The sequence below is a fragment of the Paenibacillus sp. 1-8 genome (assembly GCF_056316205.1).
Genome location: NZ_CM149995.1, coordinates 743186 through 800856, shown reverse-complemented (window position 1 = coordinate 800856; position 57671 = coordinate 743186). Strand labels below are relative to the sequence as shown.

The following is a 57671-nucleotide window of genomic DNA, read 5'->3' as shown; positions in this document are numbered from 1 at the left end:
TCTGTGCATCAAATCGGCGGCTACTTCATTCAAGGTAAAAACTCACATGGCGCTGAGCGCCTTCTAAATGATGCCCGGGCACTGGAGCAAGCGGGGGCTTTTGCCATCGTGCTGGAACTAGTGACAGAGGAAGTAGCGGAGACCATTACCAAGGAGATATCTATTCCGGTTATTGGTATCGGTGCCGGGAGATACTGTGATGGCCAGGTTTTAGTCTACCATGACATGCTGCAATACTCCTCTCCTTATCGTGAGAAAAAGTTCGTAAAAACGTATTCGGATATAGGTACTCTGATCCGCAACAGCATCGGGCAATATGTCGAAGAAGTGAAGGATCGTTCTTTTCCGGGCGAAGAGCATGTTTTCAAGGCAGATGAGAACGTCGTAGAGCAGTTGTACGGGAATACAAAGGTAAAGGCAGGGACCATATGATGCGATTTTTGATTGTAGGTGCAGGGGCCATTGGAGGCTACTTCGGGGGACGTCTTGTTCAAAAAGGAGAAGACGTGACCTTCTTCGTACGTCCTTCCAAAAAATCTCAGTTGAAAGAGAACGGTCTGATTGTTAAAAGTGTTCATGGGGATTTCCAGACGCCAATCCACGCTATTACATATGGCGAAGCTGCCGGTCCGTTCGACTGTATTATCATTTCGGTCAAAGCGTATCATCTGCCCCAATTGCAATTCGATCTTGAGCCCTATATCGGTGATCATACCATGATTCTTCCGTTACTTAACGGTTACGAACATTTTGACTCTTTACGCAAGCAATTCGGTCCGGAAAAAGTGCTGGGCGGATTTTGTTATATCGAAACTACGCTAGGTCATGATGGTTCTGTCGTTCAGACAAGTCCATTCCACCGTATCGTCTTCGGTGAATGGAACGGAGTGCAATCAGAGCGTACACAAATACTGCTTAATCATCTCGATCATGCAGGCTTTACAGTGACACGAAGTCAGGATATCCAGCGTGAAGTTTGGCAGAAATATATATTTATTGCCAGCTTGAGTGGAATTACAACACTGATGGATGCCCCGGTTGGGACTATACTTGCCACGGCAGAGTCACGTGCTATATACGAAAAGTTGCTGCATGAGATTGTCACACTTGCTCGCAACGCAGGGATGCCGATTGATTCAGAGATGGAAGCTCATACACTGAAAACGATGGAGTCCTTACAACCAGAGATGATGTCATCCATGCAACGTGATATGTATAAAAAGCTTCCGATTGAAGCCAGTCACCTGCATGGTTCACTTCTTGCATTGGCTTCTGCCAGTAATGCCGTCTATCCCGTACTTGAAACGGTATATGCCCGATTAAAGGTATATGAGAGCTTATTGGACACCTTCTAAAATTCAAACTTTAAAATCAGTTAAAAGGGCAGCAGCAGCTTCGGAGATGAAATAAAATCTCGGACTGCCGCTGCTTTTCTTTTAACAGCTTTTACACCTGTCTCGAACAGGCTTGCTCAAGCCCCTGAAGCGATGCTAACAGTTCCTGCCTCGTTTCAAGGTTTGTAATTTCACCTTCCTGATTTAACTTCAATGTGATATGCGGAATAATGACCTTTCCTTTTTCCACAATCTCTGCATTGATCATTTGCAATGTGAGCAACAAAGAGGCATGTGCCAGATTCCCACCCATAGGAGAGGGCGACGCGCTAATAACTGCTGTAGGTTTATTTACAAATTCGCCCGAAGAAACGATCCAATCCAATGCATTTTTCAAAGTACCTGGAACACCATTCCCATATTCCGGCGTACAGATCAATACCCCATCCGCTTCTTTCAGTTGTTCCCGTAGCTCCTTTACGGAAGCTGGCCCGTCATCTACATCCAGGTCAGAATTAAAATGAGGAAGCTCACCCAATCCGTTATAGATCGTGAACATCATATTCTCCGGCGCTAACCCGATGGTAGCCTTCAATAATGCTGTATTGGAGGACTTTTGACGAAGGCTCCCCGATATAGCCAATACCTTGATTTTCTGATCCACCAATATCATCCCATTTCTTTTCAACTTGATCATATCTTTTATACTCAGTGTACTACAGATAACCAAGAAATTAAAAAATGTGTGAGGGCCAGCACTGAGGCAGGGGCACGTAACCAATTTGTGTACGGAAGATCGCCCTGGGGAACCATCATCGAGCTGATTAGCTACCCTGACGGTATTCGCTATCCGCAGGATAGCAAAGCGTCCCGTTGGACATCTCCTGATTGATGATGAGCGCAACCCTTCCTGTAAATAAAGGGACCATAAAAAAATGCCTGCGGCTTCGCAGGCATTCGTTATTTATGGATCGTAACTATACAAGGTTAGAATCTGTGGCGCTGAGTTAGGTATCCTTCTCTGCCTTGCGTTTTACCCCAATCAGATCGAGGAAGAAAACAAACAGCGGAATACCTACAATCAAGCCCCAAATTCCAATCAGATGTTCAGAGAAAATCAATACGACAAAGGTAAAGAATATCGGTAAATTGGTTTTGGAAGACATCAGCTTCGGATTTAGGAAATAGGCTTCAATCGCATGTATAACTACAATCAGAATAACCAGGTAAATGACATATTGAATGCCGCCGACACTGAAAGCAATCAGACCGAGCGGCGCCAGCGAGATAAACACACCTGCTACCGGGACCAATCCCAACACGAATATGATGAGCGCAAGACCCAGCAGATTAGGAAAGCCCATAATCCAGAGCGCAATCGTAGTCAATATACAGTTAATCAGTGAAATCAGCAGTTGAGCCTCCAGCACCTTCCCGAACGTGTCCAGGAACATACGACCAAAATGGCCCACTTCCTTGAAAAACCAGCCCAGCTTGCTATCTACAAACGTTGCTGTAAAGCGTGTAATATAGGATTTTTCCATCAGGAAGAATAAGCTCAAAATAATCGAAACCAGCAGTTGTGTTCCCAATTGGCTGACCTTCATTACTGCATTCAAGCCCGGCTCAAACAGCCGCTGGACATTCAGCGTATCCATAAATTCGATGATCGTTTCGTTCCATTGATTCAGATCAGGGTACATATACGCTTGCTGAATCATGAGATACACCTGCTTGACCTGTACGCTGATGAGCGGCACCATTCGGTAAACGCCCCACACCATAATCAGAATTAGCAGCCCATACACCAGTAGCAGCACGATCATTGACGGCACATTGACGAACCGCTTGACCAGCTTATTCACTCCGTTATATATACTGCCGATCAGGATCGTAAGCAGCAGTGTTAGCAACATAATATTCATCATGCTTCTTAACAAAAACAACACCAAAATAATTATCGCAAGGACGGCTACCCGCCTGACGCCCGCATGATTCATCCAGTTTCTTACCATTCGTCTTTATTCCCTCTCTCCCACTTGTCTGTCAACCTTGCAATCTTCCCCAGCATCAACTTTCTCTTTTTAACAATTTACTGTTAGCGATCAATAGAGAACCTACCATGACTAGGATAGCAATAGACCACCAGAATGTATTTTTAGCATCATCATGATCTACAATAATGAGCCTGATGACGGCCGTGATCCCAATATAGATGAAATAACGTAATGGAAAATGAAAATTGGTTTTAAAGTACTTAACTATTAATGCAATGAATTCAAAATACAAGAAGAACACAAGCAACTCTTCCGTGAATTCATAGTAATTTTTGTCGGCCTCTGTATACAAAAAAACATAGGAAAAGATGGACCATGTTTCTTTCAGCAGCAAGAAGCTTAAAATCAGCCCGACCAGAAACAGCGAAACATTTAAGATCATTTGCAGAAAACCAGGTAATTTTTCAATATGCTTCATAAAAGCGTTCACTACAGATCCCCTCACTGGTTGTACAGTTTCTTTATTATATTATCGGCGGAATTCATGAAAAATGCTACATTACTTTTGGTGTAACCTTATTGAAAGTGTATATTTGCTCCGGTAACATAACCAATCGAAGTAAAAATAAGGGTCCATACGAGAGAGCCTGCGCTTGCCACCAGCATATATTTTCGAACAGGCATTGCGCTAATCCCGGACAAATAGCTTGTCGCATGCCTGACTCCCGGAATCATGCTCATGGCCCATTCCATAGGGTGCCACCTCCTGATCGGTTATTTTTTGAAAGACGGGAACGGGATACGGCTAACCATCAGGAAAGACAGCACTACCATGAGCCCAAGCAATAATTCGGGTCGCAAATGCTCACTCCATAAAAACATAAAGGACAAAATCACACCCGCAGCCGTAATGGGCATGCCTACGAAGCCTTTACTAAAAGCCAACAGATTGAATCTTGCCAGCCTTACCGCACCGCATATCACAAACAAAACAGCCACAAGCGGCCCCATCCAATGTGTACCTCCCAGTTGGTAGAACAAGGTCAAGAAAGCAGGGGCAACGCCAAATGAGACTACATCCGCCAGCGAATCGAGCTGCTTGCCAAATTCACTGGAGCAATGCAGCAGCCTTGCCAGCAAACCGTCCAGCACATCCCACAAGGCAGCCACCATAATCAGAATAAAAGCGGTCGCATATTGTTCATGAATCGTGTAAAACAGGGATAGTACCCCTGCCCCCAGATTTGCAATCGTGCATAGTGAGGGCAACCAATTCCATTTCATACTGCTTGCCTCCTTTGCCATAGCTTAACCTCCGAATATGACGACAAAACGAACGCCATCCTTGGTATTCTCCGCCATATAGCGGAAATCGTGCAAATCTAAAATCCGTTTGACGATCGACAGTCCCAGTCCGGTTCCCCCTGTCTGACGGCTGCGTGAAAGCTCGGCCCGGTAAAAGCGTTCCCAAATTTGCTCCAGCTGATCGTCGGGAATCGTTTCCCCTTTATTTTCAATGGAAAAGGTATTGATTTCCCCGGAGCCTTCGATACGGATCGTAATCGAACTTCCTTCCTCGGCATGCCGGATGGCATTCATGACGAAGTTGAAAATCACTTGCTCCAGCCATCCGACATCGGCGTGAATCGGCAGCTCATTAGCAGGGATAATGACCACTTCCAGATGCTTTTCCTTTAACAGATGGAACAGCTTGTCCACGACTTCCTCCACCAGCTCGCTCAGTATAAAGGTCGTTTTGCGAAGCTTGAGGGTACCGGATTCCAGCTTGGCGAGGTCCAGCATATCCTTGACCAGTCGCTCCATTTTGTCCGCTTCCTCCACAATCACCTTGATATAGTGGTCCTGCTTCCCGGCACTAACGCCATCCTGTAGCCCTTCTGCGAAGCCTTTAACAATACTAAGCGGGGTCTTCAGCTCATGAGAGGCGTTGGCAAAAAAGTCCTGCTGCACAGCCTCCATCCTCTGTTTCTGCTCCATGTCCTCAACCAGTTGCTGGTTAGCCTCCTGAAGCTCGCGCAAAGCGGTGTCCAGGTTCTGGGACAGGGTATACATGCTGTAGGACAGGCTGCCCAGCTCATCATTTTGCCGAATCGGTGTATGGGCTGTAAAATCGAGCTTAGCCATCCGTTTGGCAGTATTGTTCAAGGCAATGAGCGGACGGGTCACCATTCGGGAATAGAACAAGGACAAAATAAGAATCAGGGCAAAACCCCCGATGCCCAGGTACAGATAGAACCAGCGCAGAGCTTCATTCGTCTCGCTGATTTCCTGCAACGATGTCACTGTGAACAGCAGGTCGATCTCTCCGGAGTTTTGTCGTACAGGATGGACAATGACCGCATTACGCACGCCCGTCCAAGGCTCCGTCCATTCTTCCTCCAGCACTTCAAAATTCTTGAGCTTCTCCAAATGGGTCTGCGACAAAGGAAACCATTCCTCCAGCGCACTAAACAGCAGTCCTTGCCGCTGGCTCCAGGTTTTCAGATCCGGCAGCACAATTTCTGTCACCGTACCGGACAACCTTACACTGCCCTCTTTGCTCGTCTCTTCCGATGTCGTTCCTATATGTTTGGAGCCAGGCTTTTGAATGCCCGACGGATAAATGAAATTGGCGGAAGAGATGCCATCGGATTCCAACACTTCACCTTCAACGGTTAACGTGTCACCCGGCTGAATCCGGGCCGCCCTCAGCTCATCTCCGAACTGGTTCATAAACAGAGACAACGATATTTTAAGGATCTGTCCGTCTGCTTTTCTGAGATTGATATGGAACGGGTCATCCAGCTTGACTTTGCCGTCCGGCGTTACAATCGCCAGCTGGTTCTTATTCTGAAGCATAAAGCGAGCTGCCTCTCGCGAAACCCTGCCCGATCCCCAAGCCTCATTGACATAACTTTGACCGAAGCTTTGCAAACGGCTTTCTACACGACCAATCTTCTGTTGCTGATAAAAATTTTCAAAAAACAGAAATTGACTTAAAATCACCATGCCGTAAAAACAAAGAAAAAATACAACGGTCATAATGAACAACTTAAAGGTAACTCCCCGTTTGTTCATTCTTCCTCCTCAAACCTGTAGCCTGTACCAAAAACGGTCCGGATATGGCGTGATTCACGGCCCAGCTTGCTTCTCAGCTTTTTGATATGCGTATCCACGACCCGCGTGTCTCCTTCAAAGTCGATCCCCCACACCCGGCTAAGTATCGCATCCCGTGAAATGACCATACCTTTGTTATGTATAAGCAGCCGTAGCAGCTCATACTCCTTGGGCGTCAGCTCGACTTCCGCCTGATCCACCTCAAGCCGATGAGCCATCGTATTGAGAATGGCCGTGCCGAACCGCAGGACATGCGACTCAGGCAACACATGGCCCTCAACCCGTTTCATCAGCGCGTTCGCGCGGGCGATCAGCACCTTGGGGCTAAAAGGCTTGGTAACGTAGTCATCTGCTCCCAGCTCAAAGCCCAATATTTTATCATCTTCACCGGATTTGGCGGTCAGCAAAATGATCGGCACCCCGGAACGGCTGCGAACCTGACGGCATACCTCCCAACCATCCAGCTCCGGCATCATAATATCGAGTATGATCAGGTCGGGCTGCACCGAATCAAACCAGATTAGCGCATCTTTTCCATTGCCCGCTTCATAGACTTCCCAATTATTCTGCTTAAAATAATCCGCAATGACTTCACGGATACGTATTTCATCCTCCACAAGAAGAACCCTTTTATTCAATCGACTTCCCTCTTTCGGTCATTCTAGGACAACAGCATACCAAAGACATGTGTTCTTTATGTGTTCTTGGCACCTCTTATCAGCAGAATCTACCTTGGATTAGGGCAAATTTGTCTTGGCTCAGACCATCTCATCTCCTATGATCCTACCCTATAATAAGAAGAGATACAAAAAGCGTTAACAGGAGGGTAATATATGAGCAATCAGACCATTCAGTGGTTTTCCACTTCCAAAGCTAAAGCTTGGCAATCCCGATCTCATCATCCTAGCAAAACCCAAGAGCCTGCCAACCTGACCATTACGGGGGAAACGTATCAGCTTGTCGAAGGCTTTGGCGGCTGTTTTAATGAACTGGGCTATGTAGCCTTGAACCATTTGGAGAGCGACGAACGGGAGCAGGTGCTTCATTCTCTCTTCCACCCGGAGGGCGAGCACAAATTCGCGATTTGCCGACTCCCTATTGGAGCCAGTGACTACGCGCTGGAATGGTACAGTCATAATGAAATGGATGGCGACGTGGAGATGAAGCATTTTTCCATCGAGCGTGATCAGCAGTATCTCATTCCTTTCATTCGGGAAGCGTTACAACTTAACCCGGACTTGAAGCTGTTCGCTTCACCCTGGAGCCCGCCGACATGGATGAAATCGCCCAAGGCTTACAATTACGGCACATTGCGCTGGGAAAAGGATATTTTGAAAGCGTATGCATTATACTTCGTCAAATTTGTGCAGGCTTACCGTGAGGCAGGCATTACGATTCATCAGGTCCATGTTCAAAATGAAGTCATTGCCGATCAAAAATTTCCTTCCTGTGTATGGACTGGTGAACAGCTTCGCGAATTTATTCGCGACTATTTAGGCCCTGCCTTCGAGGAACACGGACTAGATACGGAAATTTGGCTGGGTACCATTAACGCCCCCGATCCGTGGGAAGAATTAATGAAGAAGACTTCGACCGGATTCGATGAATATGCCCATACCGTGCTGAGTGACCCGGAGGCCTACAAATATATTAAAGGCGTGGGCTATCAGTGGGCAGGCAAAAACGCTATCCAGCGCACCGTGGCCAGCTATCCCGAGCTTCGTTACATGCAGACAGAAAATGAGTGCGGGAACGGAGAAAATTCCTGGGACTACGCCAAATATGTATATAACCTGTACCAGCACTACTTCACCAATGGTGTGAACGCTTATATTTACTGGAACATGGTTTTGGAGCCGAAAGGCAAGAGCACATGGGGATGGGAGCAAAATTCGATGATCACCGTTGACCCGGCAGATCGTAAGCGTACCCTGAACCCGGAATATTACGTGATGAAGCACTTTTCTCATTTTGTATTGCCGGGTGCGAGACGCACTGGACTCCGTGGATCATGGACGGGAAATGCCGTCGCTTTCCACAATGCTGACGGACAAACGATAGTGGTCATTGCCAATCCATTCCACAAATCGCGTGTGCTGAATCTGTCCGCTGGAGAGGCTACGCATCATTTCGAGCTGGAGCCGGAATCATTTAACACCATCGTCATTCCTTCTTAACCGTCGTAGCTTTCCCAACACATAACTTTACGCGCCGCTGACCAGCCCATCCGTATCCAAAAGTATGGTTAGTTTCCAAAATGGATGTATCCCCTTTTGCGTATAGTAGTCATAAACAGTATACTTGGAGTAACTACGGGCAGGAGGTTGATGAACATCACTACTGTAAAAGACCGGATTGATTTGAAGCTGATTAATTGTGATAAGGAATTGACCCTCGCCGTCATCGGCGGAAAATGGAAGCTGATTATTTTATGGCATCTCGGCTTGGAAGGCACCAAGCGGTTCGGTGAACTGAAGAAGCTGATCCCCCACATTACGCAAAAAATGCTGACTAACCAGCTGCGCGAGCTGGAGGAGGATAAACTCATTCTTCGTAAAGTCTATCCTGTCGTCCCTCCGCATGTGGAATACTCACTGACTGAGCATGGCGAAAGCCTGATTCCGGTACTGAGAGCGATGTACGATTGGGGATCAAACTATCGCGAGAACGTAATTCGGAAAGAAGAAGGAGCGATTCAGGACGTAACGCCCGTTTAATCAGCTTAACTATATATTTTTATGATGAAGACAATCCCGGGGGTATCGATATCCGGGGTTGTCTTTTTTCATCCTTAATCTTTTTCTAAATGAGCAGCTCCACTTGCTTCTTCCAGAGAATGAATGAGAAGTCTATGATCGATTGGTGACGACATGACAAGCAGGCTCGTGTAGGTTCCATACTTATCACACTGGTTGCTAAACTCTTCGAGGGTGCGCGTCGAGCTGGTCACTACTTTTAATAAATAACTGTGTTCTCCGCTTATACGGTGGCACTCGGCAACATGTGGAGATGTATGGACAAAATCAAGAAATGCATGGCAATCTCTAGTCCGAAACAATATATAGGCTGCCGTATCCTTTCCTATTTTTTCAGGAGAGATGATAGTACGATACTCCTTGATAACCCCTTTTTCTTCCATTCGTTTAACTCGTTCTGTTACAGCAGGTTGGGACAAACCCACGCATTTCCCTAGCTCCGTCATTGAAATTCTTGCCTGACTTTGAAGATAAAAGAGGATTTGTTTGTCTATATGATCCACTTTGAATGCTCTCCTTTAAATTTAACGTTTTTATGAGAAATTCATTTAATTACTTTGTATAATCATCATAATGGATTGATTGCGTTATGTAAAATGAATGATTTAGATTATATAATAAAACTCACATCGATAAGGTGAACCAAACATGAAAAGATAGAGAGGATGGCTGCCATTGAGCAAATACGTTTTGAATAAGGTAGGAACAGTAGCAGATTTAGAAGTACATATTGAAGAGGCCATTGATCGTACAATGGACGAAAAAAGGCTGGTTGGTGCTGGTGTACGAGTTGCGCTTAATGAGGCGCAATATTATAGTTACGCTGCCGGATGTCCAGACCGTGAACAAAAGTCTGGAGGGACCTCTCAGTGAGCCTCTCCTTCTCCCGCAAAAATATAATTGCATTGGCTGCTATATGTTTGTCCGCATTGATGTTCGGCCTCGAAATTTCCAGTGTGCCAGTGATACTGCCAACTTTGGAAAAAGTATTGCATGGCGATCTTAAGGATATGCAATGGATTATGAACGCTTACACCATTGCATGTGCCACAGTTCTGATGGCTGTTGGAACGCTGGCTGACCGGTATGGAAGGAGGCGTATTTTTATTATCAGCCTCGTCTTGTTCGGTATTACATCCTTGATTTGTGGCTTGGCGCAAAGCACATCGGTTCTGATCATCAGTCGGTTTCTTCAAGGGGTGGGTGCTGGTGCGATGCAGATTTGCCAGGTAGCAATTCTTTCACATCGGTTTCAGGAAGGACAAGAACGCAGCAAAGCCTTTGGCATATGGGGGATCGTGTTCGGTATCGGCCTCGGTTTTGGACCTATCATCGGCGGCATGATCGTGGCCGTATTGAACTGGCATTGGGTTTTCCTGGTCCACGTTCCGTTGACCATCCTCACTTTGATTCTTGTTTTCGGTGGCATAGAGGAGTCCAGAGATCCGCAGGTGAAAAAGCTGGACATTATCGGCATTATCACGCTTTCGTTGACAGTTTTTGGCCTTGCATACTTTATCACGCAAGGGCCGGAACTCGGCTTTACCAGCAGAGCATCCATCAGCATCCTTGTTGCAGTAGCAATAAGTTTCATTGTTTTTCTATTTGCGGAAAAGCTCAGCGCCCATCCGATGTTTGACTTTTCCGTATTCAAGATACGTAATTTCTCCGGCGCTCTCCTTGGCTCCATCGGCATGAACTTCAGTTTCTGGCCGTTCATGATCTATCTGCCGATCTATTTCCAGAGTGGCCTGGGTTACGGCATCGTAGCCGCCGGGCTGTCTCTCTTGGCTTATGCGCTGCCCACCTTGTTAATTCCGCCTCTGGCAGAGCGTTTTTCGCTCCGCTATCAGCCGCGTATAGTCATTCCATCAGGTCTGTTCATCCTCGGTATGGGCTTCATTTTGATGAAATATGGCAGCGGCAGCGATCACGCCAGTTGGTTAACCATGCTCCCTGGCTCCTTGTTGGCTGGTATTGGGCTTGGCTTAACCAACACGCCTGTGACCAACACGACCACCGGCTCTGTTCCGAGTGCCCGTGCAGGTATGGCTTCCGGTATAGAAACGAGTGCCAGATTTATCAGTCTAGCCATCAACATCGCTGTGATGGGATTCATCTTGCAGGAAGGTATTCTGTCTTATTTGAAGGGTGCCCTTTCCGGGACTCTCAATGCAGTGCAATTGCGGTCTGTGGCCGAAAAAATAGCCGCCGGAAATACTGAGAGTTTGCCAGAACTCTCCTCTCTGGATGCGTCTGGAGCCGTCGTCCATGCAGCGCTTGTGCACGGCTTTGGCTTGATAATGCTCTACGGCGGTATTGGTGTCTGGGTTCTAGCCGCGATCAGTTTTATGATTTTTGGACCTAAGAGAGCATAAAGACAATCCCGGGGATATCCGGGGTTGTCTTTTTATCAATATAAAGGACTATCGGCAAGATAATAAAAGAAACGGATGCAAGTATCCGTTTTCATGAGTAATAAAAGTCGGTTTTCGTTACTTATCCTTATTTTGAGCCCTTGTTTGTGATTTACATTACATCCGCTGTGACGTATGATTCTCCCATCCCTATTTACGGTGAATCGAAGGAGGCCATTCTAGCATGAGCATGACGCTTGCCCAGCCCAAAACGTCCAAAGCAACCCAATTACGCATTGGTTCCATGGCAATCATTCAGTACGACTATCGTCAATTTCCAGACTCTAAACATGATCAACACCGCTGCTGTGGCTTGCTCACCATGTCGTGTAACGATGCTCAAGGCCGGGCAGAATATGAGCTGCCTGAAATCAAAGGAACCTTCGACCTCGTCCGATGGGCTTCCGTGTTCACCTTGCTCAAGGGTCTATCCTTTACCGAGGCTCACCAATATATTCAGCACCACGCTGACAACTGGGGAACTGTCAAAGCAGAGCTGGCTCTGTCCGCCTTATCCGATCTGACCACCCACGTGAACCTGCAAAGTCTCTCCCCTGCAACGCCCATCGTCAAACCTCGGATTAGCCGTTCTTATCTGATCGAGCGTGGTCTGGTCTACTATTCATTCTAAATCCCGCTCACAGATTAATCCCTACCCTCTCTCCAATCAGCACAAAAAAGCCTGAGACTGCTTATCACAGACCCAGGCTTTACACCCATCAGCAGATGTTTGATTATGCTTGCAGCTTACCTGCACGAATATCGTCTGTCATACCTGCGTATGGCGCTTGAGAAATCAATTTTTCGTTGTTTACACCCGCATTTTCAATGAATGTAATATCTGCAAATTCAGGGACAACATATTTAGGATAGGTTTCGTATTTTTCACGCGATTCTTCCATCAGTGGAATAAAATCGTTCTGATAGCGTACAGTGATTTCGGGATGCTCATGAACCCATTTAGGGAAGAAAATAATGCCGTGCATCCGTTTTTCCTCTGGCATAAAGTTCAGGGAAACGTCCGTACCTGTCGGTTCAGTCCACGATACTTTGTACACATTCTCCACCAGCTTCACCAGGTTGACCTTCTGGTCACGAACCCAACGTCCGCCTACCATGCCGCTATGAATGCGATAATCGATGGTATCTTCATTTTTAATATATATTTCGTATTCCCAACCATTCTCGTAGGTGTAGATCATGTGACTGCCGATAAACTTGTCCATCTTGCATCCTTCTTTCTGTATTATGAGTTTTCATGAATTGAACATCATGCTGAAAATAATAAGTATTGAATTTTAAACATGTAAACTTAAACATGTTTTTGATTACATATAAATTGTAGCACTGTGGTATACTAATGTCAAATACCGCATTGCGAGGAGAGCTACGTTGAAACGTACATTAAAATATGCCATTCTGGGCCTAATTCACAAAGAGGAAATGAGCGGCTACGATATTACGAGCCAATTCAAGAAGGAAATAGGGCAATTTTGGAGCGCCAAGCACAGTCAGATTTATCCTGAGCTCAAAAGGCTGACCGAAGAGGAGTTAATCGAATATCGCACCTCCATTACAGGAGCCAAGCTGGAAAAGAAGCTGTACTGCATCACACCCAAGGGAACCCAAGAGCTGACCAAGTGGCTGTTGAGCCCCAAAGAGCTGCCGGAAACGGAAAAGGATGAGTTTATGCTCATGCTGTATTTCTCAGCCACCCTCCCCAAGGAAGAGAACAAGCTGCTGTTCGAGGATCAGATTGCCAAACGTAAAGAGAAGCTGGAGTATTTGTACGAAAGCAAAAAATCCCTTCAACTGCTGGACAAGAACCTCCAAACTCCCGGCTCTCATCAATTCGGGCATTATTTGGTGCTGAGTCGTGCTATCAATCGGGAGGAAAGCTATATTATCTGGTTGGAAGAAACGCTGCCGTTGTTTGATTAGGCTCCAATATGAAAAAGTGATATGAAATATAAAAAACCTTTAACACCACAAAATTGATGATGTTAAAGGTTTTTTGGTAACACATCAAAATGATATCCAGTGCAATACCCGTCTCCAGATTCAGATCCTCCACCGGTCTACTGCTCCAGCAGCCCGTCAGCAGACAACCTATCAGGAGAACAGCTGTTACGATAGCTTTCCACAGGTCCTTTCCCCCTTCACCTGCATCCAATTTATATATATTTACCTAAATTAGAAAAAAATGAATTCGTATTGACCCGTAGCCCACCGTCAGATGCACATTCGAGACATAACAAGGAATACTTACTTGATGGGGTAAAATTCTCACCTAATAAAAGGAATAAAATGGTTGATTTGATAGATGCCTAGCGATGTAAAAAGCCTAAATCCATGATAATATCTATTCATTCTATGACTAATGTCGCAATTTCACTGAATTTATTGTCCATTATTCGAATTTAAAAGGAGCTGTAGGTATGAAGAATCATTTTTTGAAAAAAGCTGCTGTGTTGAGCTTGTTGGCGGTCATTTTGTTAGGAGGAACTGCAATAAACCCCAAACAGGCACAAGCCGCAGATATGCCTTACCTCGGAGAAATTACGATGTATCCTTACACGTTCGCTCCTAGTGGATGGCTAAAATGCGAAGGCCAAGTCTTATCTATTTCACAGAATCAGCCGTTATTCTCTCTGCTAGGCACTAATTTCGGTGGCAATGGAACAACCACCTTTGCTTTACCTGACCTGCGCGGAGCCTCCCCGATGCCGAATGTGGACTACTACATTTCAACTCAAGGTACATTCCCACCTCGTGACTAATGAGTGTGCAAAGCGCTATGCTATTTTTCTAAAGAAGAGGTGATCGCGTGCTCGAAGGCAATAACTTCACACGCAACAAAATAAAACCCTATCATTTGCTGATTCCACTGCTGCCTATCATCGGCGGTGCGGTTCTACTCATAGGGACGAATGAAGCTCATGCTGCTGTCTCGGAAAATGTAGTACTCAACAAACCCGTAACATCAAGCGGCTATAGCCAACCCTATGACCCCGCCAAAGCAGTGGACGGCTCTTATGAGCCCACCAGTCGCTGGTATCAAGCCAGCAATGGTGAAAAATGGATTCAGGTAAATCTGGGAGACTGGTATATCGTGGATCGTTACGGTGTAGCAGGTATGGGGATCATTAATGGATGGCAGGATCAGCGTGATCCTTACAGTTTCCGACTGCAAACAAGCAGTGATGGGACGAATTGGGTTACCTCCGATACTGTTCAAAATAACGCTGACGCTCATTTTAGCCGAAGCATTTCCCCGGTGACTGCACGATACTTGCGTCTGTATATTGATCAAGGAAATGCGAGAAACAACCAATGGGCTTCTGTTATGGAATTTGAAGCTTATGGGGAACGCTTGCCCGTTCCACAGGCTCCAGGTCATTTTACAGGAACCCAAAAAGGAAATACGGTGGAATTGAGCTGGGATGCTGTTCCTTATGCGACTTCATACAAGATCATCCGAAATGGTGTCACCTTGTATACAGGACCCTTAACCCAATTCACAGATTCTTCGCCATTCCCCCCCGGTGCAGCTCTTTACAGCCTTCAGGCTGTGAATGTTAAGGGCGAAAGTGCTCCCGTAGAGGTCACGGTGAATATTCTGACCGATGCCGAATATGTTGCACAGGCCAAAGCTGCACTGGCTCCAGGCTTTGCATCAGGAGATTCGGCTGCTGCGGTATCACAACGGCTGACACTGCCGCTGACCGGATTGAACGATACAACGGTAAGCTGGAGTTCGGATACCCCGGATGTCATCAGCAATGAGGGGGCTGTCACACGCCCGCGCTACGATTCGGGTGATCGGAAAGTAAAGCTGACCGCGACGATTACAAAGGGAACCGCTTCGGATACCCAAACTTTTGAGGTTACCGTATTGAAGGTAGCTGCACAAGATACACTGGATCAGGCAGCAGATAGCCTGTCACTGGGCGATTTGTCTGCGGTGAAAGAAAATTTGTCTCTTCCTCTGTCCGGCTATGGTGGTACCCAGATCGAATGGTCCTCTGCCAATCCACTTGTTATCGCACCAGATGGAACACTTAGCAGACCTTCCTATATTGATGGAAATACAGATGTTACCCTGACGGCTGTCCTGCATCTCGAAGGCTTAACGAAAACAAAGAATTTCACTGCACATGTGCTCAGTCTGCCGATGAACGATATTGAAGCCGTAAACGCAGCTTACGCGGCACTTGATGTACCTGTAACCACCGTAACCGGGGACGTATATTTGCCGAAAGAAGGCTTGAACGGCGTTGAGGTATCGTGGACTTCGAATCACCCCGAGTTTCTGGATCACAACGGTCATGTCACGTTCCCGAGCTATGTGCAGGGCGATCAAACTATTACGCTGGAAGCTGTTCTGACAAGAGGCGGAGTTGAACTTCGAAAAACATTCAGCCTGCTCGTGCCCGCACTGCCCGTAAGTGCTGATGAAGCAGTGAATTTGGCAGCAAATACCCTGAAACTGGATTACCCACAGGGGATTAAGGATTCCATCACTTTGCCCAATACAGGAGCATTCGACACACGTATTGATTGGTCTTCGGATCAACCGGATGTTCTCAGCAGTACGGGTCAAGTAAATCGACCGAAGTTTATAGACGGTGATGTAAATGTACAATTAATAGCAACTATATCCAAAGGCCCAACCTCTGTACAAAGAACATTCATAATCACAGTATTGAAGGCGTTACCGAATACGCCCTATGTACGTTTGAATGGCAACAACCCGATCATTCTGGAAGCTGGCAGCAGCTTCACCGATCCGGGAGCCAGCGTGCTGGACAGCGTGTACGGCGATGTTTTGGTACCTGATCTGTCAGGCATCGGCAACGTGGATACGAATGAACCGGGTGTATACGTATTGAACTATGCTTATAACGATAATTCAGGTTGGTCGGCTGAGCCAGCCGAACGCCACATAAACGTGCTACCCCGTGCTATTGAAGCCGCAGCAGGCAATGACGCTACCGCCTCGGTGATTGTTACAGGCGCTTGGTCGAGCGCACGGCTTGAGCTGTACAATGCCCAGCAGGAGCTGATTGCGCAAGGAACCGCTTCTGGAGAAGGGACATATGTATTTACATCTGTTCCTGAAGGAGTCAGCTACTACGTGCTACAGATCGTGAATGGTATGGAAAGTGCTCCCTCCAGATTAGTGTATGCACAGGGATTAACCGCCCAACGTGTAGCCGATTCCATCACAAGCCTGGCTGCACCTGCCGCCAGTGATACCCTGCTCAAGCTACCTGCTGTGCCCGAGGGCTTCCGCCTGACCATCAGCAGCACTAGCCAGCCGGATATGATTCGCACAGATGGGGCTATCTTCCCGGCAGCAACCCAAACGGCGGTTACTGTGATACTGGAGGTCACCAAGGTAAGCGATGGTTCTCATGCCCTGACACAGCAAATCGAAGTAACCGTTCCCGCAAAGGTCATTGTGGACACTGGCAATTCTAATAAAAAAGACGAGGACCATAACAACGCTGTTATCCAACAGCAGCCTGGATTTTCTGAACAAGGAAAAGCAGTCATCATCCATATTCCTTCTACTGCATTTCTGGATGGGCAAATCAATCAGGCCCGTTTGGAAGGCAAGGCTTACGCGGATATTCATCTGGAGCAGGAAAAGAATATTAGTCAGGTTATTCTTCCCCTTTCTTCGCTGAATAAATGGGATACCATCGGAGCCTCGGTCATATCCCAATATGGAACACTGATGCTATCCAGCCATACCTTAACCAACATGGCCTCGGGTCAGCAGGACGTTACGTTGTCATTCCAGCAGGCAGATGCACAACATGCACAGCAAATACGCGATTGGGCCGGACAACAATCCAATCTGAAGCTGATCGGTGCGTCTGCGGAAATCAAGGCTAACGTTACAGGTACATCGCATATCGTTCTGCCACTGGATGCCGAATCCATCCGTGAATTGCAGGGCAAGGAACCCCAGTTTTCTATTCTCGTTATTCATGACAATGGAGAGCATGAGATTCTGAAAGGTACGGCAGTGAGGGATTCCAAAGGAAATCTGTCGGCTGTGGGTTTCGATACGACCCGGTTTAGTACCTTTGCGATTGCTGTTTCTACTGATACAAAATCTCCGTCCGATAATGCAAACGTGCAGGACGGCACAGCAAATTCAGCAAGTTCGCAAGGCACAGCTCCGGTATGGCCGGATATCCAAGGCCATTGGGCGGCGAAATCCCTGCAATCGCTGGCAGCCAAAGGCTGGATGCAAGGTTACAAAGATGGCAACATGCGTCCGGAGCGTGCGGTAAGCCGGGCAGAATTTGTATCCATACTGACCAGAGCGTTAGGAACCACTGGAGATGAGAGTGTGCCTACCTCATTTACAGATATGAAAGGGCACTGGGCTGCATCAGCCGTGGATGCCGCTCATCGTCAGGGATGGATCGAAGGGCTAAATGCTCAGACATTCGGCCCCGATGAACGTCTTACCCGTGAACAGGCGATGGTGATCCTGTCACATGCGATAGAGGATAAGGCATCTGCTTCAGGCACGGCCAAATTGCAATCCTATAAGGATGAACAGCAGATTGCTACATGGGCTTCCTCAGCCTTCGAAAAGGCTGTTTCCTCCGGTTGGATCAGTGGATATCCTGATGGAACGCTCAAACCAAAGGCAGCCATTAGCAGAGGCGAGCTGGCTGAACTGCTGGTACGTATTTTCAAGTAAGACTGACTAAGTAGCCCTAGATTTAGATATATTATTGGATTATTCACAAAAACAGCGCGGTTTCCGAGTTATTCGGAGACCGCGCTTTGTTTATGAATGATATGGACTAAGCTTGCGTGTCATGCTGCTGGAATCAGAAAAACGAATATTTTATACAGTGTTACACGTTGGAAGCCCGGTTTGGAAATACAGAAAATCGATATTAAAGCTTATGTACAAGCCTCCAATAATAATTCTTGTGTGGTGATTCACCCTTTTCGCTTCAGTAAATATATTGTTAATATCTGCAAAACGGGGGCGATGATCCACTTGTCACCTCTACAGTAGGGAGAAATGTAAGGAGGAGATATTTGAACATGAAACATAGAAAACCGTTCAGGTTCAGTGGTGCTTCAAAAAAAGAAGAGGATTGCAAACCACCTAAAGTTAGCAGAGAAATGGAAGAACTTCTCAAGCTGATTCAGGAATTAATCGCGATCATCCCGCTCGTTTTCGCTAATCCCTCTGCGGCTAATGTATCTTCATTGCAACAGATTTTACGCCGGTTATTAGCTCTGGCGAATACCTTAAAACTTAGAGGTCCCGTTAAAGCAGATTTACTGGCGGCGTTGGAACTGGCTATCGTAGCGTCGGAAGCCACCCCTTTCTCTCCGATCGGCGTTGGGACCACATTGCAACAACTACTCGATATCTTGTTGTCTATCATTTTGCAGGAACCCATTGACCCTGCCCTTAAAGACAGTTTGATCAGTGCTATAAGAAATGCCGGGACGGCTATCAGTATTGCATTGGGAGGCACGTCAGGCACACCCGGGCCACATGGGCCTGCCGGACCTGTTGGGCCGGGCGGTGCGCCAGGTCCTGTCGGTGGACCAGGACCTGTGGGTGCGGCAGGCCCAGCAGGTCCAGTTGGACCTGCTGGGCCTATCGGGGCTGCTGGGCCTGTCGGGGCCGCCGGGCCTATCGGAGCCGCTGGGCCTATCGGAGCCGCTGGGCCAGTAGGCGCCGCTGGGGCCGCTGGAGCCACTGGAGCCACTGGGGCTACAGGCGCGGCAGGACCTGCCGGGGGTGCTACCGGGGCCACAGGCGTTACGGGCGCGGCGGGCGCCGCTGGAGTCACGGGTGTAACGGGTATTACAGGCGTTACTGGAGCCACCGGTTCGGGAGCGATCATTCCGTTTGCTTCTGGCGGACCTGCGATTTTGACAACCATTGCTGGCGGGTTAGTAGGAACAACGAGTTTGATCGGCTTCGGAAGCTCAGCCACAGGGGTCAGTGTTTTAGGAGGCGTCATTGATCTGACGGGTACAGTTGTCGGACCGCTGATCAACTTTGCTTTCTCCGTTCCACGGGATGGCGTAATTACATCCATTGCCGGATATTTTAGTACAACAGCTGCGCTTGCTCTAGTAGGTTCATCCTCAACGATTACTGCCCAGTTGTTTAGTTCCACAACACCTAATAACACCTTTACAGCGGTTCCCGGAGCTATAGTTACACTAGCTCCACCACTGACAGGCATCGTTCCCCTGGGTACAATTTCCAGTGGTATCACCACCGGATTGACTATACCGGTAACCGCACAGACCCGTCTGCTTCTGGTCTTCTCCGCGACAGCTACAGGAATTTCCCTTGTGAACACTGTTGTGGGTTATGCGAGCGCAGGTATTACCATTACCTGATTCAAGACGAAAAAAGCTCAGCAGGACTTGTTCCTGCCGAGCCTTTTTTATTTGCATTAAAGTGATATTTTCACTTCTTCTCCGTCTTCCCGAATGTCGAATGTTTTGACTTGTCCAGTATCAGGCTCTTGAACCATCCCCGTCTCCAAATCAATCTTCCAATCACATAGCGGGTCATAAATGTAATGACCGGATACCATCGCTTCGGTAAGCGGCCCCCCTTTAGGATGCGGGCTGGAATTTTCAACAGCATAAAGCTTGTTCTCCGAAGTGCGGAAAACTGCGATTTCCTTATCATCCACCCGGATCGTCCGCCCAATTCTAGTTGGGAAATCCTTACTGTGACCGACGATAAGCCACTCAGCATGCTTGATCATTCGCTTGATTGCTCCCTTCTCTAGGCATGATTTAAATACATTCACACAACAGACGGTGTAACTACTTCAAATAAATTTTTGCGCGAATCGGCATCGTTGATGATCTTTTTCCATGGGTCTTCAACCTGTTGCAGCGCAAATTCAATCCGTTCTATTAAAGCCTTGCGATTATCTATATCGTGAACGACAGCCTTCCGAATCTCTTCAAGTCCGATCCGTTCAACCCATTCCGAAGTACGTTCCAGATATTGACCTGTTTCCCGGTACAGCTGCATCACGCTTCCCACAATATCAATCAATTCAGCGTCCGTCTTCACTTTGCAAAACGAATCAGCCAGCCGCGCTTTTATACCGCCATTTCCACCGATAAAGATCTCCCAGCCTCCATCATTGCCTACGATTCCGATATCTTTCGTACACGATTCTGCGCAGTTGCGTGGACACCCATTAACCCCTAATTTGAATTTTGCTGGAAAATCCAGTCTTTCGAATTTCCGTTCCAGAACTTCTCCCATTCCCATCGAGTCCTGTGTACCAAAACGGCAGAATTGCGATCCAACACAGGTTTTAACTGTACGCAGTGATTTCGCATAGGCATATCCCGACGGCATATCGAGTTCTTCCCATACTTTAGGCAAATCCTCTTTACGGACACCAATCAAGTCGAGGCGCTGCCCTCCTGTTACTTTAACGACTTTAACGTTGTATTTAAGAGAAACATCAGCTATTTTCTTCAAATCTTCTGGGGTCGTTACACCGCCGTACATTCTTGGAACAACTGTAAACGTTCCATCCTTTTGAATGTTCGCGTGCAATCGCTCATTCACAAAACGGGAATCTTCCTCGTTTTCATAGCTATCCGGGTTAATCATCCCCAAATAATAATTCAGCGCCGGACGGCACTTGGAGCATCCTTCATCATTATGCCAACCAAGTACATTCATAACTTCACGCGTTGTTGTAAGCCCTTTGGTTCGGATAGCTTCAACAATCTCGTCCCGGTTTAATGTTGTGCAGCCACATATTCCTTGTTTGGCTGTCGTCTTGAAGCTGTCTCCAAGAACATACTGAAGAATTTGTTCAACAACCGGCTTACATCCTCCACAGGAACGTGTGGCTCCGGTGCATGCTTTAATTTCATCGACTGTGGTCAGTCCGTTTTCATTAATCGCATCGACAATTGCCTTTTTGGTCACACCGTTGCAGCCGCAGACAATTTCATCATCAGCCATAGTTTCAGCGGATGACGTTTTAGCACCGCCTTTACCACACCCAGTACCCATGATCTGTCCATAAATTTCATCCGTCATCAACGTTTGCTGCCGCACATATTTCTGGAGGCTAGCAGATTCGCTCACATCTCCGAACAGTACAGCTCCAACAATCTGGTTATCACGAAGCAGCACTTTTTTGTATGTGCGCTTCCACTCATCCTTTGCTACAATCACCGAATGTTCAGGCTGGGTCATGAAATCGCCAGCCGAGAAAACATCCACCCCTGAAATTTTGAGCTTGGTGGAAACCACTGATCCCATATAGCCTTCAGTGTCTGCACCTGCCAAATGCTTTGCAATTACACTTCCCTGTTCAAACAACGGAGCAACCAGGCCGTAACAAATCCCGCGGTGTTCAGCACACTCCCCTACAGCATATACATCCGGCATAGAGGTCCTCATCAAGTCATCGACTACAATTCCACGTTTCGTTTCTATACCACTTTGCACAGCCACCTGAATATTTGGCTTGATCCCAACGGCCATAACGACTAAATCCGCTTCCAGTTCGCTTCCGTCCGAAAACCGCAGTCCCTGTACCCGATCCTGACCGTACACCTCTGCAGTTTGCATTTGCATGGCAAACTTGATTCCCTGGCGTTCTAATTCTGCTTTCAGCATCGCAGAGGCTTCCCGGTCAAGCTGACGCTCCATCAAATCCTCCATCAAATGAACGACCGTTACGTCCATACCGAGATTGACCAAGCCTTTAGCCGCTTCCAGTCCCAACAGCCCTCCACCAATGACCGCTGCCTTTTTATAGGTTTTCGCCGCCTCAAGCATTGCCGAGCAATCGGCGATATCTCGAAAACCGATGACTCCCGGCAATTCCTTTCCCGGAATAGGCAAAATAAACGACTGGGAGCCAGTAGCCACCAAAGCTACATCGTAATTAATTTCAAGTCCGTCTTCGGTGTAAATCCTCTTTCTTTCCCCATCGATGCTCCGCACCATTTTCCCAGTATATAAAGTAATACCTTGGTCCTCGTACCATTGCAAATCGTTTAATATGATATCCTCAATGGTTTTACTGCCCTCCAGAACATAAGAGAGCATGATCCTGTTATAGTTCGGATGTGGCTCATTTCCAAGGACCGTAATTTCATATTTATCCGTTAACTTTAAAATTTGCTCGACCGTATTGATACCAGTCATTCCGTTCCCTATAACCACAAGCTTCTGTTTACTGTTTATCATATACCGGTTCCTCCATTCATTCGACGACATTTCCTACCGACGACCTCTCCTACGTTCCTATAAATATTGCTTATGCTTCTATTTTAATATAGCGGTTTGAGTTATATGTGATTTCGATCACGATATAGTTAAAATCATTAATATCGAGGGATTTCCCTATTCAAATTCAAGGGATTACCAGTTGGTCCCTTTTTCAATTTATGAACTCCCTATAAATCAGCAACACAGCCGCATTTCACATTTGATGTGTAAATTAATTCATTACAAGGAATACTTTATACACACCCTGTTATTCTACGGGAAATGAATGGAATCGTTTGGGGGGAGGGCATCATCATGTGGTCTAAAATAATACCTTTTATTCCTAGCTGGGTTACATTATTTCAGGCAAGCCTGGCGTTGATTGTTCCATTAGGGATTTATTATATAAACACCTCGATTTACTCACTTGTGGGTAGCAAAGGGGCGCATTCCAAGCATTCTCCTGACGGTCGGTCTGCGAATCAAGATCACAAAGCTCACGCTGAGCAGCAGCAGGAACCAGGCCCCAAAATGACAGGGGATTATGATGCCGACTTGAAATCGATCCAAGAGGCTATAGGCGAGAATAGTGATGTGCATTTTCGTGAGTTTATGGTAAAAAAATTTCATGCACGGTCCGTGTTAGTCTTCATAGAAGGTATGCAGGATGAGGAGCTTATGAACAAGCAGGTATTGCAGATCTTGATGTTTGACGGCCAGCAGGACCCACAGGAACAGCAGGAAAGTATAAGTAACTCTTTTATAAAAGATAGCTTGATGCCACTTACGCAAATTAGTGAAGTTGCTGATATGGAGGACCTGCAGGAGTCTATACTTTTAGGCCATACCGCGCTATTGATTGAAGGAATGAAGGAAGCACTGCTGGTCGGGTCTCCTAACGGCTCCACTCGCTCCGTCAATGAGCCAACCTCTGAAGCGTTACTTCGGGGTCCCAGAATCGGTTTTACGGAGGTATTAAGTGAAAATACTTCGATGCTTCGACGCCAAGGCTTAAACAAAAGTCTGGAAATGAAGAAATTCCAAGTGGGAAGTCGAATCAAAAAAGATCTGGTTGTCGCGTATATAAAGGATATTGTGAATCTGGATCTCCTCGAAGAAGTAAACCGCAGAATTTCAAAAATAGACATGGATTTTTTGGCTGAATCCGGTTATGTGGAACAACTTATTGAAGACAATTATTTAAGTCCATTCCAGCAGGCTCACAACACAGAGCGCCCCGACCGTGTCATTAACGCTTTGTTGGAAGGAAGAATAGCCATTTTGCTGGATGGAACTCCCTTTGCACTTATTGTTCCGGTGACCTTCAGTATGCTGCTTCAATCACCCGAGGACTATTATGAGCGCTGGATTCCAGGAACACTTTTACGTCTGCTGCGATTTTGCGGAGCGTTTATAGCGCTTATGGGGCCTGCTTTGTATATCTCTTTTATATCGTTTCATCCCGGTTTGATTCCAACCAAGCTGGTCATTAGCATCATCGAAACCCGCCAAGGCGTCCCTTTCCCATCTGTCATAGAGGTCATGATTTTGGAAATCTCTATCGAAATCCTACGGGAAGCCGGCATTCGCTTGCCCAAACCGATTGGTCCTGCGATGGGCATTGTGGGAGGCTTGGTCATCGGAGACGCTGCTGTAAATGCGGGTATCGTTAGCCCATTCCTGGTAATTGTGGTTTCGGTTACTGCGATTTCCTCGTTTTCGATACCGACATATAGTGCGGGCATTACCTTGCGAATTTTGCGTTTTGCCGGCATGCTATTTGCAGCCATCCTGGGCATGTTCGGAACCATATTGTTCTTTCTGTTAATTTGTATCCATCTGACGAAATTGAAGAGCTTTGGTGTGCCGTACGTAACCCCCTTTTCCCCCATGCGTCTAAGCGACTGGAAGGATGTGTACATTCGGGCTCCTATATCTATGATGAAACGAAGACCTGTTATGATGAAAACTCAGCAAAAAAAGCGTAGACCATGATGCTAAGATGAAGGAGGAGCTAATGTGTTTACACGCTCTGATGATAAGATCACAACTAAGCAGGCCGCTGTATTCCTGACCAATACCGTATTGGGGGCGGGGATTTTGATACTGCCGAGAAATGTAACTGAAAAGGTACAGACTCCTGATGCATGGCTTTCTGTCCTCATCGGTGGATGTATTGTCATATTAGTCGTCTGGCTCATGGTGAAATTAAGTCAACAGTTTCCCGGAAACACCGTATATCAATATTCCAGAAGAATTGTGGGCACGATTCCGGGAGGATTTTTAAGTGTATTATTGATTATATATTTTGTAATCATCGCTGGCCTTGAGATTCGGGTTTTAGCTGAAGTGACGATGTTTTTTCTGCTTGAAGGCACACCTATTTGGGCGATTGTGATTCCATTTATCTGGGTAGGGAGTTACCTGGTTTTTGGAGGTATTAATCCCATCGCGCGGTTATACCAGATTGTATTTCCGATCAGTCTCTTCTTTCTGCTGCTCTGTTTTGTATTTAGCCTAAGAATTTTTGAAATTGATCATCTTCGTCCCGTTTTGGGTGACGGGATTTTACCTGTTATGAAGGGACTAAAATCGACTGTTCTTGTTTTCACTGGATGCGAAGTCGTCATGACACTGGTCGCTTTTCTGCAGCACCCTGAAAAAGCATTTAAGGCCATGGTAGTGGGGATCAGTATCCCCTTAATTTTGTACTTTCTGACCGTAGTTATGGTGATCGGCGGATTATCGGTGGATTCTACTGTGACAAGCACTTGGCCCACCATTAATTTAATGCGCAGCTTTGAAATCCCCGGATTTCTTTTTGAACGTCTGGAGTTTCCGCTGCTGGTGATCTGGATGATGCAAATGTTTTGTAATTTTTGCAGTTTTTTCTTCAATGCATCCTTAGGTGTCTCACAGGTATTCGGTCTTAAATATCGTTATGCGATTTTTGGCTTAATTCCGATTATCTTTATCTCCACAATAACTCCTCTTAGTATGATGGACGTGTTTAGCCTGAGCGGTGCGGTCGAATACATGGGAATCATTTTGTTTTTTCTGGTTCCGGTACTTCTCTCCATCGTTTTCATGATCAGGAAGAAGGGAATGAAGCAAAATGTGTAGACGACCTGTCCTATCATTGCTGCTTGCCTTCATTCTTCTGGTGACTCAAGTCGGCTGTTGGAGCAGCAAAGAAGTAGAGGAACTAAGCATATATACAGGACTGGCTCTGGATAAGGGGGAGCCCACTCCATTGGAGCAGGATCTGGAGAAGAAAGGCGGCCGTTACTTCAAGAAAAATAAAATTACCGCCAACGTACAAATCGTCCCCAAAAAATCATCTGGAAGCACAGAGCAACAAGGCGGCGGTGGACAAGGGCGAAACTATATCAATATAGCTGGCACCGGGGATTCTTTGTTTGAAATCTTCCGGCAACTCTCTCTCCGTTTGGATCGCCCGGTTATTGGTCACCATCTAAAGGTCATGGTGGTTTCCACCGATTTGGCGAAAGAACAGACGATGCAGCAATTAATGGATTTTGTGCTACGTGATAATGATATTCGCCCGAGTTGTTTGGTCTTCTTAAGCAAGGAACGAGCAGCTAACACTTTAGTTACCAAATATGAGGACGAGATCCCATCCATTCATATTCTGTATATGCTTCGTAACCATTTCAGAACCAGTAAGGTAATGAAGGGAGTCAATTTGTCTGAATTAAATGGGTTGATGCATTCCAATAAAAGCTATATATTACAAAGCATTACCGAATCAGATGGAGAATTAGAATTTTCAGGGGCCGGCATTATTAAAGGAGAAACGGGTCACTGGATCGGTAGTTTGGGACAACAAGATGTGGAGAGTATTGGATGGATTAAAGGTGATGTTGAGGGTGGAGCTGTCAAAACGTATGACAAGCGGAATAAAGCCATAACTTACGAAATCAAATCGGTGAAAAGCAAAATAACAACTAAGGTGACCGAGGGCAACGATATCTCGTTTCACGTAAAAATTGAATCCAAAGGACGCTTCATCGAAAACTGGGATGAGAAAGTGGACCCGACTGAGACACGAAACATGAAAGAGGCTGAGAAAGAGTTTGAAAAAGAAGTGACTCGCAGGATTAAGTCTCTTATGCACAAATTACAGTCAGAATATAAAGTCGATGTTGCCGGTTTTGGCGAACACTTATATATTGAACAACCTCGAGTGTGGAAAAAAGTAAAGGACGATTGGGATTATAAATTCAGTAAAGTACCAGTAACCTTCGATATTAAGTTATCCATTACGGATTTAGGCTCATCTGCTGAATAAAGTTCTCCCTTGGTTAAAGCTTAGCAGATTACTAAGGGAGAACATCTGGCAAATTTTCAGAAGCGGCTACACGCTTAATTCAAATTGATTTTAAATACATCCCCTGCATCGCCACCCAAAACGATCAAGCCACCCTTGGGCAGTACAACCGAATTGTGATTGCTGGCAGTTGAAAAATGTACAACTGCTCCGTTTTCATCATAGACAGCGAACCCTCCGCTTGTTGGGAAATCAACGGTCATCGTTTTATTGGCTGAGCTTTTGTCTATTTTGAACCATGTGGCTTGGCCATTCGATGGTATGGTGTTCACTGATTTCCCTCCCAGGATGGGTTTAATAGCATCTTCACTGATATAGGACTGTCCATCTATGGTTAAATACTCCGAGCCATCCTTGGAATAAAAATTCAAATCAAATGCATCTCTTCCACTCATAACAGGAATCTCAACGGCATTAACTGCTTTATTCGCATCCACAATTTTAGTACCACTTGCGTATCCATCATGATCAACGGATATTTTTTTCGTTATAAATGATGGGGCCAGATAAAATATTGAAGATATCTTTTCATCCAAAGCATAATAATTCTTCCCGTTTCTATGTTCCCATGCCTTTTTAACTGTAGTATTTAGAGGATTGGCATCTAGCTTTTGATATTCATAAATCACCATAACCATTTGACCTAATCCCGGAAAGTTTAAATATACATTAGCCTTAATATACGTTTTCCCGTTTTTTTGTTTGTCAAAGCTTATGGCTACACTGCCATCACTGCTTTTGAATTGTCCATTGCCTGTATACACATATTTTTGCGCCGGGACGAATCCCTCCAGAAAAGCAGGTAATTCAAGCTCACCGTTTTTAATATCTACATTGATGGTTGTACCCACAGAACCGTATAATCCCGAATAAGAAAGTAAATCAGATGGCATTTCCACTTTTACAGAAGGCTCAAATGTTTTATCCGGTTTGATGTCTTTAATAATGCCCTTATCTTTTAAAAGCTCCAATAAAATGTTAGAAGCAAAAATACTATCTAAGATGGAAGAGCCTCCAGATGAAAGCACAGTCATAGAAAGCTGATGCTCTGGTATGGTAATCAAAACAGAGTGATACAAAACAGTATCCCCACCCTTGGATAGCGCAGTTATTCCGTAATCACTAAACGGTGCCAACTGAACCGCATCCCATCCAAGCCCATAATTAAAGCTGTTTGTCTCTTCAGGTACCCATATTCCTTTTCGATATTCATGACTTTGCATGGACTTTGCTGATTGTGCAGATAAAATATCGGTTCTGTTCCCCGTTAATACTTCTGAAAACATAGCCAACTCTTCTGCGGTGGAGTATAAGCCTCCTGTTCCAAGCACATTGGCATTTTCAACGGGTAAGGCCCCCTCAATCGCAGGAAAATAAGTTTTGGACAGCATTTGTCTATCAAAATGATCGAGTGGTGTTTTCGTAGAGTTCAAATCCAAAGGGGCACTAATATGCTTTGCCAGGAATTCGCTATAACTTAGACCGCTCACCCGTTCAACCAATATTTCAAGCAGTTGAAATCCATCATTACAATAAACGGAATATTCGCCAGGGTTGGATTTTAAAGTTTCTGATTGTAATCTCAGCAATAGCTCATCATGATTTTCTGTATCATTGTCATTAAATAACATACTATTTTTATAGTGGGCGCCGTAAAGACCTGACGAATGATTTAACAGCATACGCGGGGTAATTTGTTTGTATCTTTCATCTGACATTTTAAAGTCCTTAATGTACGTGGTAAGCGGCTGATCAATATCGACTTTATGGGCATCCACCAGCATCATCGTTGCAGCAGATACATACATTTTGCTTACAGAGCCTATACCGAACATGGTATCCTTGGTGACCGGCTCGTTGGTTTCCTTATTCTTTACACCTACGCTATCCGATAATACGATGTTTCCATGGTCCATAATGGCATACTGCACTCCACTAACACCGTATTTGGATACCAGTTCCGAGGCCAGATTGCGAGCCTTTTCCTTGATGGGTTCAGGACTACCTTGAGCAAAAGCATTCGTCATCGGCAGTACAACAAGCATAGCCGAAATGAACACAGCTATTATTTTCTTCATTCCATATGTCCTCCTCTTAGACTTCACCAGATTTGATTACTGGACTGATCATACAATGAACGAGGATTCTATATAGAAAAGTCACCCTTAAACGAAAAAAACAATCCCTGAACAGCAAGATGTCTAAGGATTGTCCTTATAAAATGGCAATAAAACCATATTATTAAATATTTTATTTTTCGTTTCAATCGTCATATGGCCACCGTATTTGTCACATATTCTGGATATATTGGTTAGGCCAATGCCATGAATATCCGGGTTTGATTTTTGACTATGCAAATGGGCAACTACATTCTCCACATGATTCAGGATGTGAATGAAAAGCGCAGACTCATTGGAATGTATTTTAATAAGAATATACCTGTCGTCCGCGATCTTGACCTTTTTGGATGCTTCTATGGCATTATCCAGCATATTGCCCAGAGCGACACATAAGTCATAACGTTCAATATTTACTTTTTGTGAATATAAGTTAAGCTGAGTATCCACCTTGATGCCATTGGCTTGAGCAATATTAAGACTATTCGTGACAAGAGCATCGATAACGAGATTACCGGTATTCACCCTTTGATAGGCTCCTTCGATTTTATTCAAGGTAACCTTAATATGTTCACTTGCCTCAGCCAGTTCATTTCTCTTGATACATTCGTCAATATACAAAAACTGTTGGTGTGTATCATGAAAGATTCTTTTCATATTTTTGAAGCTGTGCACCGTTTTTTCGTAGTTAGCATCTTGGTAGTCCATCTGATGTTGTAATTGAGTATTTTCATGCATTAATTGGAATTTTTCAATGATATTATCGAATATATATATGATAAAAACATTTAAGAAAATAAAGCTAATAATAGATACAAAATAATACATATTCTTTTCACTATAAACAGATAAAACATTGACCTGGTATATACTTATGATGGGAACGATTAAAAATAAAATGTAGTAACGGGCATGCAAAGGGAAGGTTTTGCGTTTGGCAAATAATCGTATAATCTGAATGACAGCAAACATGATAATACAACTGAGTAATATGACCTTAGAAAATATCAAGTGATCTTGTCCGCTCAAGTGACTGAAGTTGCTCATCTTAACGGAGTCTACAGCATACAAAATATAAAGAGATATAAAATTAACGATGGTTATCAATACAGCATAAAGTATCGAAAAAATGATCTTTATTTTTATCTCCACGGTATAGGACTGCGCTAAGCTAAATATGACAAGCAATGCTAAAATCGAAGAGATCGTAGGAGACAGAGAAACGCTTAAATATAAAATGTCCAGTACCCCAAAAATCATGAAATACATAAATCTGTTCGGCTTTCGATTGGACTTATCAAAAACCGAGTTAAAGTAAAAATTCACTTGGAAGCACATCACCAGTACAACACAGAGGTTAAGAAGCAAGTAGCTATATTCCATCATATTAATGCATCTTCATGATCATAAATTTGGTATACAGATCTTTAACTTCTTTTATTTTAGAACGCCCAATAGGCAGCTTCACATCATTTGACATCAAAACATCACCGCCAGCAAATTTTTTGACATGAATTAAATTTATAATAATCGAACGATGAATTTGCAGAAAATTATATTCCTTTAACGCTGGAGCATAGTCTGAAAGAATCCCTTTGCTATCATAGGTTTGAGTAGGGGTTACAAAATGCAGTTTGTTTTTTATGGTTAAGCTTTTGGCTACCTCGATACTAATGATATCATCATATTTTAAAAGCACCTCTTCATAAGCTGACTTGATGATAACGAATTTTTTATCGAGAGATTGAAAGTACTGACACAGTTTTATTATTTTTTCTTCAAAGATATGGGGAGCGATCGGTTTTATCAAATACTGAAATGTGACCACGTCAAAACTTTCCAGCATATACTCAGGATAGCTCGTTAAAAAAACAATCTGTTCATCAAGGTGACGTAAACTCCTTATTTTTTGGGCTGTTTGAATTCCGTTCATGCCATTCATTTCAATGTCCAGTATTAAGATATGGAATGGCGATTCATGGTTCAGGTAATGAGTTACCAGTTGTTCTCCTGAGTCAAATAGCTCAACTTTAAATTCTATATTTGTTTTTATTGATAAAGCGATCAGCATATTTTTAACAAGCTCTCTTTGCTTGTGCTCATCATCGCAGATAGCCACTCTATACATAAATAACATACACCTCATTCCCATGGTATGTAGCATGAAATTATAGTTCAAACAGTATACATTATTCTAATATTCCATACATAGCTTTTGGATAAAACGCAAATTCAGATCCCTCAAATGCTAGAATACAAGCTGCTCAACCGTTGCATCCAAGTGAAAAAAGAAACCCTTGTCTCCAGAAGACAGGGTTTCTTGACTATGGATGGAGCTATTCCTGAAAAAAATCTGCCCTCTTGTCTTCACCGTGGGAACGTCGGGCAAAGTCGACAAATTGGAATTTGTCCAGGCGGTGCCGCGACTCGGTATACTGGAACAACGTGGTGTCTTCCAGATAAACATAATTACGTACTACGACCACGTGGGTATAGCTCTGGAGGTCCATCAGCCTACGATCTTCTTCGGCTGCTTCTTCTACGGAAACGACTTTTTTGGCATAGCTGATTTGAAGCTTAAGCTCCCCCTCCAGATATTCGTAGATGGAACCACTGCTAATTTCCCGGGTTAGCACAGGTACAATGTCTGATCGAAAGTAATCTTTGTCCAGTATAACGCATTCACCCTCAATCTCACGTGCGCGAATGACCTTCCAGACAAGACACCTGTGTATGTCAATCTCAAGCTGGCTGGCAATGTCCTTCGGAACTGGGATCAGTTGATTTTCATGCACAATCGTACGTGATTTACGCCCAATTCGCTCAGACATCTCTTTAAAACTGACCAGTCCCCCTATTGGAAAATCCATTCGCCCAATATCCAGTACAAAAGATCCCTTGGCTTTTATTTTATGGATGTACCCATTTTGTGCAAGCAAGTGAAGCGCCTTGCGAACGGTCTCGCGCGAAGTATTATACTCGCGAGCCAGTTCATTTTCAGAAGGCATTTTCGTGCCCGGGGCCAACTCGCCTGTCTGAATCCGTTCAGAATACTCCTGATAAATTTGCAAGAATATATTCTTTGTCAATTTTCATCACCAAGTATATTGTAGCATTCTTTCACGAGCCTGGTTACTAAAATAGACTGGGGGGATCACTCGGAATTAATCCGTATGGTCTGACAACGAATTCAAATGAATTTTCATTAAGGTATACTGCAAATCGTCCGCCTCACCCGGCAGCTCCTCAACCGATTTGACCATACTCTGACCATCCGGCACAATTATCGGTGTGATGATTGGATATCCAGATTCCCGAATGAGATCACGGTCAAATTCCATCAACAGCTGCCCTTGCTCTACGGTTTGCCCCGTCTCCACATGCATGGTGAATCCTTCGCCCTTCATTGATACCGTGTTGACCCCTACATGCACCAGAATCTGTACACCTGTCGAATGCTCCAAAATCAAGGCATGCTTGCTTTTCATCATGATGTGAATGACTTTTCCGCTGAAAGGAGCAACAATTTGACCCGCTTCCGGCTTCACTGCAATCCCTTGCCCCATCTGCCGTCCGGCAAAAGCCGGATCAGGAACCTGCTCCAATGGCACTACATGCCCCAATACCGGAGTCTTGACTTCAAGCACATCGAGCGCAGCATTCTGGTGGCTCGCGTTATTGTGTATGGAACCGTTAGCGGGTGTAGCTGAATCCTGACGGCGTTTATTTAGTATTCTTCCGTACATCACAGTTAAGGTGAACGGTACAATCAGTACAATCGCCATTCCGATGAAGAATACGCCCCAATCGCTTGGGAAAATAGACAAGAAGCCTGGAATTCCTCCCACACCAATGGAAGAAGCCATCACATGATTTACAGTGAGCAGTATACCTGCCATACCGGAACCTATCATTCCGAAAACAAACGGATATTTATATCGGATATTCACCCCGAATATGGCAGGCTCGGTTATCCCCAGAAAAGCAGACACGGAAGAGGTAAAGGCCAACCCTTTCCCCTTTTGCTCTTTTAAAACCAGCATCATTGCCAGTGCTCCGGCACCTTGAGCGATATTGGACAGCGCCAGCATGGGCCACAGGAACGTCCCGCCTTGTGTACCGATTAATTGCACGTCCACCGCCAGAAAAGTATGGTGCATTCCTGTTATAACAAGCAAAGCGTAAAATCCTCCATAAATCAGTCCTCCCAAAGCAGGGGCCAAATTGAAAACGTATACAATACCGGATGTAATCGCATTGCCAATCATAAAAGTAAGCGGTCCAATCACCGTGAATGCAAGAAATCCTGTAATTAATAATGTGATCGGTGCAACGAGTAGCAGCTTAAACGAATCGGCTATTTTTTTATTAAGGAATTTTTCAATTTGTGCGAGAACGTAAGCGGATACTAAAACCGGTAACACCTGGCCTTGGTAACCGATCTTGTTCACTTCCCAACCAAACAGATTCCAGACCGGAACGGTTCCCTTTGTCACCGCATCCGCATAACTGTATGCACTTAGTAGATCCGGATGAACGAGAATCAGACCCAGCACAATCCCGAGTAAGGGGCTGCCACCAAACCGGATAACGGCTGACCAGCCGATTAAGGCGGGTAGGAAAGCAAAAGCGGTGCTGGCAATGGTGTTAATAATGGCAGCAAAGTCGGTCCATTGGGGATAGACCTGAACCAGGGCCATTCCTTCAAAGAAAATCCCCTTGCCTGTCAAAATATTATTTATTCCCAGCAGTAAGCCTGCTGTCACGATGGCGGGCAGGATGGGGATAAAAATATCTGCCAGCGTCTTGATAGCACGCTGAATCGGGTTTTGTTTCTTGCTTGCGGTATTTTTAACCTCGTCTTTAGAAGCTCGACTGCCCCCTGTTATTGAAATCATTTCATCATATACCTTATCCACCAGACCCGGGCCAATCACGACCTGAAACTGCCCTTGTGAAGAAAATTGCCCCTTAACCAGATCATTTTGCTCAAGGGCATCCTTATCAACCAGCTTATCATCATAGAGAGCGAACCGCAGACGGGTTACGCAATGCGTAGAGGCCTCTATATTGTCTTTTCCACCAACAGCTTTAATAATCTCTTCTACTTTTGCTCTTTCAATCGCCATCTATCCCACTCCCTTAACGTTTGCTCATTTTAATGCAGCAACCCCGGTTGTAAAAAGCAACGTACCTTGGGGTGTTACCGTATGTTTCTATACTATTCAACCAAAGCTAACGAATGATCCACATATAAGATGCATACGGGGTCAAAGTGATCACCTGATCCAGCTCTGGAGCATGCTTGGTATTGCCAATTAAAAGCTCGGACGATCCTAACGCCTGATTTTTGAATTGAGAATAAAATGAATCAGGCAGCGCGAATTGCGTATTCTGTCCGCTAAAATTAGAGATGACAACCAAAGTCTCCTGTGCATTGCTGCGTTGATAGGCATAGACCTGAGGATGAGCATCGTCCAGACGTTGATAATCCCCATCTGTAATGACTTGCACCGTCTTGCGCAAACGAATCAGCTTTTGGTAATGATGATAGATAGAGTCCGGGTCCTCCAACTGTGCCTGAACGTTAATCTGTGGATAACGTTCATCCACCTTGATCCAGGGTGTACCTGTAGTGAAGCCCGCGTTGGGAGTGTTATCCCATTGCATCGGTGTCCTCGAATTGTCACGGGAGCGCTCTCGAATGATATTTAATGCTTCCTCCGCACTTTTGCCTTGTTCCTGTAAAATACGATACATATTCAGAGATTCAACATCCCGGAATTCTTCAATATCTAACCACTTCGGATTGGCCATACCAATCTCTTCACCTTGAAATATATACGGCGTTCCTTGAAGGCCATGCAGCGTGGTCGCGAGTAGCTTGGCGCTTTCTGCATGGTATTCGCCATCATCCAAAAAGCGAGAAATCGCTCTTGGCTGATCATGATTGTTCAAAAACAATGCACTCCAGCCGCCCTCCTGCTGCATGCCAATCTGCCAGTCCGAGAATAGCTTTTTCAGCATCTCAAAATCATAGGGCATCAATTCCCATTTTTGTCCATTGGGATAATCCACCTTCAGATGATGAAAATTAAACGTCATGGACAATTCTTCGTTCTCCGGATTGGAATAGCGGATGCAGTGCTCCAGTGTCGTGGAGGACATTTCACCCACAGTGACGCTGTTATGTTTAGCAAATACTTTGTCATGTAATTCTTGAATGTATTCATGTACACGTGCACCGTCAGTATAATACTTACGACCGTCCCCAGGAACAGTGCTTCCATCATCATCTAAGAAGCGATGATCTTTGGAGATCAAATTAATGACATCCAGCCGAAAGCCACTGACCCCCTTTTCAGCCCAGAATTCCAGCAGATTGACAACCTCCTGACGAACCTTCGGATTCTCCCAGTTTAGATCTGCCTGAGTTTTGTCAAACAGCGTCAGGAAATATTGGTCTGTTGCCTCGTCATACTGCCAGGCCGATCCACCAAACTTGGAAATCCAATTATTAGGAGGTCCTCCATCGGGTGCTGGATCACGCCAGATATAATAGTCCCTGTACCCACTCTCCCTGGAAAGCCGCGCCTGCTGAAACCAGACATGCTCCGTCGAAGAATGATTAACCACAATATCTAACATCAAGTGCATTCCACGCGCCTGAATTTCCTGACTCAATTCTTCGAAATCCTGCATCGTTCCATACTCCGGATTGATCCGGCAATAATCCGCTACATCATACCCGTTATCACGCTGTGGTGAGACATATACCGGCTGTAGCCAGATAATATCAACACCCAGCCTGTGCAAATAATCCAGCTTTTGCGTCAGTCCTCGGATATCACCGGTCCCTTTACCCGTTGTGTCGTTAAAGCTTTTGGGATAGACCTGATAGACGACTGATTTGCGCCACCAATCTGTATCTTGAGGGATTAAGGCCTTATTCGTTCCTTCCATCCATGATCCTTCCTTTCTTGCGAATGCAGTAGCGTAAATATGTTTAATATAACGCTTTCATTATCTTGTATATACAAGATTAAATCATGTATATACATAATGTCAACTAGCTTTATCATTCTTATTTGCTTATTGAACTCTGCAATTCTGTTCGATTGCTTCCATGGTTAGATGAAGCAACCAGTTATAACACAAAAGAGGCTCCTGCTCATTGTAAGGAACCTCTTTTGTATAATGAATACGGCTCTCATTTAAACCCATATGGACAGTTCGCTATACAGGAGGAATAAGGCCATGATAATATTGAATGGTCATTTGTAGTTCATGGTTCATTTGTAGTCTGGTTTCTCCCTGCAAGTCTCCAGCTGCTGAAGCTTGAAGCAACAATTCGCCTGCCAGATGCCCGGACTGCACAATAACAAGACACCTTCCTCTGTGTGTTCGTCTTTGGTTTCCCTGGAAGGGTTCGTCACTGGTGAGATCGCCGTTGTCTATTCCAAGGATACGACCATCACCATGTGTCATTCGGATTTCAGTACAGATTTCATTGCACAAATTATATTGTAATGAACAACCGAATCGATTAGGGGGAGTTTTGGAATAAGGTACTCAGCTTGATTATAGCGGGTTTCTTAATTTCTACATCGTCGCTCAATAACACCACCGCATGGGAGAGTCCTCCCTCGAAAAAATCAAGGCTTCAAGGATGCTATCGCATAATTCTAATGTATCATCCGACAACACCCCCAAAGAGATCGCTTCGCTTTGAAGTGAGATATCCAAAACATTTTTAAATGAGAACGGGATGCACACTTCTCAAGTTTCTGAAACCCCAATTCACTAAGAGGGACAGAGAAGAAATAAAGAAGGTTGTAACATATGAAGAGCATGATGTACGTGATATCAGCTAACAATATATTCACGTATCATCCTATTCGTTCTTCTGTCGCCAAGGAGATTCTTAGAGGGAGATAAATCTGAAGAATAATCCATAAGAATGCTCAAGCATGTTTTTTCACATTTAACCATGTTAAAATGAAAAAAATAATTGGAGATATGGTATGGAGAGAAGGCAGGGAGAATCAATGAAACCAAAACTTAACGATGTTGCACAATTAGCTGGAGTTTCACCGACTACGGTTTCTCGCGTACTTAATAATCGTGGCTATATCAGTCAAGAAACGAAGGATCAAGTTCATAAAGCGATGCAGGAGCTGAATTATTTTCCAAATGATGTGGCTCGGTCATTATTTAGTAAACGAACAAACCTGATTGGATTAATCATTCCAACTACAAGCAACCCTTTTTTCGGAGAGCTGACTTTTCATATAGAGAATATTTGTGCGTCATTAGGCTATAAGCTGTTGCTTTGTAACAGTTTGAATCAGCTAGATAAAGAAGAATCTTATGTGGATATGCTTATGCGAAATCAAGTTGACGGTATTATCGTTGGTACACACAACCGAGGTATCGTAAATTATGAACAGAAGAACATTGCCGTCATTGCGATCGATCGCTTCCTATCCGATTCAATCCCAGTTGTAGGATCGGATAATTATTTGGGTGGAAAGCTGGCGTCAGAACTGCTTATTGAAAAGGGGTGCAAGCATATCTTACACATAAATGGCCCTGTTGAATTGGAAACACCGGCAAGCTTAAGAAGAAAAGCATATGAAGATGTGATGGAGCAGTATGGTCGAAAGGCAATTACCTATGAAGTAAATGATCCCTTCCACCAACAGAATCACGATGAACCGATTAAACGCTTGCTCGATGAACATCCTGAAGTAGATGGATTGTTTGCGAGTAATGACTTGGTGGCTGCGTCTTTTATTGCTAAAGCAAGAAGAAGAGGAAAACGTATTCCTGAAGATATTCGCGTAATTGGATATGACGGAACTGAAACAACCCGCAATCTTCTCCCTGAATTAACGACAATTCAGCAACCAATACAGGAGATCGCGAGATCTTCCATAGAGTTACTTATTAAAGAAATTGAAGGTGGATTTAGTGATGTCCCGCGAGAAACCTATCTACCAGTGAAACTTATTGAAGCTAGTACGGCTTAATACAAATTCCATAGTTTTCAGCATTGTGATATAAGGTGGAGCTATCCTTATTAGAGTAATTGAAATCAAAGAGGAGAGCTCTTTTCCTTTCGAAAATATGTCAAGCGGTTGACATATGAAAGCGGTTGACATATAATCGATCTGTAAATACGGAAGTGCTTTCATTTACATTAAATGTTCAACTTTGAGGAGCGTTCGATATGAGAAAGTCAAAGAGCATGTATTGGAAACTAAGTGCCTATTTCTTCTTTTTCTTCTTTACTTGGTCAGCAAGTTATTCATTGTTCTCCATCTGGCTAGGGCAAGAAATCAGTCTGAATGGTGCTAAAACAGGTGTTATCTTTACTGTAAACGCTATCTTTGCGCTATGTATGCAACCGCTTTATGGCTATATATCTGATAAAATTGGATTGAAGAAGCATATTTTATTTCTAATCAGTTCTTTACTCTTATTTGTTGGTCCTTTCTATATCTTTATCTATGGGCCGTTACTTCAATACAATGTATTTCTCGGCGCCATTGTAGGTGGATTATACTTGGGTATTGCTTTTTTGGCAGGGATCGGAGCCATCGAATCTTATGTCGAGAAAATCAGCCGAAAATATGACTTTGAATACGGAAAATCTCGTATGTGGGGCTCGCTAGGTTGGGCAGCAGCAACATTTTTCGCTGGTCAGCTCTTCAATATCAACCCTAACATTAACTTCTGGATTGCATCAGTATCTGCTGTCATTCTGTTTATCATTATGATGACAATTAAAGTTGAAATGACAGATTCCGAGATGGAGCGAGCAGAATCTGTTAACTTTAAGCAAATCGGCTATTTGTTTGCAAATAAGCATTTGTGGTTTTTCATTTTATATGTTCTTGGTGTTACCTGTATTTACAATGTGTATGACCAGCAGTTCCCGAATTACTTTTCATCGACGTTCTCAACGGTTGCTTTAGGCAATCAAGTTTACGGTTACTTAAATTCCCTACAAGTATTCTTGGAAGCAGGCATAATGTTCTTAGCGCCTTTCATTGTCAACAAAATTGGAGCAAAAAAGGGTCTGATATTGGCAGGGTTCTTGATGGCGTTCCGGATCATGGGTTCAGGCTTAGTTATTGGACCTTATGGTATCTCAGCTATGAAATTGATTCACGCATTGGAACTGCCAATCATGTTGATCTCCGTATTTAAGTACTTGGCTGCTAATTTCGATACGCGTCTGTCTTCGATCTTGTATCTGGTGGGATACCAGTTTACGAGTCAGGTAGGAGCTTCGATCTTCTCGCCAATCGCCGGTATGTCTTATGACATTAGAGGCTTTGCAAATACGTACGTGATTATGGGTGTTTTCGTATTTGCCTTTACAACAATCTCAATCTTTACCTTAAAGAAAGAACCGAAAAAGCTGGATCCCAAGCCTAACAAGCATATTGAAACAGCATAGGAGGAAGACAGATGAACACATATAATAACAATACGAAGCAAGCTGAGGAAGCGTTGAAACAGGCAGAAGCGAAAATGAACAAGCGGTACCGCTTAGGTTATCATATTATGGCACCAGCAAACTGGATTAACGACCCAAATGGATTAATTCAATTTAAAGGTGAATATCACGCCTTCTATCAGCATCATCCTTATGATGAGAACTGGGGTCCAATGCATTGGGGTCACGTGAAGAGTAAAGACCTTGTACATTGGGAGCATTGTCCGATTGCATTAGCGCCTGGAGATGCGTGTGACCTTGATGGCTGCTTCTCAGGAAGCGCAGTAGATAATAACGGCGAACTGACAGTGATCTATACCGGCCATCACTATATTGATCAACCAAACAATATCTTTTTCCAAAATCAAAATGTGGCAGTAAGCACAGATGGCATTCATTTTAAAAAACTAAGGCAGAATCCCGTAATCGCTGAACCTCCGACAGATAGCTCCCAACATTTCCGTGATCCGAAGGTATGGAAGAATGAGGATACATGGTACATGATCCTAGGTAACAGCACGAAAGAAGATCTGCCGCGTGTTATTCTATATACATCTCCCGATCTTAGAACTTGGACCTATCATGGTGTGCTTCTGCAGGGAGATAAGAATATGGGCTTCATGTGGGAGTGCCCTGATTTCTTTGAACTGAACGGTAAGCATATATTTATGTTCTCCCCACAAGGTATTGATGCGCAAGGAGATAAGTACAATAACTTGTTCCAGACGGGATATTATGTTGGCGAATATAATTATGAAAGTAATGAATATAAGCATGGAGAGTTCATCGAGTTGGATAATGGTCATGACTTCTATGCGGTTCAAACTTTTCTAGATGATCAAGGTCGCCGCATTGCGATTGGTTGGATGGATATGTGGGAATCGGATATGCCGACGAAAGCAGACGGCTGGTGTGGAGCAATGACGATCCCACGTTTAATTACGTTGGGTAAAAATAATAAAGTACTGATGAATCCAGTAGAAGAAATGAAGTTACTTCGTCAAAGTAAACATGTTTTGTATCAATATGGCGCTATTTCTGGAAGTTACTTCAAGGAAGTTGAAGCCGACCTGCTTGAAGTTAAAGTAGTGTTCGACCTCACGAAGTCAAGTGCAGACCTGGTAGGCTTGAAGTTTCGTGGAACAGGTCTAGAAGAAACGGTTATCACATATTCCATTCCGGAGCAGAAACTTATGCTTAATTGTTCTAAATCAGGTAAGAAGACAGATGGAGTACGTCAAACAGCCTTCAATGCTGAGGGGCAGCTGACATTGCATGTATATCTGGATCGCTCATCCATTGAAATGTTTGCGAATGAAGGACAAGCTACGATGACAAGTCGCATCTATCCGAGTGAGAAATTACTAGGCATAGAAATCATAACGGAGGGTGGAGAGGCACTAGTAAATGGGCTGACATATTGGAAATTGAAAGATATATGGCAAGCTGAATAACTCAATGAAAAGATTGTAGTTCATATTATGTATACTCTAAAAGAATATGGAATCTATATATACCTTGATAGAGTGTGTGAAGGGGGAAAATTCCAAGGGACTGGTTCGAGAAGTCTTCAGGGTTTAGGCCGTATCAATTTTCCACCGTATTCAGGAAATGTCCAGTGATCTTCCATGGCCGGGGATTTCCAGTGCATCGTCCATGACGGATTGTATTCCGGCTTCATATGTTCGTGAAATACGGCTATGTGCACAACAGGCTGATCTGACCATAAACTTTGTTGGAGATAGGACACAGGTTTGCGGAACCCGCAAGTATCGATCAGGCCCGAGGACCACCCTTTGGAGGGATAGCTTGTTTCTCCCAGATAGTCAATTCCACTCCAAACAAATTGGCCGATCACATAATCGTGATTAGCGACATCAAACCAAGGATTCATGAGCAAATAAGCTTGATTGCCACCATATAGCATATGTGGATCAAAGGACTTTAATTTCCAGTCTGTGTTGAGCGGCATAATCACTCTACTTCCCATCATCTTGCCTCCATTTCACAAAATTGATGAACGGATATAACAACAGTGGGGGATGATCATCACAATAGACATGTTCTCGATTACAATATTTGAAACACTGGTCGATCTTCAATAAAGTGTACGGGGAGCATTGGAAATTCGACGGAAAGTACATCGGCGAGATATTTCATACCAGGCGCTTCACTTTCCGCATGTCCGAGCATGATAAGTGCTTTACTTTGGCCTTGATAGACAGCGTCTTTCACATATTCTGGCGTTTCCCATTCCGGTCCTTCACCAGCAATGATCAAATCCACATTTTCATTATGAAATAATGGGATGGCTAGTTCACCACCTCCCCGATACCCTACTAAGATTCCCACTCGTTCACATGGCATGGAGAGCTCGCCAGCCACCCGTACATAACGAATATGTAGCTTGGCTTTGATATATTCAGCGACCTCCTTAACTTCCATAGCCGGAATAGTCAAAATGGCGGCCGTCGGCTGCTGTTTCACAACGTAGGTGTGCCAGTCAAGTGCCTGAAGAAGCCCAACCATCACTCCATCCGGTTGATAATGATGTATGGTGTCATGAAAACGATAAATGCCTATACCTGAATCGGCGATCAGACGGGATTTTTGCAAAAAAACGGAATCATGTAGTAAACAATCCTACATCCCCCGATGGCTTAAAAAATGCCTTCATGCGTTATGATAAAATTTGCGCCTAGAGAAATAGCTTGTTCTATCACATACTGCGAAGCGCAGAAAGCGGTTACAATTCTCTACATCTCAATATCTATATGCCCTGGGTTAAGAAGATCTACGGTCGCATTGGGTGTACTTATTCCCTTTGTCAGATGCTTCACAATCTGACCCATAGTTATGGTCATACACGTATCCCTCCTCATGGAAAATGTATATAAATTATACCATTTTATTTTAATCATGGGCGCTATCATTTCTAGCAAAACAGCCAGCTCCAAGGGGGCCAGCTGTTTTACGGATGTATCTATTATTTATTTCAGAACTCCTAAAATGGAGTCGATTCGTTCTTTTGCTCCTTGCCAGGATGTTATGACCGGGAACTCATATTGCTCCAAACAGTTCAAGCTCCTCAAACAAACCCGGTCGCCCATAAATTACTTCTTTAACCCTCAGAGACTATCGTTCTGTTTCTTCCTCTGCTCTTCGCCAGGTACAATGCCTGATCCGCCTTCTCTATCAGCTCCTCCCGCTCTGACGCATGCAAAGGATAATGGGCGATGCCCAGAGAGACCGTAACTCGTGTCGGAATGGGAGCCCTGCTTTGTTCCAAAGCCCGACGTACTCTTTCCGCTACGTTGAAGGCTTCCTCAGGTCGGTTCAGCAGAATGACGAACTCTTCGCCGCCGTAGCGATAGCAGACATCATCCGGGCGAAGCGAGGTAACTATAACTTCGGCAACATGCTTCAGCACTTCGTCACCGATGAGATGGCCGTAGGTGTCGTTTACGAATTTAAATTTGTCTACATCCAGCATAATGAGCGAAAACGGCAGACCAGAGGCCATCCATTGACTCATCGTATATTCAAGCGATCTTCGGTTCATTAATCCGGTCAGAACATCCGTCACAGCTTCCTGGGTCAATTGATCCGTCTGCTTCTGAATATTCAACATGGCAAGCATTACGGCCTTGGTGAGCAAATCGGCCTCCTGGCTCCAATGTGGCTTCGCTTCCGGCATTACAATCCTTTCCTTGCCCATCTTGCTCACCAAATTTGCCAGATAGACAAAAGGCCGGGCCAACCTGAATGCTACGAGTATGACGCCCATCAGCAATATGATGAACGGAAACAACGAATACCACAGAATTGTCCGAATGTGGTTCATCAGTTGATCATGGATTAGACCAATCGGCGAAACGACCACAATTCCCCATCCGTTGGCTGGGACACTGGAGTATCCGGCAAGCATCTCGACGCCACTGATGTTGCGAACTTGCTGTTCCCCGCTTTCCCCCTTCATCAACTTCTGCACTACCTTGTTGCTGCTGACATCCTTCCCGAGAAACTGCTTGTCCGGGTGATACAGCAGGCGTCCGTTGGAATCCACAATATAATAATAAGAACCGGAATCGTCCACATTACCGTTGCCAAAAATATCAGACAGGATATTGTTCTCCTGAAGATAAAGCGTGCCGCTCAGAATACCGCGATATTTACCGGCGCTGCTGAAAATCGGTTGACTCATAAATACGATTAGTCTCTTAGTGTTTGAAGTCATGTATGGGGAAGAAATATACGGTTTTTGGAGTGCCAAAGCTTCCAGACTGGCCTTAGACGTGATACGCCGACTCGCCATTCCCACTCTAGCCGGCGCTACATTGCGGATCAGCCCGTTGGCTTCGACCACTGCGATGGAATTGAAGAAATTGCTGCTCTTGCGCATCAGATCTAAATAATCGTCCACTTGCTTCGAAGTCATGGCATCAACATCGGAAAGTTTATTGGCACTGTATTCCAAGCTGCCGCGCATGGATCGAAATAAAGAATCCATCGTCTTGGAAATGCGATCAGCGTTGGAGTAATTCAGATGGAGCGTCGTCTCCATCAATGATTTCTTTTGGGACTCATAAGAACCAACCAGAAGAATGCTTGAGGTTAGCAGAACCACCAGCGTCACCAAGCCCGTAAGCAACGATATGAGACTTAGCTTTTTACTTTGACGATGTTCGGCTCTTCTCGGTGTAGACAAACCATGACCCTCCCTGGTTCCTGAAAACTTGTTTAATCCATAATACATCAAATTCTAAGGTAATTCGACAATTAGTCGGTGAACTCCATCTTTTCATAATATAAATAAGGAAGACTGGCAAAATGCTGCCGTCTTCCTCATTTATCCGGGCCCGCAAGCGAAGTGAATAACTCACGTCTCTGATCAATATGACTCTCCATGCTCCGTGCTTAGTCCAAAGTACTGGTGGAAACTATAATAGGCGAATTCCAGCTTGCCGATGAATACGGTGTTCACCGACTCACTGTTAGGTCTATTCGATATGTCGGCTCCCAAGCTCAGGTTGCTTTGCACTCGAAAAGCATAATTGGGAACGGGTAATGGCGAAGGTGAGATACTACAGAGGAATGAAAGTAAAGCGCTTACATATTCAAAAAGCAGATTTCCGGTCAAGGATGGCTACTTGACCGGATCACTTTAAAAATGGGCTTAAGCCAATACACCCAGAGCGTATCCAATAATTCCTATTGCGAATAAAGCAAAAATCAGAGCTATAGCATTCACTTTCTTTTTGAGCAGTCTCATGCACAAAAAAGTCAGCAAGAGAGGTAACAGACCCGGTATCAATTGATCCAGAATCATCTGTACTGTCGTAACCACCTCTACTCCATCCGAACGGGTATATCTGGATACTTCTAGTGGCACATTCAGAGTAGTCCATTTGGATACGAGTGCGCCCATTACAAAAAGTCCCAGGATGGAGGCCGATTCCGTAAGCTTTTGCAACCGATTTCCGGACATGTCGGACACAATCTCCGTCCCTTTTTGGTAGCCGTATTTCAGCCCGTACCACTTGGTTGCCAGGCGAAGAACGTTAAAGAGCAAGAAGAAAAGGACAGGCCCGATGATGCTTCCGGACAAAGCAATGGAAGCTCCCAACGCAGCCAGAACCGGGCGTAACGTTCCCCAGTAAATAGGGTCCCCTACTCCGGCTAAAGGCCCCATCAAGCCAACTTTCACTCCACTTATGGTAGCATTGTCAATAGGCTGGCCATTCGCTTTTTGCTCCTCCATAGCCGCCGTTACGCCCATAATCGGTGCTGAGATAAACGGTTGAGTATTGAAAAACTCCAGATGCCGCTTTAATGCTTCTTTTTGGTCTTCCTTCTTGCTGTATAGCCGCTTGATTGCCGGAATCAAGGTGACACAAAAACCAATCGACTGCATCCGCTCAAAGTTAAACGAGCCCAGCAGGAACCATGAACGGAAAAACATTTTGTTTAGATCGCTTTTTGTCAATTTTTTTTCTTCCATAGTACCCCACTCTTTCATTAGGTATTCTTTAGAGCTCTTCAATTTCACCTATTTGATCTTTTCGCTGACTATATTTAGGACTGAGCTGGATATACAGCAAAGCCAGAACCGCTCCTATGACCCCAAAGCCAACCAGATTGATGCTCGTAAATGCCGCAATGACAAAGCCCAAGAAAAAGAAAGGCATCAGGTATTTGGCTGCCATCATGTTGATAACCATGGCATATCCTACAACGACGATGAATCCTCCTGCTATTTGCAGCCCTTTTGTAATGACCTCCGGGATCGAATCAAGCAAAGCCGTAACCAGACCGGTTTCTGCTGCAATAGCCACCAAAACGGCAGGCAGAGCGACGCGCAATCCCTGAAGAAGGAGGGCGATAAAGTGGCATAGTTCAATTCCTCTGAAATTTGAAGATTCGGCATATTTATCTGCCAAGTGCTGAAAGAACACGGTAATCGTTCTAACAAAAATCGTCAACACTTGCCCAGCAGCTGCAATCGGAATCGCAACAGCAATTCCGGCGCCGATCGACTGATGTCCAACAATAACCAATATGGTTGAGATTACACTGGCCAAAGCCGAATCCGGAGCCATTGACGCCCCGACATTCATCCAGCCCAATGCCATCAATTCCAGCGTACCGCCTAGAATAATACCCGTTTTGAGATCGCCTAGGACCAGACCGATCAGTGTACACGCAACCAGAGGCCGATGAGTCTGTCCTTCATCCAAAACGCTGCCCATTCCGCAAATGGCTGCAACCAGCGTTACCATTACGATTTCAAAAACACTCATGTTTAAACCCCTCTCTTATGCCAACCTGCTCTTGTGCCAACCTGCAGTTAAAACTGGACATTCTGGAGCTTGTTAATCAAATTGATTTTAGGATCACTGGCCACTTTTCTAATTTCCAGTTCAATCCCCTTTTCGTGCAGTTTATGAAATGCCTCTACATCCTGCTTATCTACGGACACCGCTCCGGTAATCTGTGTTTTGCCTTCTTTAAAGCACATCCCACCTACATTTACCGATGTAAACGGTACCCCACCTTCTACAACCCGCAGTACATCAGTCGGATTGGTAAACAGGAATAAGGTCTTAAAATCGTTATATTTAGGGTTATTATAAGCTTCAATCGCTTTTGCAATCGTGACGACATAAGCCTTAATTCCCGGCGGCGCCACCTGTAATAATAAGGTTTTGCGCAGCGTATCCGCAGCGACCTCATCGCTGACCGCGATGATTTTGTTACACTTCGTTTCTTTCACCCACACAGTAGCCACCTGACCATGGATCAGACGATCGTCAATACGAACAAATGAAATTTCCATACCTATAATTCCTCCTCTGTTTGTATGTCCCGGATGACACGAAAAGACTTCATCGAATCCTGACCCGCACGGATGGCCAGATCACTCAGATTCTCCACTTCCTCCAGCCCTCTATTTGTCAGCAGGTCTACGATCATTGGCAGGTTTACCCCTGTTACAATGTCCATTTTTTCATAGCCGGCCACAATCCTGCTGGCCGCATTATAGGGGCTGCCACCAAACAAATCGACGAGAAAAATAAGTCCATCCGTCCAATCAATCGTTTCCAATGCCGCTTTGTACTTCTCAACAAGTCCGTTAACGCTTTCACCAGGCTCAAACGTCACGCCCACCACATTTTCCAGATGTCCGAAAATCATTTCCGTGGATCTTAGGATCTCTTTGGAAAGTTTCCCATGTGTGCCAACAATAACACCTATCATTTGTTTCACCCCCTCCTTACATCCTTCGCCTATACTTATATGCAAGTCTCGTGCCAACATTCTGTATGATTTGTTCAATCATCAAAGAAAAGACCAAATCCCTCGGCTGTTCCGGGGATTTGGTCTTTCCTCGCTACCTGCTTATTTTCAACATCCGCATTATTGATACACATCTGAAAGCGTTTTATACACTTACGCCATTACTCGGGGATGCAGTTATATACTTCGCTTAAGATTTCACAAATATAATATTTTTCATCATTGGTCAGCTTCACGTTCATACTGGAAGCAAATATATTGCAGGAACGGTTCACCGCATCGAGAATTCGTTGATCAAGCAAGGGTACATCCCCCTGATATACTAACCCTTCTCCAATGACCATTCGCTCCATGGCATGAGCCGTATGAACGGCAAGTTGAACTTTCTTTGCATAATGAAAATCGACTTCCAATTCCTGTTCCAGCTGTTCGATAAATTTCATCAAGATCCCCAAAATTTTGTGGGGATTCAAATAAGTCATAAACTCCTTTAGCGTATTCTCACATAGCTCTCTAACGACTACGCTTTCGTTAGCATGCATAACAGGCAGTTGATTGTTCAGCAACAGTTCTCTTAATGCATGCTCACCGCTTGCCTCGATCAGTTTTTCCAAAGGAATAAACGGTACATTCAGTTCGCTTGGCCGCTTAACTCCAATCACTGCAAGAATCGTATGCTTGGCCCGTAAATCCTTCACCGTTTTATCCAATTCCCTGACTTTTGCCGGTACAACGACGATTTTCTCTTCTGTTAAGTCGTAAACGACCTTCTCCACAAACTCCTTCAGCTTGACTGCGGCGCCTTTGCCGGAAGAACAAACCGTCACGATCACCTTATTACTAACCTTCTCTGCTTTCACTTCGGCGTTTCCATTGTTATATCCACGAAAATCCTTTAGGGATTGGTAAATTTCCTCTATATTCATATCAAAAATACTGGCCTTCCGCACGGCCTCTAACGTAAGGGGAGTTGATACCATATCAATGGTCTTCACCTTGATCCCGACACGTTCCATAATGGTTCCTTCAAGGTTGAGCAGGGAGCCCATATCAACTAGCAGCAATACGCCTCTGCCATTGTCAATGTCCTTTACTTTATCAATAATAACCTCTAAAATTTCCCTGGGACTAACATCCAAAGGCATATCTACTGCACAAATATTCGAGCTTCCCAGCAGGCTATCGACGACGCCGACGATACTGCTCGCCGTACTGTTGCCATGTGCAGCTACGATGATCCCCACATTTCCTTGATGCTCCTCCTCCACCGATTTCAGGAGAATGGCCACATAGGTAGTCTCGGCATCGGGTACGCTGACTTCGAACTTGGACTCGATCAAATCCTTGATAATCAGTGCCAGTCTGTATTCTTCATCCTGATCATTAATCGGATCATAGATTTGTTTGCTGATGTATTTCTTCTCTCGGATTCGCTTTAAAAAGGCACTCAAATGAAGGCTGAAGGCATAAACAAACCTGTCACTGTACTTTCTGTTCAGTTCTTTTTGAGCCATCTCCTGCACCTGTTCAGCGAACTCCAGGATATTTCTGCCCACGATTTTAAGGATCCGTTCCCGTCCCCCTTTGATGTTATAAAATCGGTTATAGAAGCTTTTGATATGAATATTGACATCTGTAGTAATAAACTTATTGATAAAGCTGTCGTCGAGTCCTTCTTCCTTCAGCATACCTATTTTGTCCTCAATCAATTTGTACAGGTTAAACGGCAGTTCAGAAGCATCAACTTCATTCATTCCTTTGCTTCCTTCAGGAGTAATATACAGCGAGGAGTTGACCATTTCCATTTCGGCAATCTCCTTGCGGTTTTTCCCCATATTAAATAGGCCTTCCTTGATATTTCCAGGCAAAATTTTAAAGTCAAGTTCAATTTCTTCCTTATTTTCATGTATGCTGTTCAAAAATCCTTTGGCACACACAAGCTGAATGTTCGATTTCAACTGGCCGATATTGCCATAGGTTACGCTACCAATCAGTGCTTTTACAGTTTCCAATTCAACCCTAATGGGCTTGTTAACACGATGGGCCTCGTTTGCGAAGAGATGCTTCAGGATCAAAAACCGCTCTTCAACTGCTCGTTCTTGCAGGGAAGGAATGTTGATCGTAATCGGTATCCGTCTGATAAAGGTTTTGAGCATGGAAGAACTGGGATCTTCTGTCGTAGCGCCGATGAGCAGCACATTCGCATCCCGCTTACGCTCCGACTCGCCCAATTTGTTGTAACTGTTCGTGTCCATGAAATAAAAAATCATTTCTTGGCCTTCTGGAGGCAACCGATGAACCTCATCCAAAAACAGGATGCCTCCATCAGCTTTCTCGACCAGTCCCTCTTTTTCCCGATCGGCCCCGGTAAACGCCCCTTTCACATGTCCAAAAATATGGGAAAGTAGCAGTTGAGGGTTATTGTAATAATCGGCGCAGTTAAATACGATAAATGGTGCTTGCTCCGAAAACCGCTTCATATATTTTCCGTAATTATACATTAATCTGGCAAACATCGTTTTTCCTACGCCAGTCTGCCCCACAATCAGCGTATGCAGGCCCTTCGGCGGGTATAGTATTGCCGCTTTTCCCTGCTCAACCTGATTTCTCATACTGCCCATGAAACCGATTAAGGCGTGAAACGGATCGACTTGCTCTCCAGGCAGCAATATTTCATTAATGCTGTTTACTTGGATTTGTCTCTCTTTAAGCTGAACCGTAAAAATCTCCTCGATTACCTGCTTGTGCAAAAACTTGACGGGTCTTCCCTTGATTTTAATAATCAAGTCAGCACGAAGTAGGCTATTAAGCTCCTTGCTTACATTATTTCTTAGCATATTCTGACGATCGGCTATTTCCGCAGCCGTAATTCCATCGCCATCCAGCAAAGCCTCTACCGACAGTTTCTTTGTGCCTTTGGCAATATACTCTAAAATCTCATCAATTCGTTTCACAGTATTCCCCCAGCCTGACGAGTTCTCATTTAATTAGTATATAAAAAAAGAAGTAATCCTCTACAAAAAAAGCAACTGACAAGATAATCAGTAATGTGATACCCTTCATTAGATCTATCCAAAATTCATACTCAACCCACTCAATTCACTTATTTTCTAAGATCAAAGGTTGCAGTATAATTGTATAAACTTAACAAATAAGTTGTTGCCCCGCAAGGAGATGAGATAAAATGATACGATACGGATTACAGCAAGAGCAAGCATTCAGGCTGGCTATGACTCCTGAATTACGACAAGCCATCACGATCCTTCAATATTCTTCAGTCGATCTAATGTCCTATCTTCATGAGCAAGCGAATGAAAACCCGATTATTGATTTGACAGAGATCGACATGTCCATCGAAAGAATAAGTAAAGAGGAAGAATATTCACCACGAAAAAGCGATAATCCGGTAGATCTCTTGGATTTTGTCTCTAACCCTGCAAATAATTTATATAGACATCTCAAAGCACAACTTGGGCTGGTCCGCGGGCTATCAAAGCCACAGCAGATGATTGCAATGTTTCTTATTGGGAATTTAAATGAAAAAGGCTACCTCGAGCTGGAGGTAAATACAGTTGCCGAAATACTTGACGTCACCACCGAAGAGGTAGAAAATATACTCGCCCTGATCCAAGGCTTTGAACCGGCAGGAATCGCCGCCCGCAGCCTAGAGGAATGTCTTCTTTTGCAACTGCGATATGCCGGGCATGTTGATGTTTACCTGGAAGAGATCGTGCGACATCACATGGTCAACCTTTCGTGTAACCGCATACAAAAAATCGCGAATGCTCTAGGTATCAACATTCGCGAGGTACAGCAATTTACCGACCAGATACGCAAGTTGAATCCTTGTCCGGGAGCGGCATTTGCCCAATATGAACACCAGTATCATATAGCAGATATCTCGGTAGAAAAATCCAAAAACGACTACCTTGTGACAATTAATGATATCACAGTCCCACGCGTCGGGATTAATCCTTTTTACCAGCGTATGCTCCGGGAGCAGGCAATGGGGGAAGAGAAGCAGTTTCTCCATGAGAAGATGAATACGGTATTATGGCTTATTCATAGCCTTGAGCAGCGCCGCCTGACCCTGATGCGTGTAGCCCAAGCCATTGTTGATAGACAGCGGGAATTTTTCGAGCACGGCATTCATTATCTCAAACCGATGACCCAAAAGGAGATTGCTGAAATAACCGGCTTGCATGAGTCTACGATCAGCCGGGCGGTCAGTAATAAATACATGCAGACGCCCCGTGGAATGTTCGAGCTCAAATATTTTTTCACCTCCGCCCTAGTGTCGAAAGACGGAGATGCCACTTCATCGGAGAGCGCAAAAATGCGTATTAAGCAGATCATCGACGACGAAGAGAAGCAAAAACCGTTTTCGGATCAGGCAATCACAGAACTGCTAGCAAAGGAAGGGCTGGAGTTGTCACGCAGAACAGTGGCCAAATACCGGGAAGAGCTCGGATATCTTTCTTCTGGCAGGAGAAAAATTTATTAAAGCTTCGGCAAGCCGTTGTGAATATGAAGGAGCGGCAAGATCAAACTCAAAAATGATCCTATTGTCCAAATATCAAAAATACTTTCCCATTGAGTAGGTCTAGGCGGCGATTCGCCGCTCCTTGGCCTTGCCTCGGTCATGGCGGCTCAACAGAAATCCGACCAGAGACGCGGTGGATTGTTGGAAAATCATTCCGAGCACCACAGGCAGCGCTACCGGAGCTGGGAAGTAGGTGATAGCAAGCACGGCTCCTGCGCTGATATTGCGCATGCCGCCGTTAAAGACAAGCGCCGTACGGTCGGCATCGTTCCACTTCATCAGCATGGAAATCAGGTAACCGATCACATATCCAGTGGAGGCAAGACTGATGATCGACAGGCATACCCCGACGAGTTTTAGATTAAAACCGACCAGATAGGGCGCGATTACAGATCCGTTAATCATCACGACCAGAGCCATAGCCAGCTTGGAGAACGGGCCCAGCCGAGGTCCCCATACCTGCTTGATCTTCCCTTTGGTCCATTCGTTCAATACCATGCCGATTAACGAAGGAACGACAATCATCCAGAACAGGCTCTGCATCATTGCCCAAGTATCAAGTTGCACATCCGCTCCGACCAGCAGGGACATAATGCCAGGCACGGCGAATGGGGCCAAAATCGTATCGATCAGAATGATGGCTAGCGTCAACGCCGTATTGCCTTTGTAGATGTTGACCCACACGAAGCTGGAAATGCCCGTAGGGATGGCCGCACCAAGAATAAGCCCGGTAATCATATAAGGATCGGCGGCGAAAGCCAAGTGTCCGAGCATCATCGCGAGCAGCGGCATAGCCAAGTGAAGAATAAACAGGCAGGCGATCAGCGGACCGGGATGCTTTATCACATGGACGAAATCTTTGAAACCCATGCTGATACTGCCCGCGAAGGTCATAAATGCAAACAGCCAGGGAGAGAATCCGGTGTATTCCGACAACGGCGTACCGATCAGGACGCCGATTAGAATGCTGATGGGCGTGATCAGCGGCATAGCTGCATTTAGTCTCCGATTTAACGTTCTGAACATACATAACTTCCTTTTTTTATACTACAGTATAGACCTTGCAGCGCCGATTCGTAAATGATCTGAGGATCTTTTCGCCGATTAATTTATCCTCTTGTAAGCACCTGCCTAACTCCAAATAAAGGTCAAATTGACTCAAAAGAATTGAATTCGCTCTGGAATGCGAGGTGGTATCAATTATTATAGTCACCATGTTAACAATAATAAAAAGAGGGTACCCCTATGGAATATTATAAAGCGCTTAGAGAGTTATATTTAATGCAGCAGACTTACGCTACATTCTTTTCCGTGACGAATAAGCTGCAAATACAAGGCGATAGCTATTTTGAGAAATTAACATCACGACAGTACATGATCATGCTTGCAATAGCCCATTTACCAGAGGATGAAACAACACTTATTAATATTGCGAGAAAGTTAGAAACCAGCAAACAAAGTGCAAAAAAGCTGATAGTCAATCTGGAGAATAAAGGATACCTTGTTACGACACCAAGCACACGCGATAAACGTGCTATTAACATCACAATTACAGAATCAGGAAAAAAGGTGATGCTAGAATGTGGTGAGAAAGCAGTACGCCTGATGGCAGATATTTTCAAGGATTTCACAACGGAAGAATTAGAAACATTATGGAGTTTATTAAAAAAAATATATGGTATCGACGTCAAAAAACAGGTTGGTTTTGAAGAGGATGTAAATTATAAATTTGAAGATTTAGAAGGGTTTCAAGAGGCACAAAGTCGAGCTTTGGATAGTTTTGTTTTACGACGAAAGCATTTTTTAAATGGTGAAGATTGAAATATAGGGAGGTTTTGGGATATGAAGTTACAAACAGAACCAAGAGTTGCGCTTATTGACGAAAAAATTAATATTTACGTCACAGAGCTAACGCCAGGAGAAAAGCTTAAAATAACTGCATCCATGCATTTTCCGTGGGCAATACGTGAAAAATATGAATCATTCGCTTGGTTTACTGCAGATTCAAACGGTAATGTTGATTTATCAAAGCACAAACCTGATTCTGGAACTTACGACTATATAGATAGTATGGGGCTTATTGTATCTTTACAAAAGATTAGTAGTGAGGGAGGGAATATCGCTCTTAATATATCAATAGATGCTAGTATATTTATTGATATAGTATGTGAATGCGGACAAGACCGAGAATGTGTAAGACTAGAGCGTATGTTCAAGTTACCTGAGGTGAAAAGACAACAGATTACTGATGAATTTATGGGAGAGTTATTTTACTCTGAACACTCAAATATTAAAACGATTGTCGTATTGGGTGGAGCTGATGGTGAACGAAGTGGTCTTTCTCTTCTGTCAGGACCATTGGCATCTAGAGGGTTTAATGTTTTAACCGTTGGATACTTTAATGAAGAAGGACTACCGAAAAAGCTTGAGGAAATTCCTCTTGAATATTTTGAAACGGTATTTTCCTGGCTTCAAAAAAATCCATTAACACATGCATGTGAAATATACTTACATGGTACATCTAAAGGTGGAGAATTGGCGTTACTTCTGGCTTCAAAATACAATGTCATTTCTAAGGTAGCAGTTTCAGCACCTCATGCATATTGTTTCCAAGCGCTAGATGGCCTTATGAGTGGCAAAAATGTTTCATCATGGTCATATGAAGGAAAATCACTGCCATTTATACCCGTTGATAATGACATTTTTTATGAGCATCAACGTAGTTGCTTAGAAAAGAATACACCTTTTGGACTTACTACTACATATAAAAAGAGTGTAGAAGCAGCAAAAAATAAAGAAGATGCTCGAATAAAAATAGAGAATGCAAATGCAGATTTATTATTAATTGCAGGTATGGAAGATAATGTGTGGAACACTTATGATGCATGTGTTGAAGTGATGGACACTTTGACAAAACACAATTATAAATATGTCTACAATTTTTTAGCGTATAAAGATTTAGGTCACTCTATACCAATACCATATGTTGTACCTTTAAGTGAAACATTGAACGTAAAAATGGATTTAGGCGTTTTCACTTGCGGTGGTACATTAAAAGGGAATTCTTATGGTCAATCAGATTCCTGGCAGAAAACAATAGCATTTTTTATGAATAATTTTACATGACCCTAGTTATATACAAACACAGCTCGTCCAACGTGAACGGCGGGCTTTTTTGTATGAACTAAAAAATTTTCAACTTAAACATAGGTATTCTGGTCAAATTATTATAATATGAAAGGTATGAAAATTTTCAGTCCATAGGGAATATTTACAGAAAGAGAGCGGTGAGATACCATGCAAGGAGAAAAGTTAACACGGGGGTTAAAAAACAGGCATGTACAGCTGATGGCCATTGGAGGTGCGATTGGTACTGGCTTGTTCCTCGGGGCAGGAAAGTCGATCCATCTGGCAGGTCCGTCTATCCTGATCGCCTACATCATTACAGGTACGGTTCTGTTCCTGCTAATGCGTGCATTGGGAGAGCTGTTGCTCAGTAATTTGGAGTATCATTCGTTTGTTGATTTTGTAAGTGATTATCTGGGGAATATGGCCGCTTTTATTACGGGTTGGACCTACTGGTTCTGCTGGATTTCGATTGCGATGGCGGATCTGACGGCAGTCGGGCTGTATACTCAATATTGGCTCCCGCAGGTTCCTCAGTGGATGCCGGGGTTAATCGCCCTTGTGATTCTGCTCCTTATGAACCTGGCAACGGTTAAGCTGTTCGGGGAGATGGAATTTTGGTTTGCCCTGATTAAGGTATTGGCGATTCTGGCTCTGATTGTCGTCGGATTATTTATGATTGTCAAAGGCTTCTCCACCACCAAGGGACCTTCGACCTTCACCAATCTCTGGAATCATGGCGGAATGTTCCCGAATGGGGTTCATGGTTTTCTGCTTTCTTTTCAAATGGTGGTTTTCGCCTTCGTAGGTATGGAGCTTGTTGGACTGACGGCAGGGGAAACCATGGACCCCGAGAAGGTCATTCCGAAGGCTATCAATAATATCCCAATCCGGATTCTGCTCTTCTATGTCGGCGCACTGCTGATCATCATGAGTATTTATCCGTGGAACGAGATTGTACCGGGTGAAAGTCCGTTTGTACAGGTATTTACAGCCATTGGTATTGCCGCAGCAGGAGGGATTGTCAACTTTGTTGTGCTGACCTCTGCGGCTTCAGCCTGCAATAGTGCTATTTTTAGTACAAGCCGGATGGTGTTCTCCATGGCCAAGGACAGCAACGCTCCCAGTTCGTTGGGCCGGCTGAACAGCAGGAAGGTTCCGTCCAATGCGTTGCTGTTCTCCAGTATCGTCATTCTGATCGCGATTATCCTGAACTATGTGATGCCTGAGGGGGTATTTACCCTGATTACGAGTGTGTCGACCGTTTGCTTTATCTTTGTCTGGGGAATCACCATCATCAGCCATCTGAGATATCGTCGCACACGGCCGGAGCTGGCCAGCCGCAACACATTCAAGCTGCCGCTGTACCCACTGTCCAACTATATTGTGCTGGCTTTTCTCGTCTTCGTTCTGGTTATCCTGGCATTGGCCGAGGATACGAGAGTGGCGCTATTTGTGACACCGGTGTGGTTCATCCTGGTAGCTGCAATCTATCTGCTCAAGAAAAGAAGCTGGAGCTCGAACGGACAGTAACATATAAATTTGTTGTAGAGTAAAGCCGCCCAACTGGATTGGGCGGCTTTACCTGCTTGTATAGAAGCTGAAGGCTCCTGTGCATCTCAAACTCTCTGTAGCCATTCTAGAATTGAACCCGCTGGATCAGTGATACGACATGCTACGGAAAGTTCGTCGCAGATCCTCGACCCACTTGTCCGGAATCTCCCAAGGAATGAAGTGTTCCCCATGTTCATGAGCTGTGATGTTGACATGGTTAGATGTTTATGACGGATTGTCAAGCCAATTGCGACAGTTCCTCTGAAAAGGATTCGTGAGCCGTTTTCCAGCCCAAACATTTTCGTGGTCTGTCTTGCGTTCAATGAACGTGGCTACGCAGCCCTTGCTTTTTCCACGTCCAGAAACGACCGTATCTAGTTGATGCCTTCATCCTTGAAGATCGCTGCCAGTTGCCAAGTCCTATAACATATTTATATAATAGGACATAGACTTTGGAATTAAATGAGGAATAGATGGGCAAATGACAAGAACAGAAATGAAAAGAGTACTCGTATCGTAAAATTCTCTGGCAGGGTTTTAGCATAGAAGTGTACGCCCGTCCCTTCGCTACTCTAATTGCAATCCTACTGTTAACCACCGCCCCCTTTATAGAATTAATTCTCTTGTGTATCAACTTATATCTATTAGATACACACCACTACACGCTCCTCTTTTTCAATTAATGACAAGAAGCCCATCATGATATGATGGGCTTTACTTTCAATCCACATGGATTGATTGTTATTTTTTTTGTTTCTTTAGTTCAGCGTACAATGT

49 protein-coding genes and 1 pseudogene (2 of these 50 running past the window's edge) are annotated in these 57671 nt (G+C 44.5%); 22 read left to right on the top strand and 28 right to left on the bottom strand.

Features of this window, described 5'->3' with window-relative positions; genetic code table 11:
• Both panB and AC0WRU_RS03675 read left to right on the top strand, forming a co-directional pair.
• Positions 1-432 carry the end of a 3-methyl-2-oxobutanoate hydroxymethyltransferase gene (panB, locus tag AC0WRU_RS03680; protein WP_476127262.1) on the top strand. The gene continues 441 nt to the left of window position 1, outside the view, so only the last 432 of its 873 coding nucleotides appear in the window; its start codon lies beyond the left edge, outside the window; its stop codon occupies positions 430-432.
• A complete protein-coding gene (locus AC0WRU_RS03675) occupies positions 432-1355 on the top strand; it encodes a ketopantoate reductase family protein (protein ID WP_476128554.1) in 924 nt (307 codons plus the stop codon). The genes panB and AC0WRU_RS03675 overlap by 1 nt, the downstream gene beginning before the upstream one ends.
• Positions 1356-1446: 91 nt before the next feature.
• Here the strand turns inward: AC0WRU_RS03675 and AC0WRU_RS03670 are convergent, their stop codons facing one another.
• The gene (locus AC0WRU_RS03670) at positions 1447-2007 is read right to left on the bottom strand and encodes an NADPH-dependent FMN reductase (RefSeq protein ID WP_476128553.1); all 561 of its coding nucleotides are present in this window, start codon (positions 2005-2007) and stop codon (positions 1447-1449) included.
• 72 nt (positions 2008-2079) lie between these two features.
• On the opposite strand from AC0WRU_RS03670, the gene AC0WRU_RS03665 reads away from it, so the two are divergent.
• Positions 2080-2226, top strand: a complete 147-nt coding sequence (locus AC0WRU_RS03665; RefSeq protein ID WP_476127261.1) for a hypothetical protein — start codon at positions 2080-2082, stop codon at positions 2224-2226.
• 115 nt (positions 2227-2341) lie between these two features.
• Here the strand turns inward: AC0WRU_RS03665 and AC0WRU_RS03660 are convergent, their stop codons facing one another.
• The 6 genes from AC0WRU_RS03660 to AC0WRU_RS03635 form a co-directional block, all read right to left on the bottom strand.
• Positions 2342-3349 (bottom strand): AI-2E family transporter, encoded by a 1008-nt coding sequence (locus AC0WRU_RS03660; RefSeq protein WP_476127260.1) that lies wholly within the window; start codon positions 3347-3349, stop codon positions 2342-2344.
• Between the two features lie 55 nt (positions 3350-3404).
• Positions 3405-3821, bottom strand: a complete 417-nt coding sequence (gene psiE / locus AC0WRU_RS03655; RefSeq protein ID WP_476127259.1) for a phosphate-starvation-inducible protein PsiE — start codon at positions 3819-3821, stop codon at positions 3405-3407.
• An 86-nt stretch (positions 3822-3907) separates the two neighbouring features.
• The gene (locus AC0WRU_RS03650; RefSeq protein ID WP_476127258.1) at positions 3908-4084 is read right to left on the bottom strand and encodes a DedA family protein; all 177 of its coding nucleotides are present in this window, start codon (positions 4082-4084) and stop codon (positions 3908-3910) included.
• A gap of 21 nt (positions 4085-4105) precedes the next feature.
• Positions 4106-4615 (bottom strand): CDP-diacylglycerol--serine O-phosphatidyltransferase, encoded by a 510-nt coding sequence (gene pssA / locus AC0WRU_RS03645; protein WP_476127257.1) that lies wholly within the window; start codon positions 4613-4615, stop codon positions 4106-4108.
• Positions 4616-4639: 24 nt separating this feature from the next.
• Complete coding sequence (locus AC0WRU_RS03640) at positions 4640-6409, bottom strand: sensor histidine kinase (protein ID WP_476127256.1); 1770 nt, start codon at positions 6407-6409, stop codon at positions 4640-4642.
• Complete coding sequence (locus AC0WRU_RS03635) at positions 6406-7086, bottom strand: response regulator transcription factor (protein ID WP_025684347.1); 681 nt, start codon at positions 7084-7086, stop codon at positions 6406-6408. The genes AC0WRU_RS03640 and AC0WRU_RS03635 overlap by 4 nt, the downstream gene beginning before the upstream one ends.
• A 195-nt stretch (positions 7087-7281) precedes the next feature.
• Between AC0WRU_RS03635 and AC0WRU_RS03630 the strand changes: the two genes are divergently transcribed.
• Both AC0WRU_RS03630 and AC0WRU_RS03625 read left to right on the top strand, forming a co-directional pair.
• The gene (locus tag AC0WRU_RS03630; protein WP_476127255.1) at positions 7282-8625 is read left to right on the top strand and encodes a glycoside hydrolase family 30 protein; all 1344 of its coding nucleotides are present in this window, start codon (positions 7282-7284) and stop codon (positions 8623-8625) included.
• A gap of 150 nt (positions 8626-8775) precedes the next feature.
• Complete coding sequence (locus AC0WRU_RS03625) at positions 8776-9165, top strand: winged helix-turn-helix transcriptional regulator (protein ID WP_476127254.1); 390 nt, start codon at positions 8776-8778, stop codon at positions 9163-9165.
• Positions 9166-9239: 74 nt separating this feature from the next.
• Here AC0WRU_RS03625 and AC0WRU_RS03620 read toward each other — a convergent pair whose 3' ends face one another.
• Positions 9240-9707 carry an Lrp/AsnC family transcriptional regulator gene (locus AC0WRU_RS03620; RefSeq protein ID WP_476127253.1) on the bottom strand — a complete coding sequence of 156 codons (468 nt, stop codon included), beginning with the start codon at positions 9705-9707 and terminating at the stop codon, positions 9240-9242.
• Positions 9708-9879: 172 nt separating this feature from the next.
• On the opposite strand from AC0WRU_RS03620, the gene AC0WRU_RS03615 reads away from it, so the two are divergent.
• From AC0WRU_RS03615 to AC0WRU_RS03605, 3 genes are all read left to right on the top strand, one after another.
• Positions 9880-10077, top strand: coding sequence for a hypothetical protein (locus tag AC0WRU_RS03615; protein WP_476127252.1), 198 nt, complete (start codon positions 9880-9882; stop codon positions 10075-10077).
• Positions 10074-11582 carry an MFS transporter gene (locus AC0WRU_RS03610; RefSeq protein WP_476127251.1) on the top strand — a complete coding sequence of 503 codons (1509 nt, stop codon included), beginning with the start codon at positions 10074-10076 and terminating at the stop codon, positions 11580-11582. Before AC0WRU_RS03615 ends, AC0WRU_RS03610 begins: the two co-directional genes overlap by 4 nt.
• 223 nt (positions 11583-11805) lie before the next feature.
• Positions 11806-12252, top strand: coding sequence for a hypothetical protein (locus tag AC0WRU_RS03605; RefSeq protein WP_476127250.1), 447 nt, complete (start codon positions 11806-11808; stop codon positions 12250-12252).
• Between the two features lie 103 nt (positions 12253-12355).
• Here AC0WRU_RS03605 and AC0WRU_RS03600 read toward each other — a convergent pair whose 3' ends face one another.
• Positions 12356-12847: a phenolic acid decarboxylase gene (locus AC0WRU_RS03600; protein ID WP_014279672.1), complete on the bottom strand. Its 492-nt coding sequence runs from the start codon at positions 12845-12847 to the stop codon at positions 12356-12358.
• A gap of 166 nt (positions 12848-13013) precedes the next feature.
• Between AC0WRU_RS03600 and AC0WRU_RS03595 the strand changes: the two genes are divergently transcribed.
• The 4 genes from AC0WRU_RS03595 to AC0WRU_RS03580 all read left to right on the top strand — a co-directional run bounded on the left by AC0WRU_RS03595 (position 13014) and on the right by AC0WRU_RS03580 (position 20030).
• Complete coding sequence (locus AC0WRU_RS03595) at positions 13014-13562, top strand: PadR family transcriptional regulator (protein WP_476127249.1); 549 nt, start codon at positions 13014-13016, stop codon at positions 13560-13562.
• A 497-nt stretch (positions 13563-14059) separates the two neighbouring features.
• The gene (locus tag AC0WRU_RS03590; RefSeq protein ID WP_476127248.1) at positions 14060-14401 is read left to right on the top strand and encodes a phage tail protein; all 342 of its coding nucleotides are present in this window, start codon (positions 14060-14062) and stop codon (positions 14399-14401) included.
• Between the two features lie 47 nt (positions 14402-14448).
• Positions 14449-18348 carry an immunoglobulin-like domain-containing protein gene (locus AC0WRU_RS03585; RefSeq protein WP_476127247.1) on the top strand — a complete coding sequence of 1300 codons (3900 nt, stop codon included), beginning with the start codon at positions 14449-14451 and terminating at the stop codon, positions 18346-18348.
• Positions 18349-18704: 356 nt separating this feature from the next.
• Complete coding sequence (locus AC0WRU_RS03580; protein ID WP_476127246.1) at positions 18705-20030, top strand: exosporium glycoprotein BclB-related protein; 1326 nt, start codon at positions 18705-18707, stop codon at positions 20028-20030.
• A gap of 56 nt (positions 20031-20086) precedes the next feature.
• Here the strand turns inward: AC0WRU_RS03580 and nirD are convergent, their stop codons facing one another.
• Positions 20087-20407, bottom strand: coding sequence for a nitrite reductase small subunit NirD (gene nirD, locus AC0WRU_RS03575; RefSeq protein WP_476127245.1), 321 nt, complete (start codon positions 20405-20407; stop codon positions 20087-20089).
• A 41-nt stretch (positions 20408-20448) separates the two neighbouring features.
• Positions 20449-22878, bottom strand: coding sequence for a nitrite reductase large subunit NirB (nirB, locus tag AC0WRU_RS03570; RefSeq protein ID WP_476127244.1), 2430 nt, complete (start codon positions 22876-22878; stop codon positions 20449-20451).
• 336 nt (positions 22879-23214) lie between these two features.
• On the opposite strand from nirB, the gene AC0WRU_RS03565 reads away from it, so the two are divergent.
• From AC0WRU_RS03565 to AC0WRU_RS03555, 3 genes are read left to right on the top strand one after another with little or no spacing between them, the layout of a single operon-like run.
• Positions 23215-24894, top strand: a complete 1680-nt coding sequence (locus AC0WRU_RS03565; RefSeq protein ID WP_476127243.1) for a spore germination protein — start codon at positions 23215-23217, stop codon at positions 24892-24894.
• A gap of 24 nt (positions 24895-24918) precedes the next feature.
• Positions 24919-26022 carry a GerAB/ArcD/ProY family transporter gene (locus AC0WRU_RS03560; RefSeq protein WP_476127242.1) on the top strand — a complete coding sequence of 368 codons (1104 nt, stop codon included), beginning with the start codon at positions 24919-24921 and terminating at the stop codon, positions 26020-26022.
• On the top strand, positions 26015-27211 hold the full coding sequence (locus AC0WRU_RS03555) for a Ger(x)C family spore germination protein (RefSeq protein WP_476127241.1): 1197 nt from the start codon (positions 26015-26017) through the stop codon (positions 27209-27211). The genes AC0WRU_RS03560 and AC0WRU_RS03555 overlap by 8 nt, the downstream gene beginning before the upstream one ends.
• A gap of 74 nt (positions 27212-27285) precedes the next feature.
• Here AC0WRU_RS03555 and AC0WRU_RS03550 read toward each other — a convergent pair whose 3' ends face one another.
• The 7 genes from AC0WRU_RS03550 to AC0WRU_RS03520 all read right to left on the bottom strand — a co-directional run bounded on the left by AC0WRU_RS03550 (position 27286) and on the right by AC0WRU_RS03520 (position 36855).
• Complete coding sequence (locus tag AC0WRU_RS03550; RefSeq protein WP_476127240.1) at positions 27286-29328, bottom strand: serine hydrolase domain-containing protein; 2043 nt, start codon at positions 29326-29328, stop codon at positions 27286-27288.
• A 123-nt stretch (positions 29329-29451) separates the two neighbouring features.
• On the bottom strand, positions 29452-30753 hold the full coding sequence (locus AC0WRU_RS03545; RefSeq protein ID WP_476127239.1) for a GHKL domain-containing protein: 1302 nt from the start codon (positions 30751-30753) through the stop codon (positions 29452-29454).
• A gap of 1 nt (position 30754) precedes the next feature.
• The gene (locus AC0WRU_RS03540) at positions 30755-31495 is read right to left on the bottom strand and encodes a LytR/AlgR family response regulator transcription factor (protein WP_476127238.1); all 741 of its coding nucleotides are present in this window, start codon (positions 31493-31495) and stop codon (positions 30755-30757) included.
• A 208-nt stretch (positions 31496-31703) separates the two neighbouring features.
• Positions 31704-32456, bottom strand: a complete 753-nt coding sequence (gene treR / locus AC0WRU_RS03535; protein ID WP_476127237.1) for a trehalose operon repressor — start codon at positions 32454-32456, stop codon at positions 31704-31706.
• 75 nt (positions 32457-32531) lie between these two features.
• Positions 32532-34496, bottom strand: coding sequence for a PTS system trehalose-specific EIIBC component (gene treP, locus AC0WRU_RS03530; protein WP_476127236.1), 1965 nt, complete (start codon positions 34494-34496; stop codon positions 32532-32534).
• A gap of 106 nt (positions 34497-34602) precedes the next feature.
• Positions 34603-36330 carry an alpha,alpha-phosphotrehalase gene (gene treC, locus AC0WRU_RS03525; RefSeq protein WP_476127235.1) on the bottom strand — a complete coding sequence of 576 codons (1728 nt, stop codon included), beginning with the start codon at positions 36328-36330 and terminating at the stop codon, positions 34603-34605.
• A gap of 273 nt (positions 36331-36603) precedes the next feature.
• Positions 36604-36855: a hypothetical protein gene (locus tag AC0WRU_RS03520; RefSeq protein ID WP_476127233.1), complete on the bottom strand. Its 252-nt coding sequence runs from the start codon at positions 36853-36855 to the stop codon at positions 36604-36606.
• Between the two features lie 560 nt (positions 36856-37415).
• Here AC0WRU_RS03520 and AC0WRU_RS03515 point away from each other — a divergent pair.
• The 3 genes from AC0WRU_RS03515 to AC0WRU_RS03505 all read left to right on the top strand — a co-directional run bounded on the left by AC0WRU_RS03515 (position 37416) and on the right by AC0WRU_RS03505 (position 41328).
• Positions 37416-38399: a LacI family DNA-binding transcriptional regulator gene (locus AC0WRU_RS03515; protein ID WP_476128552.1), complete on the top strand. Its 984-nt coding sequence runs from the start codon at positions 37416-37418 to the stop codon at positions 38397-38399.
• A 200-nt stretch (positions 38400-38599) separates the two neighbouring features.
• Complete coding sequence (locus tag AC0WRU_RS03510) at positions 38600-39835, top strand: oligosaccharide MFS transporter (protein WP_476127232.1); 1236 nt, start codon at positions 38600-38602, stop codon at positions 39833-39835.
• Positions 39836-39846: 11 nt separating this feature from the next.
• Positions 39847-41328 (top strand): glycoside hydrolase family 32 protein, encoded by a 1482-nt coding sequence (locus AC0WRU_RS03505; protein WP_476127231.1) that lies wholly within the window; start codon positions 39847-39849, stop codon positions 41326-41328.
• Positions 41329-41444: 116 nt separating this feature from the next.
• On the opposite strand, the gene AC0WRU_RS03500 is transcribed toward AC0WRU_RS03505, so the two are convergent.
• The 8 genes and pseudogenes from AC0WRU_RS03500 to AC0WRU_RS03465 all read right to left on the bottom strand — a co-directional run bounded on the left by AC0WRU_RS03500 (position 41445) and on the right by AC0WRU_RS03465 (position 50625).
• On the bottom strand, positions 41445-41867 hold the full coding sequence (locus AC0WRU_RS03500; protein WP_476127230.1) for a hypothetical protein: 423 nt from the start codon (positions 41865-41867) through the stop codon (positions 41445-41447).
• Positions 41868-41944: 77 nt separating this feature from the next.
• A pseudogene (locus AC0WRU_RS03495) lies at positions 41945-42738 on the bottom strand (Nif3-like dinuclear metal center hexameric protein).
• A gap of 257 nt (positions 42739-42995) precedes the next feature.
• The gene (locus AC0WRU_RS03490; protein ID WP_476127229.1) at positions 42996-44582 is read right to left on the bottom strand and encodes a sensor domain-containing diguanylate cyclase; all 1587 of its coding nucleotides are present in this window, start codon (positions 44580-44582) and stop codon (positions 42996-42998) included.
• A 468-nt stretch (positions 44583-45050) separates the two neighbouring features.
• Positions 45051-45893, bottom strand: coding sequence for a PTS mannose transporter subunit IID (gene manZ / locus AC0WRU_RS03485; protein ID WP_280740119.1), 843 nt, complete (start codon positions 45891-45893; stop codon positions 45051-45053).
• A gap of 10 nt (positions 45894-45903) precedes the next feature.
• Positions 45904-46674 (bottom strand): PTS mannose/fructose/sorbose transporter subunit IIC, encoded by a 771-nt coding sequence (locus AC0WRU_RS03480; protein WP_431090604.1) that lies wholly within the window; start codon positions 46672-46674, stop codon positions 45904-45906.
• Positions 46675-46721: 47 nt separating this feature from the next.
• Complete coding sequence (locus AC0WRU_RS03475) at positions 46722-47210, bottom strand: mannose/fructose/sorbose PTS transporter subunit IIB (protein ID WP_025682751.1); 489 nt, start codon at positions 47208-47210, stop codon at positions 46722-46724.
• 2 nt (positions 47211-47212) lie between these two features.
• Entirely contained in the window at positions 47213-47632 is a 420-nt protein-coding gene (locus AC0WRU_RS03470; protein ID WP_025682750.1) for a PTS sugar transporter subunit IIA, read from the bottom strand.
• Positions 47633-47832: 200 nt separating this feature from the next.
• A complete protein-coding gene (locus AC0WRU_RS03465; protein WP_476127228.1) occupies positions 47833-50625 on the bottom strand; it encodes a sigma-54-dependent transcriptional regulator in 2793 nt (930 codons plus the stop codon).
• Positions 50626-50855: 230 nt separating this feature from the next.
• Here AC0WRU_RS03465 and rpoN point away from each other — a divergent pair, with 230 nt between their 5' ends.
• A complete protein-coding gene (gene rpoN / locus AC0WRU_RS03460; RefSeq protein WP_476127227.1) occupies positions 50856-52175 on the top strand; it encodes an RNA polymerase factor sigma-54 in 1320 nt (439 codons plus the stop codon).
• 99 nt (positions 52176-52274) lie between these two features.
• On the opposite strand, the gene AC0WRU_RS03455 is transcribed toward rpoN, so the two are convergent.
• Entirely contained in the window at positions 52275-53240 is a 966-nt protein-coding gene (locus AC0WRU_RS03455) for a bile acid:sodium symporter family protein (RefSeq protein ID WP_476127226.1), read from the bottom strand.
• 219 nt (positions 53241-53459) lie between these two features.
• Here AC0WRU_RS03455 and AC0WRU_RS03450 point away from each other — a divergent pair, with 219 nt between their 5' ends.
• The 3 genes from AC0WRU_RS03450 to AC0WRU_RS03440 all read left to right on the top strand — a co-directional run bounded on the left by AC0WRU_RS03450 (position 53460) and on the right by AC0WRU_RS03440 (position 56873).
• Positions 53460-54035: a MarR family winged helix-turn-helix transcriptional regulator gene (locus tag AC0WRU_RS03450; protein ID WP_476127225.1), complete on the top strand. Its 576-nt coding sequence runs from the start codon at positions 53460-53462 to the stop codon at positions 54033-54035.
• Between the two features lie 21 nt (positions 54036-54056).
• The gene (locus AC0WRU_RS03445) at positions 54057-55340 is read left to right on the top strand and encodes an acyl-CoA thioesterase/bile acid-CoA:amino acid N-acyltransferase family protein (RefSeq protein ID WP_476127224.1); all 1284 of its coding nucleotides are present in this window, start codon (positions 54057-54059) and stop codon (positions 55338-55340) included.
• 171 nt (positions 55341-55511) lie between these two features.
• On the top strand, positions 55512-56873 hold the full coding sequence (locus AC0WRU_RS03440) for an amino acid permease (protein WP_476127223.1): 1362 nt from the start codon (positions 55512-55514) through the stop codon (positions 56871-56873).
• Positions 56874-57635: 762 nt separating this feature from the next.
• On the opposite strand, the gene AC0WRU_RS03435 is transcribed toward AC0WRU_RS03440, so the two are convergent.
• Positions 57636-57671: the final stretch of a recombinase family protein gene (locus AC0WRU_RS03435; protein WP_476127222.1), read on the bottom strand. 555 nt of this gene lie beyond the right edge of the window; 36 of the gene's 591 nt are visible here — the last part of the coding sequence; its start codon lies off the right edge, out of view; its stop codon occupies positions 57636-57638.

Bases quoted from the DNA above. Each gene is read 5' to 3' on its own strand.
- AC0WRU_RS03675 (WP_476128554.1), top strand. From the start codon at position 432: ATGCGATTTTTGATTGTAGGTGCAGGGGCCATTGGAGGCTACTTCGGG.
- AC0WRU_RS03670 (WP_476128553.1), bottom strand. From the start codon at position 2,007: ATGATATTGGTGGATCAGAAAATCAAGGTATTGGCTATATCGGGGAGC.
- AC0WRU_RS03660 (WP_476127260.1), bottom strand. From the start codon at position 3,349: ATGGTAAGAAACTGGATGAATCATGCGGGCGTCAGGCGGGTAGCCGTC.
- AC0WRU_RS03650 (WP_476127258.1), bottom strand. From the start codon at position 4,084: ATGGAATGGGCCATGAGCATGATTCCGGGAGTCAGGCATGCGACAAGC.
- pssA (WP_476127257.1), bottom strand. From the start codon at position 4,615: ATGAAATGGAATTGGTTGCCCTCACTATGCACGATTGCAAATCTGGGG.
- AC0WRU_RS03640 (WP_476127256.1), bottom strand. From the start codon at position 6,409: ATGAACAAACGGGGAGTTACCTTTAAGTTGTTCATTATGACCGTTGTA.
- AC0WRU_RS03630 (WP_476127255.1), top strand. From the start codon at position 7,282: ATGAGCAATCAGACCATTCAGTGGTTTTCCACTTCCAAAGCTAAAGCT.
- AC0WRU_RS03625 (WP_476127254.1), top strand. From the start codon at position 8,776: ATGAACATCACTACTGTAAAAGACCGGATTGATTTGAAGCTGATTAAT.
- AC0WRU_RS03605 (WP_476127250.1), top strand. From the start codon at position 11,806: ATGAGCATGACGCTTGCCCAGCCCAAAACGTCCAAAGCAACCCAATTA.
- AC0WRU_RS03600 (WP_014279672.1), bottom strand. From the start codon at position 12,847: ATGGACAAGTTTATCGGCAGTCACATGATCTACACCTACGAGAATGGT.
- AC0WRU_RS03590 (WP_476127248.1), top strand. From the start codon at position 14,060: ATGAAGAATCATTTTTTGAAAAAAGCTGCTGTGTTGAGCTTGTTGGCG.
- AC0WRU_RS03580 (WP_476127246.1), top strand. From the start codon at position 18,705: ATGAAACATAGAAAACCGTTCAGGTTCAGTGGTGCTTCAAAAAAAGAA.
- nirD (WP_476127245.1), bottom strand. From the start codon at position 20,407: ATGATCAAGCATGCTGAGTGGCTTATCGTCGGTCACAGTAAGGATTTC.
- nirB (WP_476127244.1), bottom strand. From the start codon at position 22,878: ATGATAAACAGTAAACAGAAGCTTGTGGTTATAGGGAACGGAATGACT.
- AC0WRU_RS03565 (WP_476127243.1), top strand. From the start codon at position 23,215: ATGTGGTCTAAAATAATACCTTTTATTCCTAGCTGGGTTACATTATTT.
- AC0WRU_RS03555 (WP_476127241.1), top strand. From the start codon at position 26,015: ATGTGTAGACGACCTGTCCTATCATTGCTGCTTGCCTTCATTCTTCTG.
- AC0WRU_RS03550 (WP_476127240.1), bottom strand. From the start codon at position 29,328: ATGAAGAAAATAATAGCTGTGTTCATTTCGGCTATGCTTGTTGTACTG.
- AC0WRU_RS03545 (WP_476127239.1), bottom strand. From the start codon at position 30,753: ATGATGGAATATAGCTACTTGCTTCTTAACCTCTGTGTTGTACTGGTG.
- AC0WRU_RS03540 (WP_476127238.1), bottom strand. From the start codon at position 31,495: ATGTATAGAGTGGCTATCTGCGATGATGAGCACAAGCAAAGAGAGCTT.
- treP (WP_476127236.1), bottom strand. From the start codon at position 34,496: ATGGCGATTGAAAGAGCAAAAGTAGAAGAGATTATTAAAGCTGTTGGT.
- treC (WP_476127235.1), bottom strand. From the start codon at position 36,330: ATGGAAGGAACGAATAAGGCCTTAATCCCTCAAGATACAGATTGGTGG.
- AC0WRU_RS03520 (WP_476127233.1), bottom strand. From the start codon at position 36,855: ATGACACATGGTGATGGTCGTATCCTTGGAATAGACAACGGCGATCTC.
- AC0WRU_RS03515 (WP_476128552.1), top strand. From the start codon at position 37,416: ATGAAACCAAAACTTAACGATGTTGCACAATTAGCTGGAGTTTCACCG.
- AC0WRU_RS03510 (WP_476127232.1), top strand. From the start codon at position 38,600: ATGAGAAAGTCAAAGAGCATGTATTGGAAACTAAGTGCCTATTTCTTC.
- AC0WRU_RS03505 (WP_476127231.1), top strand. From the start codon at position 39,847: ATGAACACATATAATAACAATACGAAGCAAGCTGAGGAAGCGTTGAAA.
- AC0WRU_RS03500 (WP_476127230.1), bottom strand. From the start codon at position 41,867: ATGATGGGAAGTAGAGTGATTATGCCGCTCAACACAGACTGGAAATTA.
- manZ (WP_280740119.1), bottom strand. From the start codon at position 45,893: ATGAAAGAGTGGGGTACTATGGAAGAAAAAAAATTGACAAAAAGCGAT.
- AC0WRU_RS03480 (WP_431090604.1), bottom strand. From the start codon at position 46,674: ATGAGTGTTTTTGAAATCGTAATGGTAACGCTGGTTGCAGCCATTTGC.
- AC0WRU_RS03475 (WP_025682751.1), bottom strand. From the start codon at position 47,210: ATGGAAATTTCATTTGTTCGTATTGACGATCGTCTGATCCATGGTCAG.
- AC0WRU_RS03470 (WP_025682750.1), bottom strand. From the start codon at position 47,632: ATGATAGGTGTTATTGTTGGCACACATGGGAAACTTTCCAAAGAGATC.
- rpoN (WP_476127227.1), top strand. From the start codon at position 50,856: ATGATACGATACGGATTACAGCAAGAGCAAGCATTCAGGCTGGCTATG.
- AC0WRU_RS03455 (WP_476127226.1), bottom strand. From the start codon at position 53,240: ATGTTCAGAACGTTAAATCGGAGACTAAATGCAGCTATGCCGCTGATC.
- AC0WRU_RS03450 (WP_476127225.1), top strand. From the start codon at position 53,460: ATGGAATATTATAAAGCGCTTAGAGAGTTATATTTAATGCAGCAGACT.
- AC0WRU_RS03445 (WP_476127224.1), top strand. From the start codon at position 54,057: ATGAAGTTACAAACAGAACCAAGAGTTGCGCTTATTGACGAAAAAATT.
- AC0WRU_RS03440 (WP_476127223.1), top strand. From the start codon at position 55,512: ATGCAAGGAGAAAAGTTAACACGGGGGTTAAAAAACAGGCATGTACAG.